Genomic DNA, 48,846 nt, shown 5'->3' with positions numbered 1-48,846 from the left:
CCGGGTTCACCGCGTCGGTGATCCTCGCGGCGCTGCTGTCGATGGCGGTCCAGGGCTTCTCGCCGGTGGTATCGGGGGCGCGGGGAACTGCGCGACCAGCCACAGACCACCCGCACCCGCCAGCGCTAGGCCCTCCCCCACGGCGCTCGCGCGACCCTCCGCATCAACCACCACCGCCGCCACCCCGTGACCCGATCCGCGAACACCCGCCCCTCCACGTGATCGCACTCATGCTGAAGGCACCGCGCGAAGAACCCGGTCCCATGCACCCGCACCCGCTCCCCCGTCGCCGTGAACCCCTCGACCACCGCGTGGTCGTACCGCTCCGTCCCGGCCTCAAGACCCGGCAGCGACAGACATCCCTCCGGCCCCCGCACCACCACACCGTCCGCCTCCACCAAATGTGGGTTCACCACATGTCCCAGGTGACGTACGTCATCGTCGTCCGGGCAGTCGTAGACGAAGACCCGTACCCCCTCCCCCACCTGATTCGCGGCCAGACCGACCCCCTGGGCGGCGTACATCGTGGCGAACAAGTCCTCCACCAAGCGGGCGAGTTCGGGGCCGAAATCGGTGACTTCGGTGCAGGGTGTGTGAAGGATCGGGTCACCGAGCAGAGTGAGGGGCCGGACGCGCCCGTGGGCACCCGGAATCGAACCGTGTCGCATGATCGAAGGGTACGGTTCGTTCGGTTCACGCCCGCCGCGCAGGCGCAGGCCGCGATTCGGGCAGGTGAGTGTTGCTCGATAGGCTGAGTCCACACCGTTGCCGTAAGGCGTTCGGCGCGGCGCGTACGCAAGGAGGATCGGGAACTGATGGCAGGGAACTCGGACCCGCTCACGCCGCGGGCCAAGCTCGCCGTGACCGCGGGAAAGGCGGTCGCGGCGGCGTCGCGCGCCGCGGGGCGCGGCAGCGGATCGGTGATCGGCGGCAAGGTGGCCCTCAAACTCGACCCCGACCTCCTCGCCCGGCTCGCCCAGAGCCTGGACGTGACCCTGGTCTCGGCGACCAACGGCAAGACCACCACCACCCGGCTGATCGCCGAGGCGCTGCGCGCGGCCGGACCGGTCGTCTCCAACGCGCTGGGCGCCAACATGCCCGCCGGGATCACCTCGGCGCTGGCCGGGCGCTCGGACGCCAAGTTCGGTGTCATCGAGGTCGACGAGAAGTATCTCGCCGGGGTCGCCCGGGACACCGACCCCAAGTGCATCGCCCTGCTGAACCTCTCCCGCGATCAGCTCGACCGGGCCGCCGAGACCCGGATGCTGGCCGAGAACTGGCGGGAGGGCCTCGCCGGGTCGAAGGCCGTGGTCGTGGCCAACGCCGACGACCCGCTGGTGGTGTGGGCGGCCTCGTCCTCGCCGAACGTCATCTGGGTCGCCGTCGGGCAGATGTGGAAGGACGACGCCTGGTCCTGCCCGTCCTGCGGCGGTGTGATGCAGCGCCCCGGCGACGACTGGTTCTGCGGTCAGTGCGGTTTCCGCCGCCCGGTGCCGACCTGGGCGCTCTCCGGCGACCACGTCCTCGACCCGCACGGCCAGGCATGGCCGATCCACCTCCAGCTGCCGGGCCGCGCCAACAAGGCCAACGCGGCGACCTCCGCCGCCGTCGCCGCCGTGTTCGGGGTGCCGCCGCAGGTCGCGCTGGAGCGGATGTACCAGGTGCAGGCGGTGGCCGGCCGGTACGACGTCGTCCACTTCATGAACCGTGAGCTGCGGCTGCTGCTGGCGAAGAACCCGGCTGGCTGGCTGGAGACGTTCTCGCTGATCGACCCGCCGCCCACGCCGGTGATCCTCTCGGTGAACGCGCGCGGTGCCGACGGCACGGACACCTCCTGGCTGTGGGACGTGGACTACACCCGGCTGACCGGCCACCCGATCTTCGTGGTCGGCGACCGGCGGCTCGACCTCGCGGTCCGCCTCGAGGTCGCCAACCAGCAGTTCCAGGTCTGCGAGACCGTCGACCAGGCGGTGCAGCTGGCCCCGCCCGGCCGGATCGAGGTCATCGCGAACTACACCGCCTTCCAGGACCTGCGCCGCCGCGTCGGCAACTGAGCGCACCGGGAACGCGACGCACCACGGACACCGCGCACCACGAACGCAGAGCATCACGAACGCAGCGCACCGAGCACAGGGGACGATCACTTTCATGAGCGACAACAGCCTCCGGATCGTCTGGATCTATCCGGACCTGCTCAGCACCTACGGCGACCAGGGCAATGTCCTCGTCGTGGAGCGCCGGGCGCGGCAGCGCGGGCTGGACGTGGCCCGGCTGGACGTGCGCAGCGACCAGCCGATCCCCACGTCCGGCGACATCTATCTGATCGGCGGCGGTGAGGACCGTCCGCAGCGGCTGGCGGCCGAGCGGCTGCGCCGGGACGGCGGACTGCACCGGGCGGTGGCCAACGGGGCGATCGTGTTCTCGGTGTGCGCGGGCTACCAGATCCTCGGGCACGAGTTCATCAACGACCTCGGCCAGCGCGAGCCGGGTCTCGGGCTGCTCGACGTGGTGTCCACGCGCGGCGAGGGCGAGCGGTGCGTCGGCGACGTGCTCGGCGACATCGACCCGCGGCTCGGGCTGCCGCCGCTGACCGGCTTCGAGAACCACCAGGGCGTCACCCACCTGGGCCCCACCGCCCGCCCGCTGGCCCGGGTCCGGTTCGGCAACGGCAACGGCACGGGCGACGGCACGGAGGGCGCGTTCAACGACACGGTCTTCGGCACCTACATGCACGGTCCGGTGCTGGCCCGCAATCCGCTGATCGCCGATCTGCTGCTGAAGCTGGCGCTCGATGTGAACGCGCTGCCGCCGACCGACGACCGCTGGTACGAGGCGCTGCGCAACGAGCGGATCGCTTCCGCACAGCAGCAGACCGCGTAGCCGGGCCTGTCACCAGCCCGTCTGACGGGGTGTCCGCACAGGTGAGCGGGGTCGTCCAGCTGTCGGACGCAGGGTGGGGCGGGGCCCCGGTGTGCCGCTAGGGTGGCGGGGATCGAGCCGGACAGCGCGGTCCGGACCCGGCCCACGTCGAGAAGGTATTTCGGGCTATGCGCATTGGTGTCCTCACGTCCGGCGGCGACTGCCCCGGCCTGAACGCCGTCATCCGGTCCGTCGTGCACCGTGCCGTCGTCGACCACGGCGACGAGGTCATCGGATTCCGGGACGGCTGGAAAGGTCTCCTGGAGGGCGACTACCTCAAGCTCGACCTGGACGCCGTGGCCGGCATCCTGACCCGCGGCGGCACCATCCTCGGCTCCTCCCGGGTCCGCCCCGAGCATCTGCGCGACGGTGTGCAGCGCGCCAAGGGGCATGTCGCCGAGCTGGGGCTCGACGCCATCATCCCGATCGGCGGTGAGGGCACGCTCAAGGCGGCCCGGCTGCTGTCCGACGGCGGACTGCCCATAGTCGGGGTCCCGAAGACCATCGACAACGACATCGCGGTCACCGATGTGACCTTCGGTTTCGACACCGCGGTGACCGTCGCCACGGAGGCGCTCGACCGGCTGAAGACCACCGCCGAGTCGCACCAGCGGGTGCTGATCGTGGAGGTCATGGGACGGCACACCGGGTGGATCGCGCTGCACTCCGGGATGGCGGCCGGGGCGCACGCCGTGGTCGTGCCGGAGCGGCCGTTCGACATCGAGGAGCTGACCGCGAAGGTCGGCGCCCGGTTCGCGGCGGGCAAGCGGTTCGCGATCGTGGTCGTCGCGGAGGGGGCGAAGCCGCGGCCCGGGTCCATGGCGTTCGACGAGGGCGGCACGGACATCTACGGGCACGAGCGGTTCGCGGGGGTCGCCCGGCAGCTGTCCATCGAGCTGGAGGCGCGACTCGGCAAGGAGGCACGGCCGGTGATCCTCGGGCATGTGCAGCGCGGTGGTACTCCGACGGCCTATGACCGGGTGCTGGCGACGCGGTTCGGTTGGCATGCGGTGGAGGCGGCGCATCGGGGGGAGTTCGGGATGATGACCGCGCTCAAGGGGACCGAGATCGTGATGGTTCCGTTGGGGGAGGCCGTGGAGACGTTGAAGACGGTGCCGGAAGATCGGTACGACGAGGCGGAGTGCGTGCTTTAGGTACGTCGGCGGGTGCGGGTGCGTCCTGGCTGGTCGCGCAGTTCCTCCCCCAGAGGGGGCACCCCCAGCGCCCCTAGACACCCACCCCCCGCCGCCAAGGTCATCCGGCGCGGTTCTACTCTGTGGGCGGACGTTTTCGTACATCCCCCACGAATCAGGAGCCGGGCATGGAGCACAGCGGGCACGGCATGGAGATGGATCTGGCGCCGTTCACGCTGGGGCGTGGGCTGGAGTGGTCGCCCGATCCGTTCTTCCTCGTGGCGTGTCTGGTGGGGCTCGGGCTGTACGGGTGGGGGGTCCTGCGGCTGACCCGGCGCGGGGACAAGTGGCCGGTCGGGCGGACCGTGGCGTTCGCCGTCGGGGTGCTGAGCATCATGCTGGTGATGTGCACCAAGCTGAATGACTACGGCATGGTCATGTTCAGCGTGCACATGGTGCAGCACATGGTCATCAGTATGCTGTCGCCGATCCTGATCCTGCTGGGCGCGCCGATCACGCTGGCGCTGCGCGCGCTGCCGCCCGCCGGGCGGGGCCGCAAGGGGCCGCGTGAGCTGCTGCTGGCGGTGCTGCACAGCCGGTACATGCGGATCGTGACCCACCCGGTGTTCACCATCCCGCTGTTCATCGCCTCGCTGTACGGGCTGTACTTCACGCCGCTGTTCGACTTCCTGATGGAGTCCAAGCCGGGGCACATCGCGATGATGGTGCACTTCCTCGCGGTCGGTCTGGTGTTCTTCTGGCCGATCATGGGCATCGACCCGGGCCCGCACCGGCCGGGCTATCTGATGCGGATGCTGGAGCTGTTCGCGGGCATGCCCTTCCACGCCTTCTTCGGTATCGCGCTGATGATGGCGTCCGAGCCGATGGTGGGCACGTACGCGAATCCGCCCGGCTCGCTCGGGATCGACGCGCTGTCGGACCAGAACGCGGCGGGGGGGATCGCCTGGGCGTTCAGTGAGATCCCGTCGGTGCTGGTGCTGATCGCGCTGATCTTCCAGTGGTACGCCTCCGACCAGCGGCAGGCCAAGCGCCAGGACCGGGCCGCCGACCGGGACGGGGACAAGGAGCTGGCGGAGTACAACGCCTATCTGGCCTCGCTGCACGCCCGAAGCCGCTGACTCGGGGCACCATGGAGGGACCGAACCATGAGGAGGGTGGCGCGATGCCCGGTTCCACGGACGGTTCCACGAAGACGATGGGAGTGCTCACCGTCGGCGGTCTTGTCGCGGTGACGGCGTACTCGGTGACGCTCGGTTCCAATGGCTGGCTGTGGTTCGGCTGGGTGGTGCTGGGGCTGATCACGCTGGGGATGGTGGCCACCAAGGGGTGACAGGGGTGACAGGGGTGAGCGGGCCGGGGTCTGGTCAGGTCAGGCCCGGTGCGGGGTGTACGCCCGGCTGGTACTTGGGCAGCCGGGCGGTGATCTTCATTCCGGCGCCGGGGGCGGTCTCGATCACCAGGCCGTGGTCGTCGCCGTAGACCTGGCGGAGCCGGTCGTCGACGTTGGACAGGCCGATGCCGCCGGACGGGCTGACCTCACCGGCGAGGATGCGGTGCAGCGCGGCGGGGTCCATGCCCGCGCCGTCGTCCTCGATGACGACCAGGGCCTCCTGCCCGGCGTCCTGGGCGGTGATGCTGATCCGGCATTTGGTGGCGCGCTCTTCGAGGCCGTGTTTGACGGCGTTCTCCACCAGGGGCTGGAGGCAGAGGAAGGGCAGGGCGACCGGCAGGACCTCGGGGGCGATCTGGAGGGTGACGGCGAGCCGGTCGCCGAACCGGGCGCGGGCCAGCGACAGGTACTGGTCGATGGCGTGCAGTTCGTCGGCGAGGGTGGTGAAGTCGCCGCGCTTGCGGAACGAGTAGCGGGTGAAGTCGGCGAACTCCAGCAGCAGCTCACGGGCGTGCTCGGGGTCGGTGCGCACGAACGAGGCGATCACCGCGAGCGAGTTGAAGATGAAGTGCGGGGAGATCTGGGCACGCAGGGCCTTGATCTCGGCCTCGATCAGCCGGGTGCGGGACTGGTCGAGATCGGCCAGTTCCAGCTGGACGGAGACCCAGCGGGCGACCTCCCCGGCGGCCCGGACGAGGACGGCGGACTCCCGGGGTGCGCAGGCGACCAGCGCCCCGTGCACCCGTTCGTCGACGGTGAGGGGGGCGACGACCGCCCAGCGGACCGGGCAGTCGGGGGCGTCGCAGACCAGGGGGAAGGCTTCGCCGCGGCCGGTGTCCAGGGGTCCGGCGAGCCGCTCCATGATCTCGGCGCGGTGGTGGCCGCCGACGCCGTCCCAGGTGAGCACCTGGCTGGTGTCGGTGAGGCAGAGGGCGTCGGTGCCGAGCAGGGTGCGCAGACGGCGGGCGGAGCGGCGCGCGGTCTCCTCGGTGAGCCCGGCCCGCAGCGGCGGGGCGGCGAGGGACGCGGTGTGCAGGGTCTGGAACGTGGCGTGTTCCAGGGGGGTGCCGAGCCCGGCGAGGCTGTCGGGGCGGGCCGTGCGTCTGCCGAACCAGAAACCGGCGGCGAGCAGCGGCAGTACGGCGACACACAGTCCGGCGACGAATCCGCTCACACCCTCACCTCACGTGTCGGGGCATGGCCCTGGTTCAGATCTTCCGGAAGATGGAAGCGGGCGAGGATCGCGGCCGTTCCGGCGGGCACCCGGCCGGGGGTGGCGAGGGAGACCAGGATCATGGTGAGGAAGCCGAACGGGACGGACCAGACGGCGGGCCAGGCGAGCAGGGTGTGCAGCCAGCCGGTGCCGGGCAGCCCGGCCATGGTGGTGGTGACGGCGAGGAAGGCGGAGCCGCCGCCGATGAGCATCCCGGCCGCCGCGCCGTGCGGGGTGAGGCGGCGCCACCAGATGCCGAGGACCAGCAGCGGGCAGAACGAGGACGCGGAGACGGCGAAGGCGAGGCCGACGGCGTCGGCCACGGGCAGCCCGCCGACCAGGACGCTCGCGGCGAGCGGCGGGGCCATGGCGAGGACGGTGCCGAGCCGGAAGTGGCGTACGCCCCGGGTGGGCAGGACGTCCTGGGTGAGGACCCCGGCGACGGCCATGGTGAGGCCGGACGCGGTGGACAGGAACGCGGCGAAGGCGCCCCCGGCGATCAGCGCGCCGAGGAGATCCCCGCCGAGACCGCCGATGACCCGTTCCGGGAGCAGCAGGACGACGGCGTCGGCGTCTCCGCTGAGGGTGAGTTCGGGGGCGTAGATCCGGCCGAGGGCGCCGTAGACCGGGGGCAGCAGATAGAAGCCGCCGATCAGGGCGAGGACGGCGACGGTGGTGCGGCGGGCGGCGACGCCGTGCGGGCTGGTGTAGAAGCGGACGACGACATGGGGCAGGCCCATGGTGCCGAGGAAGGTGGCGAGGATCAGCCCGTAGGTGGCGTAGAGGGGGCGTTCCTCGCGGCCGTCGGCGAACGAGGTGGACAGGCCGCCGCCCGCGTCGCGCTGGGCGGCGGGGACCGGGTCGCCCGGGGTGAAGGTGAGGCGGGTGCCGCCCTCGACACGGTGGGTGCCGGTGTCCAGGGTGACCGGGGTGGAGCGGTGGTCACGGCCGTCGACGGTGCCGTCCACGGTGACGGTGAGCGGGCGGTCGAGGCGGAGGTCGAGGGTGCTGTCGACGGTGACCGCGCGCTGGTCGCGGAAGGCGCCGGGTTCGTCGAAGGCGTGCAGGGGAGCGCCGTCGCTCTGCCAGGCCAGCGCCAGGAACAGGGCGGGGACGAGGAGGGCGGTCAGCTTGAGCCAGTACTGGAACGCCTGGACGAAGGTGATGCTGCGCATCCCGCCGGCCGCGACGGTCGCGGTGACGACGACGGCGACGATGATCCCGCCGAGGGAGGCGGGGGCGCCGGTGACGACGGCCAGGGTGAGTCCGGCGCTCTGGAGCTGGGGCAGCAGATACAGCCAGCCGACGCCGACCACGAACGCCCCGGCGAGCCGCCGTACGGCCTGGGAGGCGAGCCGGGCCTCGGCGAAGTCGGGCAGCGTGTAGGCGCCGGAGCGGCGCAGCGGGGCGGCGACGAACAGCAGCAGGACCAGGTATCCGGCGGTGTAGCCGACCGGGTACCAGAGCATGTCGGGGCCCTGGACGAGGACGAGTCCGGCGATGCCGAGGAAGGAGGCGGCGGAGAGGTACTCGCCGCTGATGGCGGCGGCGTTCAGCCGGGGGCCCACGGTGCGGGAGGCGACGTAGAAGTCGGAGGTGGTCCGGGATATGCGCAGCCCGAACGCGCCGACGAGCACGGTCGCGACGACGACGAGGGCGACGGCGGTGACGGTGTACCCGGAGTTCATGTCGGCCCCCCGGCCTCAGCGGTCCTCATCGGTCCTCAGCGGTCCTCTACGGTCCTCATCGGTCCTCGGTCGTCCTCTACGGTCCTCGGTGGTCCTCAACGGTCCTCGACGAGCCGTACGAAGTCGCGTTCGTTGCGTTCGGCGCGGCGGACGTACCAGCGGGCCAGCAGGATGAGCGGGACGTAGACGCCGAAGCCGAGGACGGCCCATTCCAGGCGGGCGTCGGGGGCGACGGCGAACAGCAGCGGCAGCGGGGCGACGAGCAGGGCGAGGACGGCGAACACGGCGAGCGCGGCGCGCAGCTGGCTGCGCATGAGGGAGCGGACGTAGGTGTGGCCGAGGGTGGTCTGTTCGTCGATCTCGGTGCGGGGGCGGTAGTAGCCGGTGCGGCGGCCGGTGCGGCGGGGCGGGCCGGTGACGACGGTCCGGCGTTCGGTGGGCTCGGGGGGCATACTCAGGACCTCCGGAGCGGGGCGTCGGGGATGGCGGGCACCGTCAGGTCCTCCTCATCAGCAGATCGCGCAGTTCACGGGCGTGGCGGCGGCTGACCTGGAGTTCCTCGGCGCCGACCACCACACTGACCGTGCCCGCGTCGAGCCGGAGTTCCCCGACATGGCGCAGGGCGACGAGATGGCGGCGGTGGATGCGGACGAACCCGCGCGAGCGCCAGCGCTCCTCAAGGGTGGAGACCGGGATGCGGACCAGATGGCTGCCCTTGGCGGTGTGCAGCCGGGCGTAGTCGCCCTGCGCCTCGACATGGGTGATGTCGTCGACGGCGACGAAGCGGGTGATACCGCCCAGCTCGACGGGGATGTGGTCGGGGTCGGGCTCGTGCACCGGGATGCGCGGGGCGGCGGCCTGGTCGGGGGCGCGCAGTTCGGCGGCCCGGCGCACCGCTTCGGCGAGGCGCTCCCTGCGGACGGGTTTCAGGATGTAGTCGACGGCCTTGAGGTCGAACGCCTGCACGGCGAAGTCCTCGTGCGCGGTGACGAAGACGACCAGCGGGGGCCGGGCGAAGCCGGTGAGCAGCCGGGCGAGGTCGAGTCCGTCCAGGCCGGGCATGTTGATGTCGAGGAACACCACGTCGATGGCCTCGGCGCCGTTCGGACCGCACTCCAGGGCGCGGTTGATCCGGCGCAGCGCCTCGGTCGCGTCGCCCGCGCCCTCGGCGGTGCCGATCCGCGGGTCCGCGTTCAGCAGGTACACCAGCTCCTCCAGGGAGGGCCGTTCGTCGTCGACAGCCAGGGCGCGCAGCATGAACGTGGAGTCTAAAAGGAATCCGCACGCCTGCACATGTGCCGGGCACAAGCCATTGGGCTGGCTAGAGTGCCCGCATGAACAGCGGCCCGGCATCGGTCTTCGACGCACTCGACCGGAAGATCATCACCGCTCTGATGGCCAACGCGAGGACCAGCTTCGCGGAGATCGGCACGGAGATCGGGCTGTCGTCGACGGCGGTCAAACGGCGGGTGGACCGGCTGCGGGAGACGGGGGTGATCACCGGGTTCACGGCGACCGTGACCCCGGCGGCGCTGGGCTGGCGGACCGAGGCGTATGTCGAGGTGTACTGCGAGGGCGCGGCGCCGCCGCGGCGGCTGGCGGAGGTGGTGCGCAACCATCCGGAGATCGCCGCCGCGATGACGGTGACCGGCGGGGCGGACGCGCTGCTGCATGTCAGGGCACGGGACGTGGGCCATTTCGAGGAGGTGCTGGAGCGGATCCGCACCGAGCCGTTCATCCGGAAGACGATCAGTGTGATGGTGCTGTCGCATCTGATCCCGGAGTCCCCGGAGGCGGGCGCGACCCAGGCGGCACCACCGGCGCCACCAGCCTCGCAGGGCGTGGCGCGGCCCTGAGCGGGGGCGCCGGACACTCCCCCTGCCCTCACGCAACACTCCTGCGTGAAAGCTGATCAACACGCAGCGTTCCTGCGCCGACACGCAGCTCTCGTCGCTTGTCGCCCGTATCCGGTGTTTCTACCGTTGATGTCACCCCCGTCGTCGTCCCCACGACGTCATCGTCATCACGCAGGAAGCGGAGGCACCCCTCTGTGACCGACACCCGTGTGCCGCGCCGGCGGCGCTACCTCGTCTGCGAACCCAGACACTTCGCCGTGCAGTACGCGATCAACCCCTGGATGCATCCCGACGTCAAGGTCGACGTCGATCTGGCCCAGGAGCAGTGGCAGTCGCTGCTCGGCGCCTACCGGGCGCACGGCCACACCGTGGACGCCGTCGAGCCGGTCCCCGGGCTGCCCGACATGGTGTTCGCGGCGAACTCGGCGGTCGTCGTGGACGGCCGGGTCTTCGGCTCCCTGTTCCACGCGCCGGAGCGCCGCCCCGAGTCGACCCACTACGACAGCTGGTTCACCACGGCGGGCTACGACGTCCACCGTCCCGCGTCGGTCTGCGAGGGCGAGGGCGACCTCGTCTGGACGGGCCGGTACGTGCTGGCCGGGACCGGTTTCCGCACCACCCGTGACGCGCACCGCGAGGTGCAGGAGTTCTTCGGGCACCCGGTGATCAGCCTGACCCTGGTGGACCCGCACTTCTACCATCTCGACACGGCGCTGTTCGTGCTGGACGACGACAACATCGCGTACTACCCGGACGCCTTCTCGGCGGGCAGCCGTGAGGTGCTCCGCCGGCTCTACCCGGACGCGGTGGAGGCCACCCGCGCCGACGCGATGGTCTTCGGCCTGAACTCGGTGTCCGACGGCCGTCATGTCTTCATCGCCCCGCGCGCCGAGGCGCTCGCCGCCCGGCTGGACGCCCACGGCTATGTCCCCGTCCCCGTCGACCTGTCCGAGTTCCACAAGGCCGGCGGTGGCATCAAGTGCTGCACCCAGGAGATCCGCTGATGACCGCGACCGCCGGCACCGACCGCGCCGCAGCCCCCGCCCCCGACGCCCGTACGTCCGCCGAGCTGATCCGCGCCGAGGAGCCGGTCCTCGCGCACAACTACCATCCGCTGCCGGTGGTCGTCGCCGCCGCGGAGGGCGCCTGGGTGGAGGACGTCGAGGGCCGCCGCCTGCTGGACATGCTCGCCGGGTACTCGGCGCTGAACTTCGGCCACCGCCACCCGGCCCTGATCGAGGCCGCGCACCGCCAGCTCGACCGGCTCACCCTGACCTCCCGGGCCTTCCACAACGACCGGCTGGCCGAGTTCGCCGAGCGGCTGACCGCGCTGGTCGGCCAGGACATGATGCTGCCGATGAACACCGGCGCGGAAGCGGTGGAGAGCGGCATCAAGGTGGCCCGCAAATGGGCCTACGAGGTGAAGGGCGTCCCCGCCGACCAGGCGACGATCGTGGTGGCGTCCGACAACTTCCACGGCCGGACGACGACGATCGTCAGCTTCTCCACGGACGAGACCGCCCGCGCCGGCTTCGGCCCGTTCACCCCGGGCTTCCGGATCGTGCCGTACAACGACCTGGCCGCGCTGGAGGCGGCGGTCGACGCGACCACGGCGGCGGTCCTGATCGAGCCGATCCAGGGCGAGGCGGGGGTCGTCATCCCCGACGACGGCTATCTCACCGGGGTGCGCGAGCTGACCCGCCGGGCAGGCTGTCTCTTCATCGCCGACGAGATCCAGTCGGGCCTCGGCCGTACGGGGCGCACGCTGGCCGTCGACCATGAGGGCGTCGTCCCCGATGTCGTCCTGCTGGGCAAGGCGCTCGGCGGCGGGATCGTACCGGTGTCGGCGGTCGCCGGGAGCCGGGAGGTGCTCGGGGTGCTCAAGCCGGGCGAGCACGGCTCGACGTTCGGCGGCAACCCGCTGGCCGCCGCGGTCGGCACGGCCGTCGTGGAACTGCTGGAGACCGGCGAGTTCCAGCGCCGGGCCACGGAGGCGGGCGCGGTGCTGCGGGACGGCCTGACCGAGCTGGTCGGCCGGGGCGTGATCGGTTTCCGCTCCCGGGGACTGTGGGCGGGCGTCGACATCGACCCGTCGATCGGCACCGGCCGGGAGATCAGCGAGCGGCTGATGGCGGAGGGCATCCTGGTCAAGGACACCCACGGCTCGACCATCCGCCTGGCCCCACCGCTGACGATCACCGACACGGAGCTGCGCGCGGCGATCGAGACGCTGGGGAAGGTGCTGGAGGCGTAGGGGGCCGGGTACCGGGTGCCGAGTGGTAGGCCGGTCGGCGGCAGGGGGCGGCTCGGGGCACCGCCCCCGGACCCGACCGGCAGACGCCGCCACCGGGCCCGCGCCCGGCCGACGACCACCGCGGCGGCCACGTCACGCGGCCCGGCGCAGCCGCTCGCGCGGTCCGTTCGTACGCATCCGTTCCCGATCTCCGCGAGCGCGGTTCCCGGTGTCCGTGTCCCCGCCTACACTGATCGCTCCCCGGGGGAACACGAGGAGCGAGCCGCGGTGTTCTATTACCTGCTCAAGTACGTCCTGCTGGGCCCCTTGCTGAGGGTGGTGTTCCGCCCGCGTATCGAGGGGCTCCAGCATGTCCCGGCGGCGGGAGCGGCGATCGTCGCCGGGAACCATCTCTCGTTCTCCGACCACTTCCTGATGCCGGCGGTCCTCAAGCGCCGGATCACCTTCCTGGCGAAGGCGGAGTACTTCACCGGTCCGGGACTGCGGGGCCGGCTGACCGCCTTTTTCTTCCGCAGCGCCGGGCAGATCCCCGTGGACCGCTCGGGCAAGGACGCCGGACAGGCCGCGATCCGCGAGGGCCTCGGTGTGCTGGCCAAGGGCGAGCTGCTCGGCATCTACCCGGAGGGCACCCGTTCGCACGACGGACGGCTCTACAAGGGCAAGGTCGGTGTGGCGGTGATGGCGCTGAAGGCGGGCGTGCCGGTGGTGCCGTGCGCGATGATCGGCACGTTCGAGGCCCAGCCGCCCGGCAAGGTCGTCCCGAACGTCCACCCCGTCACCATCCGCTTCGGCGAGCCGCTGGACTTCTCCCGCTACGCCGGGATGGAGCACGAGAAGGCGATCCTGCGCGCGATCACCGACGAGATCATGTACGCGATCCTGACCCTGTCGGAGCAGGAGTACGTCGACCGGTACGCGGCCGTGGTGAAGGCGGAGGAGACGGCCGAACGGCGGCCCGTGGAACCGGGCCGCCGTCGTTTCCCGCGACTGCCGCTGAGCTGAGCGCTCCAGCGGCCGGGCCTACGGCTTGGGCACCGCGTGCGGGGTGCAGCTCACGTTCTTGGCGTCCAGCTTCCCGGTCAGCAGGTAGGCCTCGACGCGGTCGTTGACACAGGGGTTGAGCAGATTGGTGACCCCGTGCGAACCGGCGTTCTTCTCGGTGATCAGCCGGGAGCCCTTGAACCGCTTCTGGAGCTCCACCGCGCCCTCGTACGGCGTGGCCGCGTCCCGCTCGGCCTGCACGATGAGGATCGGCGGCAGACCCTTGCCGGTCTTCACATCGACCGGGGTGTTCTGCTTGACCGGCCAGGTGGCGCAGGGCAGGTTCATCCAGGCGTTGGACCAGGTGAGGAACGGATAGTCGCGGTGCAGCCGGGTGTTGTCGCGGTCCCAGGTCCGCCAGTCGGTGGGCCACTTGGCGTCGGCGCACTCGACGGCGGTGTAGACGGCGTTGCCGTTCTCGGTGGCCGCGTTGCCCGCGATGTCCGTCATGTCCGGCGCGGCGGCGTCCACCAGGGCCTGGGTGTCACCGGCGGCGTACCGGCTGAAGACGGTGGCGACCGGCACCCACGAGGAGTCGTAGTAGGGGGCGCTCTGGAAGAAGGAGATCAGCTCGGCCGGGCCGACGACCCCGCCAAGGGGGTTCTTCTTCGCGGTGGCGCGCAGTTCCAGCCACTTGGCCTGGACCTCGGCGCGGGTGTCCCCGAGGTGGAAGGTGGCGTCGTTCCTGGCGACCCAGTCCTGCCAGTCGTTCCAGCGCATCTCGAAGGCCACGTCCTGGTCCAGGTTGGCCTGGTACCAGATCTTCGAGCGGGACGGGTTGACGACGCTGTCGGCCACCATGCGGCGGACGTGCCCCGGGAAGAGCGTGCCGTACACCGCGGCGAGGTAGGTGCCGTAGGAGACGCCGACGAAGTTCAGCTTCTTCTCGCCGAGGGCGGCCCGGATGACGTCCAGGTCGCGGGCGGTGTTCGGGGTGGTCATGTGCGGCAGCATCGCGGCGCTGCGCTCGTAGCAGCCCTCGGCGTACTCGCGGGCCAGCTTGCGCTGGGCGCGCTTGTCGGCCTCGGAGCCGGGCACCGGGTCCATCTTGGGCGCCTTCACGAACTCCTGGGGGTCGACGCAGGAGATGGGCGCGGACTTGCCGACGCCGCGCGGGTCGAAGCCCACGAAGTCGTACGCCTTGGCGGTCTTGGCCCAGATCGGGTTCTGGGTGACGACCCGGCGCGGGAAACGCAGACCGGAGCCGCCGGGGCCGCCGGGGTTGTACAGGAGGGCGCCCTGCCGCTCGTCCTTGGTGCCGGTGCTGCCGATCCGGTCGACGGCTATCTTGAGCTGCTTGCCGTACGGCTTGGTGTAGTCGAGCGGCACCGAGACCCAACCGCACTGGATGGGCTTCTCCAGCCCCCAGTCGGCGGGACAGTCCTTCCAGTCGATGCCGGTCTTCGCGGCGCGGGCGGCGGCGATGGCGGTGCCGACGGCCTCCCGGTCCTTGCCGTGGCGCAGACCGTCGCGGTCCTGTGCCTGCGCGCTGGCCGTCGGGGCGGTCACGGCCCCGGCCAGCAGCGTGGCGACGACCAGCGTCCCGGCCGAACCGAGCGCCACGGTCCGTCTGTTCGCTCTCTTCTCCCTCAAGTGGAGCCTCCCGCACCTCGAATCGAAAACGTACGGGAATCCTTCCGGCTGTGGAGCGGCTGAGAACAGAGCGGGGGAGCCTTCTTTGCCAATCCGATAACCGGATCGTCATGTTCGCTGTACGGGCGACGCCCCAGCCGACGCGGGCGGGTCGCCGACGACCGGTCAGCGGACGACTGGCCAGCCGGGGTCGGGGCAGGCAGGGTCGGGTCGGGCAGGGTCGCGTCGGGCAGGGTCGGCCAGCTCGTCGGCCCGCCACCCGACAGCCGGCCTGGGCCAGCCACCCCGCAGCCGACCAGCCGCCACCCGACCAACCGAGGCCGGCCACCCCGCAGCCGACCAGCCGCCACCCGGCCAACCGAGGCCGGCCACCCGATGGCCGACCAGCCGACGGCCCACCACTCGAGGGCCGACCGGCCGCCACCCGACAGCCCTCCACCCGCAGCCGACCAGCAGATGGCTCGCCGCCCCGCCACCCAACCCATCGAGGCCAGCCACCAGACCGCCCACCACCCGACGGCCCACCACCCGAGGGCCGACCGGCCGCCACCCGACCGCCGACCAACCGACCGCCCACCAACCGAGGCCAGCCACCCGACCGCCGACCAGCCGACGGCCCACCACCCGACCGCCCACCAGCCGCCACCCGACAGCCCTCCACCCGCAGCCGACCAGCAGGTGGCTCGCCACCCGACGGCCAGCCACCCGGCAGCCGGTCAGTCGCCACCCGACCACCCGACAGCCCGCCACCCCACAGCCGGCCGGCCGGGGCCAGATGCCGCACGGCCGATCGGACGATGGCCCGCCCCCGACAGCTTGCCGACCGAGGCCAGCCGCCCCACGGCCGGTCAGTCGCACACGAGCACCGGATGGCCCGCCAGCCGTCCGAGCGCCGGTCACCCGAGGTCGGCCAGGGCCTGGTCCAGCACCGTCCGTAGCCGCAGCGCGTCCGGCGCGACCGCGCCGACCAGCACGGCGGGTCCGGCCAGCGGCAGCACCGCCGCGGTGTCCCCGAGCACCCGCGCGGGCACCGGAGCGCTCGCGAACTCCGGCCGTACGACGATCAGTTGGCCCACCGCCCGATAGCCGCCGAGACCGGCGGGGCCGTCCCAGCCGGGCGGGGCGCCGGGCCCGCAGTCCAGTTCCTGGTCGAGGACGCACCGGCCGCCGACCCGTACGGTAAGACGGCTGACGAGGCGTCCGGGTTGCTCTCCGGCGCGCCCCAGCACCTGTTCCTCGCGCAGCACCAGCCGCCCGGCCGGGCTGACCTCGGCGACCGTGGTGACGTACAGCTCGCTGCCCGCCGCGCTGATCAACTGCTCGGGCAGCCAGCGCAGTTCCGCCCCGGCGGCCACGTCCAGCATGACCCGGTAGCGGGCGTCCCGGGTGCCCTGGCCGGGCAGGGCGAGGGTGGCGGCGGCCGAGCCGACCCGCAGCCGGGCGCCCTCGGCGACCTCGGCGCGGACGGTGAAGCGGTCGCCGCCGAGCGGTCCGCTCATCGCCCCGACCAGGGTGACCCGCGCGCAGTCGGCGTCGCCCCGGGTGCGGCGCAGGGCGAGCGGCCCCTCGCCCGCCAGCACAGGCAGGGCGGTTCCGCCGCGTCCGTCGCGCCGGGCGACGATCCGGGCGGTGGCGGTCACACCCGCCATGCGCCGACCCGTTCCCGCACCCAGGCGGCCACGTCCCCGACGCCGCCCTCGCCGCGCAGGGACTGGAAGACGACGGGCAGTCCGGCGCGCTGTGTCCGCGCGTCGGCGGCCATCCGGGCGAGGTCGGAGCCGACGTACGGGGCGAGGTCGGTCTTGTTGACGACCAGCAGGTCGGCGGTGGTGACACCGGGTCCGCCCTTGCGGGGGATGTCGTCCCCGCCGGCCACGTCGATGACGAAGATCTGCGCGTCCACCAGCCCTTTGGAGAAGGTGGCGGTCAGATTGTCCCCGCCGGACTCGACCAGGATGAGGTCCAGTGGGCCGACCTCGTCCTCCAGGTCCTCCACCGCCTCCAGGTTGGCGGAGATGTCGTCCCGGATCGCGGTGTGCGGACAGGCGCCGGTCTCGACGGCGGTGATCCGCTCGGGCGGCAGCACGGCCTCCCGGAGCAGGAACTCGGCGTCCTCCCGCGTATAGATGTCGTTGGTCACGACGGCGAGGGACAGCTCGGCCCTCAGTTCCCGGCAGAGCGCGGCGACGGTGGCGGTCTTCCCGGACCCCACGGGCCCCCCGAGCCCGATCCGCAGGGCCCGCCGGGTCCCGTCGCCCCGGTGGACATCGGCACCGACGGCACCGGAGTGATCGACGTGGGTGTGATCGAGATGCATCAAGCTCCCTCTTCTTCCGTGACTCGTTGCGGCCGTTTCGGTCCGTCGCCTCCGGCCCGGTCCGGCGGCCGTCTCCAGCCCGTCCGGCGTGTGAGGACGAGGCCCCTTCGGGGCCGAACGGGGGTCCGGGGGCGGCGCCCCCCGGCGGGGCGGAAGGGGCGCGGCCCCTGGGGATGGGACGGGTAGGGGCGGCGGGGGCGAGAAAACCTCACGAGGCGAACAACCGCCCCCCACTCACCGTATGCGCCTCCCCCCCGATCTCCAGCAACGGCGACCCCCCGGCGGGCAACGCGTCGACCCCCTCCCCCGAGACCACCACGGCGCCCCCCGCCTCCACCCCCCGCTCGGCGACCCGATCCACCTCCCCCGCCAACCGCGCCACCACCCCACTCGCCTCGAACGGATCAAGGCTCAGCAACCGCACGGTCGCCGACGCCACCCCACTCACCGCGTCGTACGCCGCACAGTGCGCCGCGTCCCCCGCCCCGAGCCCGGCACCCCGCGCCACCACCCCCAGCACCACCGCCTGATGCGCCCCCTTGGGAAACTCCCGGGCGAGCGCCCCGTACAGCTCCTCACCTCGCGGCCAGACGGCCCGCGCGGCCCGCAGCAACTGCCGTCCCAGCCGCCGCGAGGCACCCCGCAGGGCGGGCGACGGCGTCCGCGCGTCCGCGGCACCGTCCAGCGCCACCGGATCACCCCCGAGCGCCGCCGCCGCGGCCAGCGCCGCACCGACCAGCCCGACGGTGTGCAGCCGCCCCCGGCAGAACTCCTCCAGACTGGCCGCGTCGTACACCCGCCCCGCCCGCACGGCCGCCTCCGCCCCACCGGAGTGCGCGTGCCCGCCGGCCGGGAAACGCCCGTCGGCCAGCAGCAACAGCGTCGACCTGGACATCCGTACCCCTCTCTCCGACACCGCGACGACGTCAGACGTCAGACCCACGGCGTCAGAAGACCTCAGACCTCAGACCTCAGACCCACGGCGTCAGAACAGGAAGTACCGCTGGGCCATCGGCAGTTCGGCCGCCGGCACCGCCTCCACAAGCTCCCCGTCGATCCGCACCGCGAAGCTGTCGGGATCGACCCGCACCTGAGGCCGGGCGTCGTTCTCCCGCATGTCCGCCTTGGTGACCCGGCGCGTCGACTCGATGACGGCGAAGCGCTTCCCGAGCCCCAGCCGCTCCGGCAGCCCGTCCTCGACGGCGAGCGGGGCGACGAAGTTCACCGAGTTCGCGGCGGGCGCCCGCCCGATCGCCCCGTACATCGGCCGGGGCAGCACCGGCTGCGGTGTCGGGATGGAGGCGTTGGCGTCCCCCATCTGCGCGTAGGCGATCTGCCCGCCCTTGATCACGAGCAGCGGCTTGACCCCGAAGAACGCGGGGTCCCAGAGGACCAGGTCGGCGAGCTTGCCGGTCTCCACCGAGCCGATCTCCCGGGCGAGACCTTGGGCGAGCGCGGGGTTGATGGTGTATTTGGCGACATAGCGACGGACCCGGTGGTTGTCGGCGCGTCCGTCGCCGGGCAGGGCGCCGCGCCGCCGCTTCATCACATGCGCGGTCTGCCAGGTGCGCAGGACGACCTCCCCGACCCGGCCCATGGCCTGGGCGTCGGAGGAGATGATCGAGATGGCGCCGAGGTCGTGCAGGATGTCCTCCGCGCCGATGGTGGACGGGCGGATACGGGACTCGGCGAAGGCGAGGTCCTCGGGGACGGCCGGGTTGAGATGGTGGCAGACCATCAGCATGTCGAGGTGTTCCTCGGCGGTGTTGACGGTGAACGGCCGGGTCGGATTGGTCGAGCTGGGCAGCACGTGCGGCTCGGAGACCACGGTCATGATGTCGGGCGCGTGCCCGCCCCCCGCGCCCTCGGTGTGGTACGCGTGGATACCGCGTCCGCCGATCGCGGCGAGGGTGTCCTGGACGAACCCGGCCTCGTTCAGGGTGTCCGTGTGGATGGCGATCTGGACGCCGGTGCGGTCGGCGACGGTCAGCGAGGCGTCGATGACGGCCGGGGTGGAGCCCCAGTCCTCGTGCAGCTTCAGCCCGAGCGCGCCGCCCCGGATCTGGGAGAGCATCGCCTCGTGGGAGACGGTGTTGCCCTTGCCGAGCAGCCCGATGTTGAGCGGATACGCCTCCATCGCCGCCAGCATCCGGGCGAGGTGCCAGGGTCCCGGGGTGACGGTCGTCGCCTTGGAGCCCTCGGCGGGGCCGGTGCCGCCGCCGACCAGGGTGGTGATCCCGGCGGACAGCGCCTCGTCGGCGATCTGCGGGCAGATGAAGTGGACATGGGCGTCGATGCCGCCGGCCGTGAGGATACGTCCGTTGCCCGCGATGATCTCGGTCTCGGGGCCGATCACCAGGTCGGGGTGGACACCGTCCATGGTGTCGGGGTTGCCCGCCTTGCCGATGCCGGTGATCCGGCCGTCACGGATACCGAGGTCGGCCTTGACGACCCCCCAGTGGTCGACGATCACGGCCCCGGTGATCACGGTGTCCGGAGTGCCGTCGGCCCGCGTGGCGCGGGACTGCCCCATGGACTCGCGGACGACCTTGCCGCCCCCGAACACCGCCTCGTCCCCGGCGCGTCCGGGACCGCCGGCCCGGTCCTCCTCGATCTCGATCAGCAGATCGGTGTCGGCCAGCCGGATCCGGTCACCGGTGGTCGGACCGAACAGATCGGCGTACTTGGCCCGCGAGATCTCAGTCATCGAGGCCCCCCACGCTCCCGGTCCCACCGGCCACCGTCCCGCCGACCGCAGTCCCACCGGCCACGGTCCCACCAGCCGCCGCCCCACCGGCCACGGTCCCACCAGCGGCGGTCCCACCGACCGCCGTCCCACCAGCCACGGTCCCACCAGCGGCCGTCCCACCGACCGCCGTCCCACCAGCCGCCGTCCCACCAGCCGCCGTCCCATCCACAGCGGTGTCCGGGGCGACACCGGTGTCCGGGCGAGCCGCGTCCAGCGGACCCCCCGTCTCCCCGCGCAGCCCCGGCACGATCCGGGCCCCGGCCAGCGGTACGAGGGTCACCTCGACCGGGATGCCGGGCTCGAAGCGGACGGCGGTGCCCGCGGGAACGTCGAGACGGGTGCCGTACGCGGCGGCCCGGTCGAACTCCAGCCCGGGGTTGGCCTCGGCGAAGTGGTAGTGGGAGCCGACCTGGACGGGCCGGTCGGCGAGGTTGCGCACGGTCAGCCGGGTGGTGGGCCGCCCCTCGTTGCAGACGACCGGGTCCTCGGCGAAGAGGATCTCTCCGGGGATCATCGCCGCCCCCTCAGACGATCGGGTCATGGACGGTGACGAGCTTGGTGCCGTCCGGGAAGGTGGCCTCGACCTGCACCTCGTGGATCATCTCCGGCACCCCGTCCATCACATCGTCCCGGGTGAGCACCGTCCGCCCGGACGCCATGAGTTCGGCGACGGTCCGGCCGTCCCGGGCGCCTTCGAGCAGATGGGAGGTGAGGAGGGCGACCGCCTCCGGATGGTTGAGCCGCAGTCCACGGGCCCGGCGCCGCTCGGCCACGTCGGCGGCCACATGGATCAGCAGCCTCTCCTGCTCGTGCGGGGTCAGTTGCATGTCGCACCTCACATCCTCGCTCCGGGCCGTTCGGGGTCCGGTGGCCGTGGCCACCCAGGAAACACCAGGTGGCGTGCAGGGAGGCTAATTGCGGTGCGTTTCGGCCGCGTTAACCGTCATACGATCCGGCGGCGGGCGGAGCCGGGCGCTCAGCCCTCCTTCCCGGTGGGCCGGATGGTCATGAGGGCCCGCAGCCCGTCACTGAGCATCTCCTCGCACACCCCGCCGAACATGGCGTGCTGGGCGGCGAAGCCCTGGACGAGGGCGAGCAGCGTACGGGCCATGGCCTCCACGTCGGCGTCCTCGGGCATCAGCCCGGCCGCCTGGTAGTGGGCCCCGATGGTCGCCCAGGCGGCGCGGATACGGGCCACACCGGGTTCGACGATCGCCGCGAGTTCGTCGTCGCGCAGGGTCTCGGTCCACACCTGGATCATCAGCCGGGGGAAGATCCACTCGCCGTTCACGGTGTCCGGGCGCAGCCGCTGCATCCGGGTCACGATCCGCGGGATCAGCACGTCCGGGGTGGGCGGCGGCTGCTCCGCCGCCGCCTCCTCGTACAGATCGAGAGCGTCTTCGAGGACTTCGCCGACGATGGCCCCGATCAGTTCGTGCTTGCCGGTGAAGTAGCGGTAGACGGCACCGGCGGAGAGCCCGGTCTCCTTCAGCACGTCCTGCATGGACGTGGCGTGGAAGCCGCCCCGCGCGAAACAGCGCGCGGCCCCGTCGAGGATCTGGCGGCGGCGGGCGTCGAGGTGTTCCTGGGATACACGTGCCATGGCGCCAACGTAAAACGAACGTTCCTTCTTGACAAGCCCGACCCAGGGCGCGCACGGTGGTGTCATCAAAAACGAACGATCCTTCTTTTTACGACCCGCCCGGTGCCGCCGACCGGCCCGGCGCCCGTCCAAGGGATGTCCGCATGTCCTCCACCACCACCCACCCACCGCAGCACCAGCACCCGCACCAGCACCCGCACCCGCACCGCCACCTCCTCGCGGCCGTCGTGCTCGTCCCGGTGATCGCCGCGCTGGCGCTCGTGGCCTTCGCCTGGCCCGCCGCCCGGATCGCGCCCCGCGAGCTGCCCGTGGGAGTGGCCGGACCCGCCGCCGCCACCGCCCCGCTGGAACAGCGGCTGTCGGCCGAGGAGGGCGCGTTCGAGATCCACCGGTACGCCGACGCGTCCGCCGCACGCCAGGCGGTCGAGGACCGTACGGTCTACGGGGCGTTCGTGGTCACGCCCGCGGGACCTGAGCTGCTGATCGCGTCGGCGGGCGGCCCGGCGGTCGCCCAGTTGCTCCAGCAGGCGGCGACCCAGCTGACGGCGGCCGACGGCACGCCGGTGACCACCGTCGACGTGGTTCCGGCGCCCGCCGCCGACCCGCGCGGGTCGGCACTCGCCGCCAGCGTGCTGCCGATGGCCCTGGCGGGTATGGCGGCGGGCGCGGTGATCACCCTCCTCGGGCTGCGCGGCGCGTACGCGGTGGCCGCGCTGGTCGGCTCGGCGGCGCTGGTCGGTGTCGTCGCGACCGCCGTGGCGCACAGCTGGCTGGAGGTGCTCACCGGGAACTGGTGGGCCGAGGCCGGCGTGCTGGGGCTGTCCGTGCTCGCGGTGAGCGCCGCCGTCGCCGGGCTGTCCGCGCTGGTCGGCCGGGCCGGAATGGGAGTGGCCGCGGCGGTGATGATGCTGCTCGGCAACCCCTTCTCCGGCGCGGGTTCCGCCCCGGAACTGCTGCCCGAGCCCGCCGGGACCATCGGGCAGTGGCTGCCGCCGGGCGCCGGGACCTCGCTGCTGCGCTCGGTGGCGTACTTCGACGGCGCGGGCGCGGTCGGCCCCGCCCTGACCCTCACCTGGTGGGCGGTACTCGGTCTGGGCGCCGTCGCCCTGGGCACCGCGCTGAAGTCACGGGCCGCGAGGGAGGAGCGTCCGGCCGAACGCGAACCGGCACTGACCGGCTGACGGGCTGACGGGCTGACGGGCTGACGGGCTGACGGTCCCGGACACCGCACAGGGCACGGTTCCCGCAAGGGACCCGTGCCCTTCTCGTTCCACTTCTTCGCGGCTCCCCCCGGGCCCGCTACACCGGATTCGGCCCCCGGTGCTCGGCGACGATGCCGAAGCGCCGGTGCTCGGGCGCCGCGGCGGGGGCGACCTCGCGCACGGCCGCCACGGAGCCGATGACCTGCTCCCCGGCGCCCCCGGCGGTCCCCTCGACCTCGTCGAGCGCCTCCAGTCGCGCCAGGTCGGCGGCGGACACCAGGGCGACCAGCGGCTTGCCGTGCCGGGTCACCACCACGCGCTCACCGCCGTAGACCACCTGGTTGATCAGTTCCGCCAGCTCGGCCCGTGCTCGGGTCACCGGAATCTCATAGGCCATGCCCCCAGCTTACGGAGCGGAGCCGGGAGGCGAGAGGCGGAGGCGAGGCGCCCCGGGCCGGGACGAGGGCCGGGACGAGGGCCGGGACGAGGGCCGGGACGAGGGCCGGGACGAGGGCCGGGACAAAGGAACGTACGTCCTGTACATTTTTTACAGAGACGGCGGCGCGCCGAGCACGCACGCCGTCCCCCAGGGCCGCCCTACCCCACCCGTCGACCACCGCATCTCCCGAGGAGGCGTTCGTCATGGACCGCCCGTCCGCCCGACATGTCCTGCCCGAGTTCACCGAGCGCACCGGCTACGGGCACCGGACCCTCGATCCCTACGGGAAGCTGCTGGAGGAGCGGATCGTCTTCCTGGGCACGCCCGTGGACGACATCGCGGCCAATGACGTGATGGCCCAGTTCATGCATCTGGAGTACCAGGACCCGGACCGGGACATCTCGCTCTACATCAACTCCCCCGGCGGCTCGTTCAGCGCGATGTCCGCGATCTACGACACGATCCACTTCGTGCGCTGCGACGTGGAGACGATCTGTCTGGGGCAGGCCGGCGCGATGGCGGCGGTGCTGCTGGCGGCCGGGACGCCCGGGAAGCGGCTGACCCTGCCGGGCGCGCGGATCGTGGTCCACCAGCCGTCGCTGCCCGAGCCGATCGAGGGCCAGACCAGCGATCTGGCGATCCAGGCGGCGGAGCTGTCCCGGGTCCGCGACCGCCTGGAGGAGATGCTCGTACGCCACACCGGGCGCGCCCGTCACCTGGTGAGCGCCGACATCGAGCGGGACAAGGTGCTCACCGCGCCGCAGGCGCTGGAGTACGGCCTGGTCGACCGGGTCGTCGGCAGCCGCAAGGCGACGGGCGGGAGGTGAGCCGGGGATGCTGCCGCCCGAGATCCCGCCGCTGCCCGCGCTGACCCGCGCGGAGGGCGAGCTGATCGACCGTTATCTGGAGGCGGCCGATCTGCTGGGCCGGATCAATCCGGCCCGGCACGGCGACACCTATGGGGCGCTGCGGGCCGCGCAGGCGCTGGTCGCCAAGGCGGTGCTGCTGCGGGACGCGCTCGCGCTGATGCACCACCGGGGCGAGTCGGAACTGTCGGCGGCGACCCTCGCGCGGGCGCTGCGCGTGCTGGACGGCGAGCGCCGTACCGCGCGGGTCTGTCTGCCCCCGCGCTCCGACGGCTGAGGCGCCGGGCGTCCGGGGCGGCACACCGGACGCCTACTCGGAATGCCTGACTCCGGTGTCAAACGGACCAAATGGATTACGTCCGTTCGGCGTATCGGATGGTCATTTTGCCGACCCGGCACGCTTGCCCAACGCGCCCCCAGGACGGTGTTTGGAACGGCTCCGCCGCTGGTCCGGGGCGTGGGCGCCGACTGACACGCGTCGCCTTCCCTGGATGTCCACCCGAACGGGTGAGTGGTGAGTAACGCCACAAATACTCGGTTCCGTTGGGATTTTCGGACACGCGTAGGTGAAGATCCCTGACTGACGACAAGACCCCGCCACCGCGGCGGGGCGGTCCGGGCGGACGCCGAATCCTGCCGCCGCCCGGATGCCCGGTCGACAGGAGTGGATCGGCAGGAGTGGAGGACCCAGGTACGACGGGTCGCCGGAGCGCAGTTCGGCTTCGAGCGGTCCTTGGGGTGAAGCCGCCTTCGGGCGGCCGGGCAACTTCGCCAGCCCGAATCCGACAGGTCATCCTTCACAGGCGGCTGACGAAGGGTTGCGCATGACCGCGCTCAATCGTGTCCCGTCCCTGATGGCCCGTGCCGGTACGGCATCGGCACTGACGCTCGCCGCGGTGGGCGGCAGCGTGGTGGTCCCGGGCCTCGCCCCGGAGGCTTCGGCCGCCACACACGCGACCAAGGCACTCCAGGTGGCCGCCTCCAAGAAGGGAGCGCCCTACAAGTGGGGGGCGACCGGACCCAGTCGGTTCGACTGCTCGGGGCTTACGCTCTACGCCTTCAAGAAGGCCGGCAAGAAGCTGCCGCGTACGGCCGCCCAGCAGTACAACAAGACGAAGCACATCTCCGCCGGTAGCCGCAAGTCCGGTGACCTGGTGTTCTTCCACTCCGGTTCGAACATCTACCACGTAGGGATCTACGCCGGTAAGGGCAAGATCTGGCACTCGCCGAAGTCCGGTGACGTGGTGCGGCTCCAGAAGATCTGGACCAAGAGTGTCTGGTACGGGCGCGTGAAGTGACCATGAAATGACCGTGTAGCGACGGTGACGGTCCGAGGTGGCCCCTGCGGGGCGGTGACGGCGTGTCTGACGCCCTGTCACCGCCGGGGCCGCCTCCGGCCGGTCGGGGCCACCGCGGGGCCGTCTGCGGCCGTTGTGGCGGCTCGCTCCGCGGAAACGTTTCCTGCGGGGGGCGGGAAACTGGATGCGGAGGGTACGCGTCATGGCTCCTGCTGCCCCGCCGTGGTCACCGGGCGGGCCGGGGCCGACCAGGGAAGCTCGATCGAGACCGTCTTGCCGCCTTCGGGTGTGGCCCGGACTCTCAGCTTCCCGCCGCACTCGGCGGCCAGCCAGCGGATGATGACCAGCCCGCGCCCGTTGTCCTGCTGCACCGCGGCCGGAAGCCGCTTGGGGAACCGCGGATGACTGTCCGTCACCCCGATCCGCAACTGCTCGTCACGCGCCAGTTCCAGGTCCACCGTGAAGGTGGGCGACTGTCCGAACGTGTGCTGTACGGCGTTGGTGGCCAGTTCCGAGACGATGAGCCGGACGCTGTCCGCGAGGTCCGTGTCCGCCGGCAGACCCCATTCGACGAGGGTGTCGACCGCGTAGCCGCGGGCCGCGGAGACCGAGGCGGCATCGCTCGGCAGAGTGACGGACGCTTCCAGATGATCTGCCATGGCGAGGTCGTCCCTTTCCCACGGGACCGCGGTCCGACACGGAGGCGGAAGGTTCGAGTACGGTCCCGGACTGGTGCTACATCGCCCAGCCTGCCACTAGTGCGCCGGTCCAGGTGGCGATCCACCAAGATATGCATATATCTGTCGCTCAATGCGGTGAACTCTGCGACGGCAGAGCGTATTTGGGCGGCCCGGAAGGAGTAAGGAGTAGCCCATGCAGCACGGTCCCGTGGTGCGCCGCCGGAAGCTGGGCGCGGAATTGCGCGCGCTGCGCACCCGTGCGGGGCTCACCAGTGGTGAGGCGGCCGGTCTGGTCGGCTGGCACCAGTCGAAGGTCAGCCGGATCGAGACCGGTGCGAGCGGGGTGAAACCGGCCGATGTCCGGTTACTGCTGGACGCGTACGGCGTCGAGGACCCCGATCTGCGGGAGCTGCTGCTGGTGCTGGCCGGCTCGGAGGAGGGCGGACGGCACCACTGGTGGCACGCCTACCGCGGGGTGCTGCCGCCGACGTACCGGGACTTCATCAGCCTGGAGTCGCAGGCCACCGCCATGCGCACGCTGGAGACCTCGGTGATTCCGGGGCTGCTCCAGACCCGGGAGTACGCCCGCGCGGTGACCCGGGCGGCCGTCGAGGGACTGGAGGACGAGCGGCTGGACACGCTGGTGGAGGTGCGGCTGGCCCGGCAGGACGTGCTGCGGGCGCATCCGCCGCTGGAGCTGAGCGCGGTGCTGGACGAGGCGGTGCTGCGGCGGGAGGTGGGCGGACCCGCGGTGATGGCCCGTCAGCTGTCACGACTGGCGGAGGCGGCGCGGCTGCCGCAAGTACGGCTCCAGGTGCTGCCGTTCTCCGCCGGTGCGCATATCGGGGTGACGGGTCCTTTCGTTATCTTCTCGTTTTCGCGCACTTCCGATCTGGATGTGGTTGTTCTGGACCACATGACGAGTAGCCTCCATCTGGAACGGAAAGAAGACCTAGTGGCCTACAGCGAGTCGTTCCGTACCCTTCAGCACCACGCGCTTTCACCCGCGGACTCGCTGGATTTCATCGCCGGGATAAGTGACGGCTCATATGGCGCATAGGGAGGCACCATGACCGCACTGCCTCGACACGTCCCCTCCACCGACCGACTGCACGGAGTGCGGTGGCTGCGCAGCAGCTACAGCACCGGCGCGAACAACTGCGTCGAGACGGCCCGACCGCCCCGCGGCCCCTGGGCCGGACTGCTCGCCGTGCGCGACTCCAAGGACCCGTCCGGGCCCGCGCTGCTCTTCTCCACGGAGAGCTGGGCGGGATTCACGGCGGCGCTCCGCTGATCCGGAGATCTCCGCCGAAGATCTCCGCCGGTCACTGATCACGTCCGGTCCGGAGTATCACATCCGATGCGGAGGTCACGTCCATTTCGCAGATCACGTCCATTTCGCAGATGTCGTCCGATGCATGGATCACTTCTGAGGCATGGGCCACTGCCCGTATCACCGACCGTTGCCCGAATCACCGACCGTTGCCCGAATCACCGATCAATGCCCGACTCACCGGCCGTTGCCCGACTCACCAATGAATGCCCGATTCACGGATCACTGTCGATTCACGGGTCGTGACCGATGCGTGCGTCAGCATCGATTCGTGTATCAGCACCGATTCTCGGGATCATCCTTGGTTCTCGGATCATCGTTGATTCTCGGATCATCGTGATTCGCGTGGGCACTACTGATGGGCGTGGCACCGCTGACTACTGATGTACAGCGCGTCCCGAACGATCCGTTTCAATCCGGTCCGGTTCTCGCACGGGTGGTGCACGGCCGTGGTTCGCCGACTCATGGTCGCGTCTCGCCGATGATCCGGACGGCGTGTTCCAGCTGTTCCCCGGAGAGGTCCGCGCGGGCCGTCAGCCGCAGCCGCGAGATCCCGTCGGGCACGGACGGCGGGCGGAAGCAGCCCACGGCCAGCCCGGCCCCGCGGCAGTCCGCGGCCCACCGCACGGCCCCCTCCGGGGACGGTGCCCGCACCGAGACCACCGCCGCGTCCGGACGGACGGCCGTGAGGCCCCGCTCCGTCAGCCGGGCGTGGAGTTCCGCCGCCACGGCCCGCGCGCGGGCGGCCCGTCCGGGTTCCCCGACCAGCAGCCGCAGCGCCGCGAGCGCGCCGCCCGCCGCGGCCGGGGCGAGTCCGGTGTCGAAGATGAAGGTGCGGGCCGCGTTGACCAGATGGTCGATCACGGCGGCCGGTCCGAGGACCACTCCGCCCTGGCTGCCCAGCGACTTGGACAGGGTGGCCGTCACCACCACGTCCGGTGCGCCGGCGAGCCCCGCCGCGGCTGCCGCGCCCCGGCCGCCCTCGCCCAGCACCCCCAGCCCATGGGCGTCGTCCACCACGAGCCCCGCCCCGCGCTCCCGGCACGCCGCGGCCAGCTCCTTGAGGGGCGCCGCGTCGCCGTCGACCGAGAACACCGTGTCGGAGACGACGACGGCCGGTCCGTCATGGGTGCGCAGTGCCTTGCGGACCGCCTCGGGGTCGGTGTGCGGGACGACCTGGGTGGTGCCGCGCGCCAGCCGGCAGCCGTCGATGAGGGAGGCGTGGTTCCCGGCGTCGGAGACGATCAGCGTGCCGTGCGGGGCCAGCGTGGTCACGGCGGCGAGATTGGCCGCGTATCCGGAGGACAGCACGAGCGCGGCCTCGAAGCCGCAGTGGGCGGCCAGTTCGCGTTCCAGCTCGGCGTGGAGTTCGGTGCTGCCGGTGACCAGCCGGGAGCCGGTCGCGCCCGCGCCCCAGGTCCGGGCCGCCGCGGCGGCCCCCTCGGTGACCTCGGGGTGCCGGGCCAGCCCCAGGTAGTCGTTGCTCGCCAGGTCCAGCAGCGGCGAGTCGGCGGGACGCGGTCGCAGGGTCCGTACGAGTCCGGCGCGGCGGCGCGTGCGTGCCTGCTCGTCGATCCAGCCGAACGCCATGGCTCCTCCGGGGTGTGCGGGCTGCGTAGGGATCAGCCGGTGGTGATGTCTGGATCAGCCGGCGGTGACGTCGGGATCGGCTCGCGGTGATTTTGTAGGCAGTGAACAGACCCTAGCCGCACCTCCAGCCCCGCACTGTGTGGCGATACCCACACGTCCGGCGCGCCCCTTTGTACGAACTCTCCTTGGCCCCGGGCGGCTCCTTAGGACAGGATCGGCTCTCATGGACCTGCTGAACACGCTGGTGGACAAGGGGCTTCGGCGCGAGCTGCCGACCCGCGAGGAGGCCCTCGCCGTTCTCGCCACTTCCGACGACGACGTGCTCGACGTGGTGGCCGCGGCCGGGAAGGTGCGCCGCCACTGGTTCGGCCGGCGGGTGAAACTGAACTATCTCGTCAACCTCAAGTCCGGGCTCTGCCCCGAGGACTGCTCCTACTGCTCCCAGCGGCTCGGCTCCACGACCGGCATCCTCAAGTACACCTGGCTGAAGCCGGACGAGGCGACGGCCGCCGCCACCGCCGGTCTCGCGGGCGGCGCCAAGCGGGTCTGTCTGGTGGCGAGCGGACGCGGGCCCACCGACCGGGACGTCGACCGGGTCTCGCGGACCATCAAGGCCATCAAGGACGAGCACCAGGACATCGAGGTGTGCGCCTGTCTCGGACTGCTCTCCGACGGCCAGGCCGAACGGCTGCGCGAGGCGGGCGCCGACGCCTACAACCACAACCTCAACACGTCCGAGGCGACCTACGCGGACATCACGACCACCCACACCTACGCCGACCGGGTGGACACCGTGCGCAAGGCGCACGCGGCCGGGCTGTCGGCGTGCTCGGGGCTGATCGCGGGCATGGGCGAGCCGGACGAGGAACTCGTCGACGTGGTCTTCTCGCTGCGCGCCCTGGACCCCGACTCGGTGCCGGTGAACTTCCTGATCCCGGTCGAGGGCACCCCGCTGGGCACCGACTGGCATCTGACGCCGCAGCACTGTCTGCGCATCCTCGCGATGGTGCGGTTCGTCTGCCCGGACGCCGAGGTGCGGATCGCGGGCGGGCGCGAGGTCCATCTGCGCACCCTCCAGCCGCTCGCGCTGCATCTGGCCAACTCGATCTTCCTGGGCGACTACCTCACCACCGAGGGCCAGGCGGGCAAGGCCGACCTGGAGATGATCGCCGACGCCGGATTCGAGGTGGAGGGCGCGGACGAGGTGACCCTTCCGGAGCACCGGGCGGCGCCGGGCGGGGACATGTGCGGCTCCTCCGAGGAGGCCGGGTGCGGGGGACATGGGGGCGGCGGCTGCGGGTCGGCGGCTGAGGCGCCTGTGGGGCAGGCGGCGCCCGGTGAGGTCCGTACGGACCTGGTCGCGGTGCGGCGGCGTGGCGCGGGAACGGATCTCGCCCCCAATGCCTGAGCCCGGCGTGTCCGAGCTGCTGGAGCTGGACCGGCGACATGTGTGGCATCCCTACGGGCCGATGCCGGGCCTGGTGGAGCCGCTGGTGGTGGAGTCGGCGAGCGGGGTGCGGCTGCGGCTGGCGGACGGTTCGGGCGAGCTGGTCGACGGCATGTCCTCGTGGTGGTCGGCGATCCACGGCTACCGGCACCCGGTGCTCGACGAGGCGGTGCGTGGGCAGCTGGACCGGATGAGCCATGTGATGTTCGGCGGGCTCACCCACGAGCCCGCCGTACGGCTCGCGAAGCTGCTGGTCGATATCGCGCCGGACGGTCTGGAGCATGTGTTCCTGGCCGACTCCGGATCGGTGTCGGTGGAGGTCGCGGTGAAGATGTGCCTCCAGTACTGGCGCTCGCTGGGCCGCCCGGCGAAGCAGCGGCTGCTGACCTGGCGCGGCGGCTACCACGGCGACACCTGGAACCCGATGTCGGTGTGCGACCCCGAGGGCGGGATGCACGAGCTGTGGAGCGGGGTGCTGCCGCGCCAGGTGTTCGCGGACGCCCCGCCCACCGAGTACGACGAGACGTACGCCGACCAGCTGCGCGAGACCGTCGCCCGGCACGCCGCCGAGGTGGCCGCGGTGATCGTGGAGCCGGTGGTGCAGGGCGCGGGCGGGATGCGGTTCCACTCCCCCGGCTATCTCCGGGTGCTGCGCGAGGCGTGCGACGCGCACGACGTGCTGCTGGTGTTCGACGAGATCGCCACCGGGTTCGGCCGTACGGGCGCGCTGTTCGCGGCGGAGCACGCGGCCGTGACACCGGATGTGATGTGCCTGGGCAAGGCGCTGACCGGCGGCTACCTGACGCTGGCGGCGACGCTCTGCACCGCGCGGGTGGCGGCCGGGATCTCCCGGGGCGAGGTGCCGGTACTGGCGCACGGGCCGACGTTCATGGGCAATCCGCTGGCGGCGGCGGTCGCCCGCGCCTCGGTCGAACTGCTGCTCGCCCAGGACTGGCGGGCGGAGGTCGAGCGGATCGAGACGGGGCTCCGCGCGGCACTGGCCCCGGCGGCGGAGCTGCCCGGGGTACGGGACGTCCGGGTCCTCGGGGCGATCGGGGTGGTCCAGCTCGACCGGCCGGTGGACATGCGCCGGGCGACGGCGGCGGCCGTACGGGAGGGCGTCTGGCTGCGCCCGTTCCGGGATCTGGTCTACACGATGCCGCCGTATGTCACGGACGACATGGATGTGGCACGGATCGGCCGCGCGGTGTGCGCGGCGGCACGGGAGGGCTGAGATGGCGGTACTGGTGATCACCGGGACCGGTACGGAGATCGGCAAGACGGTCGCGACCGCGGCCATCGCCGCCACCGCGCGGGCCGCGGGCCGCTCGGTGGCGGTCCTGAAGGCCGCGCAGACGGGCCTGCGACCGGACGAGACCGGGGACGCGGACGAGGTGCGACGGCTCGCGGGGGACGTGACGGCGGCCGAACTCGCCCGCTATCCGGAACCGCTGGCGCCCGCGACGGCCGCGCGCCGGGCCGGTCGGGCGCCCGTGCACCCGGCCGACATCGCGGAGGCCGCCGCCAAGCTGGCCACGGAGCACGATCTGGTGCTGGTCGAGGGGGCGGGCGGGCTGCTGGTCCGGTTCGACCCGGCGGGCGGCACGCTGGCCGACGCCGCCGGGCTGCTGGACGCGCCGGTGGTGATCGTGGCCGCCGCGGGCCTCGGCACGCTCAACACCACCGAGCTGACGGCGCGTGAGCTGCGGGGGCGGGGGCTGGCGCCGCTGGGGGTCGTCATCGGCAGCTGGCCGGACGCGCCCGATCTGGCCGCGCGCTGCAATCTGGCGGACCTGCCGGACGTGGCGGGCGCCCCCTTGCTGGGCGCGCTCCCGGCGGGGTCCGGGGCGCTCCCGCCGGACGCGTTCCGCGCGAAGGCGCCGCATTGGGTGGCGCCCCGGCTGGACGGCACGTGGGACGGGGAGGCGTTCCGGGTGCGGGAGGGGCCGGGGCGGCGGGGGTAGGCGGCCGGAGGTAGGCGGCCGGAGGTAGGCGGCCGGAGGTAGGCGGCCGGAGGTAGGCGGCCGGAGGTAGGCGGCCGGAGGTAGGCGGCTTCGAGGAGTACAGGGCTCTGAGGGCCAGGGGGCTTCGAGGGGCGGAGGGCTCGAGGGGCGCCGGGCTCTGAGAGGCAGGGGGCTCTGAGAGGCAGGCGCTGGGGGCGTGTTCCGGCCGGGGCATATGCCGGTTGGCCGATGTCCACCCGTCGGTGCGGAGTGGGGCGCGTGCGGCGCGGGGTCGCGCGGGGACAATCGGCGTAACGTCCGCCGGTGAAGGAGGTCCCATGGCGCCACGGTCCCCGAAGACCTGCGGCGACGCCGTGCACCATCCGGTGTTCGCCCGCTACTACGCCCGGCTCAGCGTCAGCGCCGAGACCCGGATGGGCCTGGCCGGGGTGCGTGACCGGCTGCTCGCCGGGCTGTCCGGGCGGGTCCTGGAGGTCGGCGCGGGCAACGGGCTCAACTTCGGCCACTATCCGCACACGGTCTCCGAGGTCGTCGCCGTCGAACCGGAGCGGGTGCTGCGGCGACTCGCCGTGGACGCCGCGCTGCGCGCCACCGTGCCGGTCGACGTGGTGCCGGGCGTGGCGGAGGCGCTGCCGGTCAAGAGCGAGGGCTTCGACGCCGTGGTGCTGTCGCTGGTCCTGTGCAGCGTGCGGGATGTGCAGCGGTCGCTGCGCGAGGTACGCCGGGTGCTGCGGCCGGGCGGTGAGGTGCGGTTCTTCGAGCACGGCAGGGGCGGGGGCTCGCTCATGCGGTCCGTGCAGCGGGCCCTGGACGGCACACTGTGGCCGCGCCTCAACGGCGGCTGTCATCTGTCCCGCGACCCGGTGGAGGCCCTGCGTGGGGCGGGGTTCGACCTGGGCCCCTACCGGCGGGTCCTGATGCCGGAGAAGGGACCCGTGCTCCCTGCGTCGTTCTGCTCCCTGGGCATGGCGTGGCGACCGCTGTCCGACACGCGGGTGGGGTGACGAGGCACCAGGGTGACCGGCCGGGGCCGGGTCCTTTGGGACCGGGTCCATCGGGGCCGGGTCCGTTGAGGTCGTCCCCGGAGACCAGGGCGTGTCCAAGGGACCCGGCCGTCGTGTCACGCGCTCCAGCGGCGCAGCTCCCGCGCGATGTCCTGTACGCCCGCCGCACCGTCCTTGACCAGACGGGCCAGGTCGCGCACCTGCTCGGGCGAGGTGGCGACCTTGACGCCGCTGGCGACGAGATAGGCGTAGGCGACGGCACAGGCGAACAGGGCGTTGTTGCGCTCCAGCGCGGGCACGTGCAGCAGCAACTGGAGCAGGGCGGCGGCACGGTCGTACGGCGTGTCGTAGACGGGGACGTCGAATATCTCGGCCTGATGGCGGGCGACCGCGGCGACGAGGGCGCCCCAGTCGGTGACCTGGGGGTCCCCCGGTGTCTTCTGTTCGGCGAGCATCAGCAGCCAGGCGAGATCGATCCTGAGGTCGTTCAACGGCTCAGCGGCGCCCGTCGAACTCTTCGGTGAACACGGACTCGTACTGCTTCATGAAGTCGGCGGCGGCCTCCACGAAGGTCTGGCCGACCTCCCCGGTGTCCTGTCTGACCAGCTCCTCGATGTAGCGGTTCACGCTCATCCCGCGGGCCAGGGCACGTTCCCGGGCGGCACGGGCGGTGTCCTCGTCCACCCGGACATTCAGCTGGGTCTTCGCCATGGGTCGACGCTAGCGCCGATGTGCTAGCGGCGGCAAGGGCGGACGGGTCAGGCAGCCGGGCGCCGGGCTCCACCCGGGGGTGGAGCGCAGGTCGGAACTTCGGAGGGATACCGGGTGTGCCGGGGCTCACATAGGCTCCGGGGCGGCAAGGGCTCTGCGATTCCCGCTGCAAGTCCCTTCCCCGCAAGGAGAGTTCATGTCGCGTCCCGGTCGTGATCCCCGTCCCGATCCCCTAGCCCGCCCCCTCCCCCATCCCCTCTCTGATCCCCGTCCCGATGCCTCCACCGGCTCACCGCCCGGTCGGCAGCACCGGCCCTTCCGTTTCGGTGTCAATCTGATGCGTCCGGCGCCCGCCGCCGAGTGGCAGGACACCTGCCGCCGCGCCGAGGCACTCGGGTACGACGTGCTCCTCGTCCCCGACCACCTCGGTATGCCCGCCCCCTTCCCGGCGCTGGTCGCGGCGGCGCAGGCGACGACCCGTCCGCGGGTCGGCACCTTCGTGCTGAACACCGGTTTCTGGAATCCGGCGCTGCTGGCCCGCGAGGTGGCCACCACGGACGCGCTCACGGGCGGTCGGCTGGAGCTGGGCCTGGGCACCGGATACATACAGGCGGAGCACGACTCGGCCGGGCTGCCGTTCGGCTCCCCGGGCGAGCGGGTGGACCACCTGCGCGGCACCATCGAGGAGCTGACCAAGCTGCTGGGCTCCGAGGAGCACGCCCCCGCGCCGGTGCAGCGCCCCCGGCCGCCGCTGCTGATCGGCGCCAACGGCGACCGGATGCTGCGGCTGACCGCCGAGCACGCGGACATCGCGGCGTTCACCGCCGCCCGGCCGAATCCGGGCAGCACCACGGGCGAGCTGCTGCCCCTGACCCCGGAGGAGCTGGACGAGCGGGTCGCCCGGTTCGGGGAGCTGACGAAGGACCGCGCGGCACCGGCCGAGCTGAATCTGCTGGTCCAGCTGGTCGCCGTCACCGACGATCCCGAGCGGGCCCTCGCCCCGCTGCTGGAGCGCCGCCCGGACATCACGCTGGAAGCGGCGCTGGCGATGCCGACCCTGCTGCTGGGCACGGTGGAGCAGCTCGTGAAGGGGGTCCGGGGACTGCGGGAACGGTACGGGTTCTCGTATCTGACCGTGCTGGAGCCGTCGATGGAGGCGTTCGGAGCGGTGATCGCGGAGCTGCGCCGGGAACCGGGCGCGGAGCCGGGACCGGCCGGTACGGAGCCGGGACCGGCAGGCAGGGGGTTCGGACCGGCCGGCACGGAGTCCGGACCCGTGGACCCGCGACCCGGACCGGCGGACCCGGAAGCCAGACCAGCAGACCCGGCCCCCGGACCGGCAGACCCGGCCCCCGGACCGGCGGACCCGGAGCCTGGCAGAGCGTGACCGCCGTGTCCGGATACCGGAAACCGGTTAGGCACCACCCGGATCGCGTGCTGTGATCACCGCCATGAACGAAGTGCACATACGGCCCGCCGGTCCCGCCGATCTCGACGCGGTGCTGGCCTTCTGGAAGACCGCCGCCGAGGGGACCAGCATCAGTGACGACCGGTCGGGGGTGGAGCGGCTGATCGGCCGTGACCCCGAGTCACTGGTGCTGGCCGAGACCGGCGGCGAGCTGGTGGGCACGGTGATCGCCGGTTTCGACGGCTGGCGGTGCCATCTGTACCGGCTGGCGGTGCACCCGGAGCACCGGCGCCAGGGCATCGGATCGGCACTGCTGGCCGCCGCCGAGGAGCGGTTCACGGCACTGGGGGGCCGCCGCGGGGACGCGATGGTGCTGACCGACAATGAGCGAGCCCATCATGCGTGGCGGGCTGCGGGGTACGCGCCGCAGGAGGCGTGGCGGCGCTGGGTGAAGTCGCTCACATCCTGACCCCTTTGCCCCTCCTTTACGATTGAGGCACACTTCGGTTTCCCCATGACGCCCTGAGGCCCTGTCGCCGCGGCGCTGTCGTGGCCGAACCCCGGAGCTCGACTTCAGCACTTCAAGAAAGGTGTGAGCGTCCACCGTGGACGAACCTCCCAGTAGCCGGTACGCCGGCTGCCGTCCTTCCCGACATCGCGCGAACCTCCTGGCCCTGTCCGATCCTGGGACGGAGGTGAACCGATGACCGAGGTGCTCCTGCTGCTGGTGGCGATTCTGCTGTCACTGGCGTGCGGTGCCTTCGTCGCCGCCGAGTTCTCGCTCACCACCGTCGAGCGGGGCGAGCTGGAGCGGGCCGTGGAGCGCGGCGAGCGGGGTGCGTCCGGCGCCCTCAAGGCCGTACGGAATCTGACGTTCCAGCTCTCCGGTGCCCAGCTCGGCATCACCGTGACCAATCTGGTCGTCGGGATGCTGGCCGAGCCGTCCATCGCCCGGCTGATCGCCGGTCCGCTGCGCTCGATCGGGGTCTCCGGCTCCGCCGCCTCGTCCCTCGCCCTGGTGCTCGGTACGGCGCTGTCGACCGTGTTCCTGATGGTCGTCGGCGAGCTGGTGCCCAAGAACTGGGCGATCTCCTCCCCGCTGGCGGTGGCCAAGTACGTGGCCACGCCCCAGCGCTGGTTCACGGCGCTGTTCCGGCCGTTCATCACACATCTGAACAACACGGCGAACCGGATCGTGCGCCGGTTCGGCATCGAGCCCGCCGAGGAGCTGGCCTCCGCGCGCGGACCGCAGGAGCTGGCCGCGCTGGCCCGGCACTCCGCCAAGGAGGGCGCGCTGGAGGCCGACACGGCCGAGCTGTTCGTGCGCACGCTGAACCTGGCCGATCTGACCGCGGAGAACGTGATGACACCGCGTGTCCAGGTGGTCGCCCTGGAGGCACAGGCGACCTGCGAGGACGTGGCGAACGCGACGCGGGCGACCGGTCTGTCCCGGTTCCCGGTGTACCGGGGCAACCTGGACTCGGTGGTCGGCACCGCGCACATCAAGGACGTGCTGGCGGTGCCCGCCGACCGGCGCCCGCGCACCCCGGTGGCCGAGCTGATGCGCGAGCCGCTGCTGGTGCCGGAGTCGCTCACCGTGGACCGGCTCCTGGACCGGCTCTCCGGCAAGCGCACGATGGCCGTCGTCATCGACGAGTACGGCGGTACGGCGGGGGTCGCGACGCTGGAGGACATCGTCGAGGAGGTCGTCGGCGAGGTGCGGGACGAGCACGACCCGCAGGAGACCCCCGACCTCGCCCCGGCCGGGCTGGACGACGAGGGGCACCATCTGTTCTCGGCGGACGGCGCGGCCCGGATCGACCAGCTCGCCCGGGTCGGGCTGCGCGCCCCGGAGGGCCCGTACGAGACGCTCGCCGGGCTGGTGGCGACCGAGCTGGGCCGGATTCCGGAGGACGGCGACTCCGTGGAGGTGACCGGCTGGCGGCTGGACGTGCTGGACGCCTCGGGGCGCCGCGCGGCCCGGGTGCTGCTGCACGCCCCGCTGCCGGGGACGCGTGACGAGGACGAGGAGGAGGCGCGATGACCGCCGTACAGCTGCTGATCGGTCTCGCGACCCTGGTGGTGAACGCGTTCTTCGTCGGTGCCGAGTTCGCGCTGATCTCGGTGCGCCGCTCGCAGATCGAGCCGCACGCCGAGCAGGGCGACCGGCGCGCCAAGCGGGTCCTGTGGGGCTTGCAGCATGTCTCCGCGCTGATGGCGGCGGCGCAGCTCGGCATCACCCTGTGCACCCTGGTGCTCGGTGTGGTCGCGGAGCCGGCCATCGAGCATCTGCTGGAGCCGGTGTTCCACGCGGTGGGTGTGCCGGAGGGCGCGGGCCACGTGGTGTCGTTCGTGATCGCGCTGACGCTGGCCACGTATCTGCACATGCTGCTGGGCGAGATGGTGCCGAAGAACATCGCGCTGGCCGAGCCGGTGCGCAGCGCGCTGGTGCTGGGTCCGCCGCTGGTGGCGCTGGCACGGGCCCTGCGGCCGGTGATCTTCACCATCAACGCGTTCGCCAACACCTTGCTGAAGCTGCTGAGGGTGGAGACGAAGGACGAGGTCACGGCCACGTTCTCGGACGACGAGCTGGCCCGTCTGGTGCGCGACTCCGGCGCCGCCGGGCTGATCGACGACCGGGCGCTGGAGCGGCTGCACGACGCGCTGGAGCTGGGCCGCAGACCGGTGAACGACGTGGTGATGCCGCTGGAGCGAGTCACCTACGCGCGGGTCGGGGTCACCCCGGAGGAGCTGGAGCGGCTGTCGGCGGAGTCGGGGTTCTCCCGCTTCCCGGTGGTCGACGAGGGCCGTCGGATCGTGGGCTATCTCCATGTGAAGGACGCGCTGGACGCCTCTCCGCGCGAGGAGCCGTTCCGGCTGCGGGACATGCGGGCCATCGCCCGGGTACGGCAGTCCACGCCGCTGGACGATGTGCTGACCGCGATGCGGGGCAGCCGGACGCATCTGGCGGCGGTGCTCGGGGAGGACGGCCGGCTGGCCGGGCTGGTGACCATGGAGGACGTGCTGCGGGAGCTGTTCGCCCAGCACGCGTAGCCCGTCACGGGAGGCGGGGTGCCGCGGGGCGGCGGGGTGCCGCGGGGCGGCGGGGTGCCACGGGGCGGTGGGGTGCGGCGAGGCGGCCGAGGGAGGGGACCGACCGGCGGGTATGCGCCTCGGGATACCATTTCTGCCGTCATGCAGACGAACCCCGCCTCCCCGGCCCCCGTTCCCGTTCCTTCCTACTCCAGCCTGGTCGCCGTCGGTGACTCGTTCACCGAGGGCATGTCGGATCAGCTGCCCGACGGCTCCTACCGGGGCTGGGCCGATCTGCTGGCGGCCCGTATGGCCGCCGCGGTGCCGGGTTTCCGGTACGCCAATCTCGCGGTGCGCGGCAAGCTGATCGGGCAGATCGTCGATGAGCAGGTGGACGTGGCCGCGTCGATGGGCGCGGAGGTGATCACCCTGGTCGGCGGTCTCAACGACACCCTGCGGCCGTCGTGCGACATGGGCCGGGTGCGCGGTCTGCTCACCGAGGCCGTGGAGCGGCTGGCGCCGTCCTGCGAGCAGCTGGTGCTGATGCGCAGCCCGGGTCGCCGGGGGCCGGTCCTGGAGCGGTTCCGGCCGCGTATGGAGGAGCTGTTCGACTGTGTCGAGGACCTCGCCGCCCGCCATGGCGCACTGGTCGTCGATCTGTACGGCGCCCCGTCGCTGGCCGATCCGCGGCTCTGGGACGTGGACCGGCTGCATCTGACGGCCGAGGGCCACCGCCGGGTCGCGGAGGCCGTCTGGCAGACGCTCGGGCATCCGCCGGAGGACCCGCAGTGGCGTACTCCGGTCCCGCCGTCGGCGCCGCCCGCGTGGGCCGCCCGGCGGGTCGCCGATCTGCGGTTCACCCGGCGGCATCTGCTGCCCTGGATCGGCCGCCGGCTCACCGGCCGCTCGTCCGGCGACGGCCGCGCGGCGAAACGCCCGGAGCTGCTTCCGTACGACGGCGTGTAACGGCACCTGTGCGGGGTCGCCCGTGGGGGACGCCGGTCAGTGCGGCGCCCCCACGGGCGGGACGCGTCCGGTCCCGCAACCGGACGTGCCGGGGACGGGGAGCGGGCACCGGTGGTGACCGGCCCGGCCCCCGTCGCCGTACGAGGCCCCCGCGACGGCGGCTGCCGGTGCCGTCGCCCTCGTACGGCGATCCCCCCGTATGAGCGGGCCGCCCGATCGGGGACGGGCGGCCCGGTCGTCGTACGACCGGGTCAGTCGTCGTACGACAGTCCGTGGCCCGCGGGGAAGAGGGTGCGGGTCGGGTCGTCGGCGCGCTGGATCGGGACCGGGAGTTTGCCGCGCGGGTCGACCCGGCCGGCGATGACCCGGGCGGCGGCGCGCAGTTCGGCCGCGGTCCAGCAGTAGGTGGCCAGGGCCGCCTTGACGCCGCTGAGCTGGGCGATGTCGTACGGGTTGCGTACGGCGAGGTTGATCACCGGGATGCCGGTGGCGACCAGGCGGGTGACCAGGGTGCGCTGGGTGCTGGTGGCGCCCACGTTGTCGGTGACGACCACGATGGCGTCCCGGCCGGTGGCGGCGGCCACGGCGGCGTCGATCGCCGCGGTGTCGGGCGCGCGGCCGGTGGCGATCTCGGTGACGCTGAAGCCCAGCTCGTCCAGGGACCCGGTGAGCGAGGGCAGGGCGAACTTGGTGGCGTCGGCCGGGAAGACCGGGTTGGCGCCGACGACCAGCAGTCTGCGCTGGCGGCGGCGGAGCGGGAGCGTCTCGTCCTTGTTGACCAGGAGGGTCGTGGTCCGCTCGGTGATGCGGTCGGCCGTGGCCAGGTTGCGGTGGGTGCCGACGACCCGGTCGACCTGCTTGTGGGAGACGTAGGGGCTGCGGCTGAGCAGACCGGTCTTGTCCTTGAGGCGCAGGATGCGCAGCACGGACTCCTCGATCCGGGCCTCGGTCAGCTCGCCGGAGCGCACCGCGGCCACCACCGCGCGGAAGGCGACATCGAGGTTGGGCGGGAAGAGGAGCTGGTCGACACCGGCCTTCAGGGCGAGGACGGGGACCCGGTCGTCGCCGTACTTGGTGCGGACGCCCTGCATGTTGAGGGCGTCGGTGACGATGACGCCCTCGAAGCCGAGTTCGCCGCGCAGGACGCCGGTGAGGATGGTCGGCGAGAGGGTGGCCGGGTCGTTGCTCGGGTCGAGCGCGGGGACCTGGAGGTGCGCGGTCATGATCGAGTCGACCCCGGCGGCGATGGCGGCCCGGAACGGCGGGGCGTCGATCCGCTCCCACTCCTCCCGGGTGTGGGTGATCACCGGGAGCTGGGTGTGGCTGTCGGCTCCGGTGTCGCCATGGCCGGGGAAGTGCTTGGCGCAGGCGACGACCCCGGCCCGCTGGTAGCCCTGGACCTGGGCGGCGACCAGCTTGCCGACGGCCTTCGGGTCGGCACCGAAGGAGCGGACGTTGATCACCGGGTTGGCCGGGTTGACGTTGACGTCGGCGACCGGGGCGAAGTTCTGGTAGATGCCGAGGGCGGCCAGCTCGGCACCGGCTATCTGCCCGGCGGTGCGGGCGTCGGAGGTGGAGCGGCCCGCGCCGAGCGCCATGGCGCCGGGCATCTGGGTGGCCGGGGAGCCGATCCGGGTGTTGGCGCCGTGCTCCTGGTCGATGGAGATCAGGGACGGGACCGGCGTGGGCAGGGCCAGGGAGGCGCGCTGCACGCCGTTGGTGAGGTTGGCGATCTGGTGGAGGTCCCGGATGTTCCCGGCCCAGCCGCTGAAGTAGATGACACCGCCGAGGTGGTACTTGGCGATGGCCTCGGCGACATTGCGGACGCCCAGCTCCCGGAGGTTGGACGCCACATGGTTCTGGTCCGGGTTGTCGGCGGAGTGGCCGTAGAAATAGGTGACGAACAGCTGGCCGACCTTCGCCTCCAGGCTCATCCGGGCGATGAGTCTTCGAAGGCGTGCGTCCCGGGTGGCGGGACGTTCGGTGGCGAGGGCGGGGGTCGTGGTCATCCCCAGGGCCCCGGCGCCCGCGACAGCGGTCGCGGAGGCGAGGAGGGTACGCCTGGACAGACTCCGGTCCTGCATACGAAGGAGCTCCTTCCGGCCTTGCACGTCAAGGGAGTTGGCGGAATTTTGAACTTCACCTGGACTGCGGGAAACGTAGCTGTGGATCATTCGCGCCACAAGAGGTCTAGACAAAAAAGGTCTAGACAAAAAAGGGGCTCACTGCGCCGACCAGGGGCTTTGTGAGGTACCTGCATACGGAAAACGCCCCGGCGGCCGTCGGATGGCGCGGAAGTGGCCAAGGAGCGGCCCGCGCGGGCGACCCCGTAAACTCCGTCTACGTGACTTCCGCACCCGCCAAGCCCCGCATCCCCAATGTGCTCGCCGGACGCTATGCCTCCGCCGAGCTGGCCACGCTCTGGTCGCCCGAGCAGAAGGTGAGGCTGGAGCGGCAGCTCTGGCTCGCCGTGCTGCGGGCCCAGAAGGACCTCGGCATCGAGGTCCCGGACGCGGCGATCGCCGACTACGAGCGGGTGCTCGACACCGTCGACCTGGCCTCGATCGCCGAGCGCGAGAAGGTCACCCGGCACGACGTGAAGGCCCGGATCGAGGAGTTCAACGACCTCGCCGGGCATGAGCAGGTGCACAAGGGCATGACGTCCCGCGACCTCACCGAGAACGTCGAGCAGCTCCAGATCCGGCTCTCCCTGGAGCTGGTGCGCGACCGTACGGTGGCGGTCCTGGCGCGGCTCGGCCGGCTCGCGGGCGAGTACGGCGAGCTGGTCATGGCGGGCCGCTCGCACAATGTGGCCGCGCAGGCGACCACCCTGGGCAAGCGGTTCGCGACCACCGCCGATGAGCTGCTGGTGGCGTACGGGCGGCTGGAGGAGCTGCTCGGCCGCTATCCGCTGCGCGGCATCAAGGGCCCGGTCGGCACCGCGCAGGACATGCTGGACCTGCTCGGCGGCGACGCGGAGCGGCTGGCCGAACTGGAGCGGCGGATCGCCGGGCACCTCGGCTTCGCCCACGCCTTCACCTCGGTCGGCCAGGTCTACCCGCGCTCGCTGGACTACGACGTGGTCACCGCGCTGGTGCAGCTGGCGGCGGCCCCGTCCTCGCTGGCCAAGACGGTCCGGCTGATGGCCGGGCACGAACTGGTCACCGAGGGCTTCAAGCCGGGCCAGGTCGGCTCCTCCGCGATGCCGCACAAGATGAACACCCGCTCCTGCGAGCGCGTCAACGGCCTCATGGTGATCCTGCGCGGCTATGCCTCGATGACCGGCGAGCTGGCGGGCGACCAGTGGAACGAGGGCGACGTGTCCTGCTCGGTGGTGCGCCGGGTCGCGCTGCCGGACGCCTTCTTCGCGCTGGACGGCCTGCTGGAGACCTTCCTGACCGTGCTCGACGAGTTCGGCGCGTTCCCCGCGGTCGTGGCGCGTGAGCTGGACCGCTATCTGCCGTTCCTCGCCACCACGAAGGTGCTGATGGCGTCCGTGCGGGCCGGTGTCGGGCGGGAGGAGGCGCACGAGGCGATCAAGGAGAACGCCGTCGCCGCCGCGCTCGCCATGCGGGAGCGGGGGGCCGAGCGCAATGAGCTCCTCGACAAGCTGGCCGCCGACGCGCGCATCCCGCTGGACCGGGCCGGGCTGGACGCGCTGATGGCCGACAAGCTGTCCTTCACCGGTGCCGCCGCCGACCAGGTCGGCGCCGTGGTGGCCCGGATCGAGGAGATCACCAAGCGGCACCCGGAGGCGGCCGGGTACGCGCCCGGGGCGATCCTCTGACCCGACTCAGCCGCAGGAGCCGAAGGTGACCCGGCTCAGCCACAGGAGGTGAAGGTGACCCGGCTCACCCCGCAGGAGCTGGAGGCCGCCCGCGACCGTCTCGTACCGGACGTCGTCGCGGACGGCCTCGATGTGCTGCTCTGCGGCATCAATCCCGGGCTGATGACGGCCGCCACCGGCCACCACTTCGCCCGGCCCGGCAACCGCTTCTGGCCGGTGCTGCACCGGTCCGGCTTCACCCCCCGGCTGCTGCGCCCGGAGGAACAGGGCGAGCTGCCGTCGTACGGGCTCGGCATCACGAACGTGGTGGCGCGGGCGACGGCCCGCGCGGACGAGCTGACGGCCGAGGAGTACCGCGCGGGTGGGCTGCTGCTCGCCGCGAAGCTGGAACGGCTGCGTCCGCGCTGGCTGGCGGTGCTCGGGGTGACCGCGTATCGCGCGGCGTTCGGGGAGCGGGGGGCTCGGGTGGGGCCGCAGGAGCGGGTGTTCGGCGGGACGCGGGTGTGGGTGCTGCCAAATCCCTCCGGGTTGAACGCCCATTGGAGTGTGGGGGCGATGGCGGAGGAGTTCGGGCGGTTGCGGGGGGTTGTGGTGGGTGAGGGCATGGGGGACCACCTCGGGAATGTGGGGGGTGTGGCCGGCTGAGGCGTGGGGTTCGGGTTCGGTGGGGGCGCGTGCGGTCCGTTCGGTGGGGCGCGTCCGGTGGGAGCGCGGAGTAGGGCCCTCCGGGGACGGGTGGCTCGGGGCGGGTCGGATCGGTCAGACGCGGGGGCAGGGCACGCCGGGCGGTGTGGGTCGGGCCCAGGGGTCAGACCGGCGGTATGTCCGTCACCGTGACGATCAGGCGGGCTGGGGTGACGTGTTCCTCCCCCCGTGCTACGCCCAGGGCTATCCAGCGGCCGTGCTCCTGTGCTTCCCAGAGGTGCATGTCGTCCACCAGGACGGCCATGCTCGCCCAGGGCTCGGGTATCTCCTCCGCGCGTTCGAGCCGGACGCGCAGCGTCGCCGTGCCGAGGCGGGGGTGGGGCGGCCAACGGGTGTCGAGACGCTGGGCGAGCGCGTCGCGCAGCGCGGCCAGGTCCCCGGCGGTGAGCGGGGGTGGGTCTCCGGCGGCGCGGGCGGGGAGGGTGTCTTCGCCGTCGCAACCGCCCGTGTCGTCCGTCCACTCCGTCAGGAAGTAGCCCGGTCCCTCCCGGCCAAGGCGTGACCAGCCGGGCGCCGCCGGGAAGGGGCGGGCGCACAGCTGGTCGATGGTGTCCAGGCACCGCGCGATGTCCATGCCTCCAGTAAACCCGCCGCCACTGACAATTGGCGGGGCGTCAGCGGTCGTACGGCGTCGGCGCCCGGCCCGGCGGCCGTGGCCCGGGGTCAGGCGTCGCGGCGCCGGACGCTCCAGGCGCCCGCCGCGAGTGCCGCCGCCGTCCACAGCGCCGTGACCGCGAGGCCGGTCCAGGGGCCCAGGGAGCTGTCCGTGTGCTGCTGGAAGGCCAGTTGACCGGCCCGGTCGGGGAGGTAGTCGACGGCACCGCCCGCCGCGTCCCCGATGACGAAGGACACGATCAGGACGAACGGGATGAGAATGCTCAGCGTGGCGACCCCGCTGCGCAGCAGCGCGGTCAGACCGGTCGCCAGGAGGGCCATCAGCGTCAGATAGACGCCGCAGGCGAGCACGCCCCGGGTGAGCTGTGCCGCGCTGATGCCGTCCGCGGCCTCGCCGAGCGCGGCGGTGCCCACGACGAGCGACACCGCGCCGGTGAGCAGGCCCACCGCGAGCGTCGGGAGCGCGACGGCGACCACCTTGGCGGTGAACCAGCGCCCGCGCCACGGCACCGCCGTGAGCGCCGGACGCAGCCCGCCACCGCCCTGGAACTCGGACGACAGGGCCGTCGCGCCGAAGGCGATGGCGGCGATCTGGGCGGGCGCGATCCCGAGGAAGACCGCGAACAGCGGGTCGAAGCCGGGCTCGGCGGTGTCCGACGTCCCGGCGAGCGCGGCGAACACCGCCGCCACCGCGAGCACGGCCACCAGAGCGCCGTACAGCGAGCGCAGGGTGCGGATCTTCAGCAGCTCGGCGTGGAGCACGGGTGCGAACGGCATGGTCAGACCTCCTGCGCGGGGGTGGTGCGGTGGCCGGAGCCGGACGCGGGGGCGGGCGCCGGGTACTCCGTCTCGGACGCCGTGAGATCGAGATACGCCTGCTCCAAGGTGCCTTCCTCGGCGGCGAGTTCCAGTACGGGAACGCCCTCCTGCGAGGTGAGGCGGCCGATGTCGGCCACGCGGGCGTCCGGCACGGTCCACAGGCCGTCGGCGGCCCGCTCTGCGGGGAGGCCGTGCCGCGCGAGCAGGTCCTTCAGTGCCTCGTCGTCGCTGGTCCGCACCCGCACACCGGGCCGTACCCGGGCGTCGATGAACGCGCGCATCGGCATGTCGGCCAGCAGTCTGCCCCGGCCCAGGACGACGAGCTGGTCCGCGAAGGACGCGGTCTCGGCCATCAGATGGCTGGAGACCAGGACCGTACGGCCCTCGTCGGCGAAGCGCCGCAGCAGGTGCCGGAGCCAGATGATGCCCTCGGGGTCCAGCCCGTTGGCCGGTTCGTCCAGCAGGAGCACGGGCGGGTCGCCGAGCAGCGCGGCGGCGATGCCGAGGCGCTGGCGCATCCCGAGGGAGTACGTCTTGACGCGCCGCCGCGCGGCCGGGGCGATGCCGGTCTCCTCCAGGACGGCGTCCACCCGGGCGACCGGGATGTGATTGCTCACGGCGAGGACCCGCAGATGGTCGCGGCCGGTGCGGGAGCCGTGCGGGGCGTGGGCGTCGAGGAGGGCGCCTACCTCGCGCAGCGGCTCGGCGAAGGCCGGATAGGGACGGCCGCCGACGGTCGCGGTGCCGGAGGTGGCCCGGTCGAGGCCCAGGACGAGGCGCATGGTGGTGGACTTGCCCGCGCCGTTGGGGCCGAGGAAGCCGGTGACCCGGCCCGGCCGGACGCTGAACGTCAGCGCGTCCACCGCGCGTCTGCCGCCGAACTCCTTGCTGAGGTCGTGCACGTCGATCGTGGTCATGTGAGCAGCCTCGCCGGACGGGCCCCGCGCGGGCCTCCCCCGGGAGTGGGGACCGTCTCCCCCGTGCGGGGGAGGGCGCTGTCGGTGGCGGCTGTCACGATGGGCGGATGGTCCGTCTGCTGCGCCCGCTGAGCCGCGGGACGACGTACACCCGGCTGCTGCATCTGGTGGTGCCGATGCTGGTGGTGAGCGTCTGGCTGTTCATCGACATGAGCAAGCCGTGGGTGCCCGCGGTGCTGCTGATCCCGGTGGGGCTGATCCCGGCCGCGCGGCGGGGCGAGGGGCTCCAGGCGCGGTTCATGCTGGTGCCGGACGGGCCGGAAGGACCGGACCCGGCGATCTCCACGGCCCCGTCGGCGACCTGGCGGGACCGGGCGCGCACGGTGCTGTGGCTGGAGGTCCGGCTCGCGCTCTCCGTGCCGACCACCATCGCCATGGTGTGGCTTCCGGCGTTCGCGGTCGCCTTCACCCGGGCCGCGCTGGGCCACCCGGTCCGGGACAACCCGGTGCTGCGGATCGACTCCCCGCACTGGGCGTACGCGCTGCTGGTGCCGCTGCCGCTGATCGCGCTGGCGGCCCTGCTGGTGGCGTTGGGGGCGCTGGTCACGGCGGTGGCACGGCGGCTACTGGGGCCCTCGGCCGCCGAGCGGCTGGCGGCGCTGGAGGAGCGCACCGACCAGCTCCTCGAACGGACCCGGATCGCGCGGGAGCTGCACGACTCGATCGGACACGCGCTGACGGTGGCGGTGGTGCAGGCGGGCGCCGCGCGGACGGCGGGCGATCCGGCGTTCACGGACCGGGCCCTGGCGGCGATCGAGGAGACGGGGCGGACGGCACTGGAGGACCTGGAGCGCGTCCTCGGCGTGTTGCGGGAGTCGGAGCGGCCGGTGAGCGGCAGACCGACGCTGGCCGACGCGGACCGGCTCCTGGAGTCGGCGCGGACGTCGGGCGCGACGGTGGACGCGGAGGTGACGGGTCCCCTGGAGACGGTCCCTGGACCGGCGTCCAGGGAGGGCTACCGCATCCTCCAGGAGGCGCTGACCAATGTGGTGCGGCACGCGGGGCCGGTTCCGGTGCGGGTGCGGATCGCCGTCGAGGGCGACGCGCTCGGCCTGGAGGTGCGCAATCCGCTGAGCGGCGGAGCACCGGGGCCCGGTCGGGGCAGCGGGCTGCGCGGCATCCGCGAGCGGGCGGCCCTGCTGGGCGGCCGGGCGGACACCGGTCGGGTCGAGGGCACGGACGGGGACGAGTGGCGGGTGCGGGTGGCGCTGCCGCTGCGGTGAGCCGGGGTCCGCGCGGTCCGCGGTGAACGGGGGTCCGCGCGGCGGCCGGGCGGGGTCCTAGGCTGGGCGGATGCCGGTCACCGTTCTGCTCGTCGATGATGAACCCCTGGTCCGCGCGGGGCTGCGGGCCGTACTGGAGTCGCAGCCGGACATCGAGGTGGTGGGCGAGGCGGCGGACGGCGCGGCCTTGATCCCTCTCGTGCGGCGGCTGCGCCCGGACGTGGTGGCGATGGACGTCCGGATGCCGCTGCTGGACGGCATCGAGGCCACCCGCGCGGTGCTGCGCACGGTGGACGCGCCACCGAAGATCGTGGTGATCACGACATTCGAGAACGACGAGTACGTCTACGAGGCGCTGCGGGCCGGTGCCGACGGGTTCCTGCTGAAACGCGCCCGGCCCGCCGAGATCGTGCACGCGGTACGGCTGGTCGCCGCGGGCGAGTCGCTGCTCTTCCCGGCGTCCGTACGGCAGTTGGCCGCCGCGTACGGGGCGGACGGCGGCGGGAACCGGGCCGCGCGGGCGGTGCTGGACCGGGCGCAGCTCACCGACCGGGAGGCCGAGGTGCTGCGGCTGATGACCCGGGGGCTGTCCAACGCGGAGATCGCCGCGCGGCTCGTGGTCGGCACCGAGACCGTGAAGTCGCACGTCAGCGCGGTGCTGGCGAAACTGGGGGCGCGCGATCGGACCCAAGCGGTGATCACGGCCTACGAATCCGGCTTCGTTTCGCCTGGCTGACGTCCGCGATGGAGGCGGAGTTCATCGTTCCGCCACTCGCCGGGGCTCCTCCGCGCCGAGTAACATCCGCCCAACAGGCGCACGAGCTGGGAGGACGGACAGTGGGGCGGCTGACCGGCGGGGAACCCTCGCTGCTGCGAAGGATCAATTCCGCGGTGGTGCTGCACGCGTTGCGTGCCACGGATTCCGCGACACTGACCGAGATCACCAAGCTGACGGGGCTCTCACGACCGACCGTCGAAGGCGTCGTGGAGGGGTTGACCGAG

General features: G+C 72.4%; 49 protein-coding genes, 2 pseudogenes and 1 riboswitch (1 of these 52 only partly in view). Of the genes and pseudogenes, 29 read left to right on the top strand and 22 right to left on the bottom strand.

The genetic code is table 11. The features are described from left to right. Positions 1 to 125: 125 nt before the first annotated feature. Entirely contained in the window at positions 126 to 668 is a 543-nt protein-coding gene (gene def / locus AB0D49_RS25080; protein ID WP_362761259.1) for a peptide deformylase, read from the bottom strand. A 147-nt stretch (positions 669 to 815) separates the two neighbouring features. Here def and AB0D49_RS25075 point away from each other — a divergent pair, with 147 nt between their 5' ends. From AB0D49_RS25075 to AB0D49_RS25055, 5 genes are all read left to right on the top strand, one after another. Continuing rightward, the gene (locus AB0D49_RS25075; RefSeq protein WP_362761257.1) at positions 816 to 2,054 is read left to right on the top strand and encodes a MurT ligase domain-containing protein; all 1,239 of its coding nucleotides are present in this window, start codon (positions 816 to 818) and stop codon (positions 2,052 to 2,054) included. A gap of 94 nt (positions 2,055 to 2,148) precedes the next feature. Next, positions 2,149 to 2,880 (top strand): glutamine amidotransferase, encoded by a 732-nt coding sequence (locus tag AB0D49_RS25070; RefSeq protein WP_362761255.1) that lies wholly within the window; start codon positions 2,149 to 2,151, stop codon positions 2,878 to 2,880. Positions 2,881 to 3,047: 167 nt separating this feature from the next. Then, the gene (locus tag AB0D49_RS25065; protein WP_362761253.1) at positions 3,048 to 4,073 is read left to right on the top strand and encodes a 6-phosphofructokinase; all 1,026 of its coding nucleotides are present in this window, start codon (positions 3,048 to 3,050) and stop codon (positions 4,071 to 4,073) included. A gap of 167 nt (positions 4,074 to 4,240) precedes the next feature. Next, the gene (locus AB0D49_RS25060; protein WP_362761251.1) at positions 4,241 to 5,191 is read left to right on the top strand and encodes a cytochrome c oxidase assembly protein; all 951 of its coding nucleotides are present in this window, start codon (positions 4,241 to 4,243) and stop codon (positions 5,189 to 5,191) included. 44 nt (positions 5,192 to 5,235) lie between these two features. After that, positions 5,236 to 5,403, top strand: a complete 168-nt coding sequence (locus tag AB0D49_RS25055) for a hypothetical protein (protein WP_362761249.1) — start codon at positions 5,236 to 5,238, stop codon at positions 5,401 to 5,403. Positions 5,404 to 5,437: 34 nt separating this feature from the next. Here the strand turns inward: AB0D49_RS25055 and AB0D49_RS25050 are convergent, their stop codons facing one another. The 4 genes from AB0D49_RS25050 to AB0D49_RS25035 all read right to left on the bottom strand — a co-directional run bounded on the left by AB0D49_RS25050 (position 5,438) and on the right by AB0D49_RS25035 (position 9,621). After that, positions 5,438 to 6,637 (bottom strand): histidine kinase, encoded by a 1,200-nt coding sequence (locus AB0D49_RS25050; protein WP_362761247.1) that lies wholly within the window; start codon positions 6,635 to 6,637, stop codon positions 5,438 to 5,440. After that, positions 6,634 to 8,364, bottom strand: a complete 1,731-nt coding sequence (locus AB0D49_RS25045) for a cation acetate symporter (RefSeq protein WP_362761246.1) — start codon at positions 8,362 to 8,364, stop codon at positions 6,634 to 6,636. Before AB0D49_RS25045 ends, AB0D49_RS25050 begins: the two co-directional genes overlap by 4 nt. 95 nt (positions 8,365 to 8,459) lie before the next feature. Continuing rightward, positions 8,460 to 8,816 (bottom strand): hypothetical protein, encoded by a 357-nt coding sequence (locus AB0D49_RS25040; protein ID WP_362761244.1) that lies wholly within the window; start codon positions 8,814 to 8,816, stop codon positions 8,460 to 8,462. Between the two features lie 43 nt (positions 8,817 to 8,859). Continuing rightward, positions 8,860 to 9,621 (bottom strand): response regulator transcription factor, encoded by a 762-nt coding sequence (locus tag AB0D49_RS25035; protein WP_362761243.1) that lies wholly within the window; start codon positions 9,619 to 9,621, stop codon positions 8,860 to 8,862. Positions 9,622 to 9,698: 77 nt separating this feature from the next. On the opposite strand from AB0D49_RS25035, the gene AB0D49_RS25030 reads away from it, so the two are divergent. The 4 genes from AB0D49_RS25030 to AB0D49_RS25015 all read left to right on the top strand — a co-directional run bounded on the left by AB0D49_RS25030 (position 9,699) and on the right by AB0D49_RS25015 (position 13,476). Beyond that, the gene (locus AB0D49_RS25030; protein ID WP_362761241.1) at positions 9,699 to 10,220 is read left to right on the top strand and encodes an Lrp/AsnC family transcriptional regulator; all 522 of its coding nucleotides are present in this window, start codon (positions 9,699 to 9,701) and stop codon (positions 10,218 to 10,220) included. A 98-nt stretch (positions 10,221 to 10,318) separates the two neighbouring features. Next, the gene (gene ddaH, locus AB0D49_RS25025; RefSeq protein WP_362761239.1) at positions 10,319 to 11,224 is read left to right on the top strand and encodes a dimethylargininase; all 906 of its coding nucleotides are present in this window, start codon (positions 10,319 to 10,321) and stop codon (positions 11,222 to 11,224) included. Beyond that, positions 11,224 to 12,474 (top strand): ornithine--oxo-acid transaminase, encoded by a 1,251-nt coding sequence (rocD, locus tag AB0D49_RS25020; RefSeq protein ID WP_362761237.1) that lies wholly within the window; start codon positions 11,224 to 11,226, stop codon positions 12,472 to 12,474. Before ddaH ends, rocD begins: the two co-directional genes overlap by 1 nt. A 267-nt stretch (positions 12,475 to 12,741) precedes the next feature. Then, positions 12,742 to 13,476: a lysophospholipid acyltransferase family protein gene (locus AB0D49_RS25015; protein WP_362761235.1), complete on the top strand. Its 735-nt coding sequence runs from the start codon at positions 12,742 to 12,744 to the stop codon at positions 13,474 to 13,476. 18 nt (positions 13,477 to 13,494) lie between these two features. Here AB0D49_RS25015 and AB0D49_RS25010 read toward each other — a convergent pair whose 3' ends face one another. The 8 genes and pseudogenes from AB0D49_RS25010 to AB0D49_RS24975 form a co-directional block, all read right to left on the bottom strand. Continuing rightward, a complete protein-coding gene (locus tag AB0D49_RS25010; protein WP_362761233.1) occupies positions 13,495 to 15,108 on the bottom strand; it encodes an alpha/beta hydrolase in 1,614 nt (537 codons plus the stop codon). 896 nt (positions 15,109 to 16,004) lie between these two features. Next, positions 16,005 to 16,757, bottom strand: coding sequence for an urease accessory protein UreD (locus AB0D49_RS25005; RefSeq protein ID WP_362761231.1), 753 nt, complete (start codon positions 16,755 to 16,757; stop codon positions 16,005 to 16,007). Beyond that, positions 16,745 to 17,425 (bottom strand): urease accessory protein UreG, encoded by a 681-nt coding sequence (gene ureG, locus AB0D49_RS25000; protein WP_362761229.1) that lies wholly within the window; start codon positions 17,423 to 17,425, stop codon positions 16,745 to 16,747. Before ureG ends, AB0D49_RS25005 begins: the two co-directional genes overlap by 13 nt. A gap of 208 nt (positions 17,426 to 17,633) precedes the next feature. Next, on the bottom strand, positions 17,634 to 18,320 hold the full coding sequence (locus AB0D49_RS24995) for an urease accessory UreF family protein (protein ID WP_362761227.1): 687 nt from the start codon (positions 18,318 to 18,320) through the stop codon (positions 17,634 to 17,636). 90 nt (positions 18,321 to 18,410) lie between these two features. Next, complete coding sequence (locus tag AB0D49_RS24990; RefSeq protein WP_362761225.1) at positions 18,411 to 20,132, bottom strand: urease subunit alpha; 1,722 nt, start codon at positions 20,130 to 20,132, stop codon at positions 18,411 to 18,413. Positions 20,133 to 20,379: 247 nt separating this feature from the next. Further along, positions 20,380 to 20,688, bottom strand: a pseudogene (locus tag AB0D49_RS24985) (urease subunit beta); the annotation flags it as partial. Between the two features lie 10 nt (positions 20,689 to 20,698). Next, a complete protein-coding gene (locus AB0D49_RS24980; protein WP_362761223.1) occupies positions 20,699 to 21,001 on the bottom strand; it encodes an urease subunit gamma in 303 nt (100 codons plus the stop codon). 149 nt (positions 21,002 to 21,150) lie between these two features. Next, positions 21,151 to 21,777 carry a TetR/AcrR family transcriptional regulator gene (locus tag AB0D49_RS24975; protein WP_362761222.1) on the bottom strand — a complete coding sequence of 209 codons (627 nt, stop codon included), beginning with the start codon at positions 21,775 to 21,777 and terminating at the stop codon, positions 21,151 to 21,153. A gap of 143 nt (positions 21,778 to 21,920) precedes the next feature. Between AB0D49_RS24975 and AB0D49_RS24970 the strand changes: the two genes are divergently transcribed. Next, the gene (locus AB0D49_RS24970; RefSeq protein ID WP_362761220.1) at positions 21,921 to 22,958 is read left to right on the top strand and encodes an ABC transporter permease; all 1,038 of its coding nucleotides are present in this window, start codon (positions 21,921 to 21,923) and stop codon (positions 22,956 to 22,958) included. A gap of 118 nt (positions 22,959 to 23,076) precedes the next feature. Here the strand turns inward: AB0D49_RS24970 and AB0D49_RS24965 are convergent, their stop codons facing one another. Then, positions 23,077 to 23,376: a type II toxin-antitoxin system Phd/YefM family antitoxin gene (locus AB0D49_RS24965; RefSeq protein ID WP_362761218.1), complete on the bottom strand. Its 300-nt coding sequence runs from the start codon at positions 23,374 to 23,376 to the stop codon at positions 23,077 to 23,079. A 245-nt stretch (positions 23,377 to 23,621) separates the two neighbouring features. Here AB0D49_RS24965 and AB0D49_RS24960 point away from each other — a divergent pair, with 245 nt between their 5' ends. The 3 genes from AB0D49_RS24960 (at position 23,622) to AB0D49_RS24950 (ending at position 25,582) form a co-directional block, all read left to right on the top strand. Then, positions 23,622 to 24,245, top strand: a complete 624-nt coding sequence (locus AB0D49_RS24960) for an ATP-dependent Clp protease proteolytic subunit (protein WP_362761217.1) — start codon at positions 23,622 to 23,624, stop codon at positions 24,243 to 24,245. A 7-nt stretch (positions 24,246 to 24,252) separates the two neighbouring features. Continuing rightward, positions 24,253 to 24,561: a hypothetical protein gene (locus AB0D49_RS24955; protein ID WP_362761215.1), complete on the top strand. Its 309-nt coding sequence runs from the start codon at positions 24,253 to 24,255 to the stop codon at positions 24,559 to 24,561. A gap of 337 nt (positions 24,562 to 24,898) precedes the next feature. Next, positions 24,899 to 25,105, top strand: a riboswitch (cyclic di-AMP (ydaO/yuaA leader). A gap of 3 nt (positions 25,106 to 25,108) precedes the next feature. Then, positions 25,109 to 25,582 carry a C40 family peptidase gene (locus AB0D49_RS24950; protein ID WP_362761214.1) on the top strand — a complete coding sequence of 158 codons (474 nt, stop codon included), beginning with the start codon at positions 25,109 to 25,111 and terminating at the stop codon, positions 25,580 to 25,582. A gap of 200 nt (positions 25,583 to 25,782) precedes the next feature. Here the strand turns inward: AB0D49_RS24950 and AB0D49_RS24945 are convergent, their stop codons facing one another. Continuing rightward, the gene (locus AB0D49_RS24945) at positions 25,783 to 26,241 is read right to left on the bottom strand and encodes an ATP-binding protein (RefSeq protein WP_362761212.1); all 459 of its coding nucleotides are present in this window, start codon (positions 26,239 to 26,241) and stop codon (positions 25,783 to 25,785) included. A gap of 214 nt (positions 26,242 to 26,455) precedes the next feature. On the opposite strand from AB0D49_RS24945, the gene AB0D49_RS24940 reads away from it, so the two are divergent. Then, positions 26,456 to 27,322 (top strand): helix-turn-helix transcriptional regulator, encoded by an 867-nt coding sequence (locus AB0D49_RS24940; protein ID WP_362761211.1) that lies wholly within the window; start codon positions 26,456 to 26,458, stop codon positions 27,320 to 27,322. Between the two features lie 9 nt (positions 27,323 to 27,331). Continuing rightward, positions 27,332 to 27,556 (top strand): DUF397 domain-containing protein, encoded by a 225-nt coding sequence (locus AB0D49_RS24935; protein ID WP_362761209.1) that lies wholly within the window; start codon positions 27,332 to 27,334, stop codon positions 27,554 to 27,556. A 501-nt stretch (positions 27,557 to 28,057) separates the two neighbouring features. On the opposite strand, the gene AB0D49_RS24930 is transcribed toward AB0D49_RS24935, so the two are convergent. Continuing rightward, positions 28,058 to 29,185 carry an 8-amino-7-oxononanoate synthase gene (locus AB0D49_RS24930; RefSeq protein WP_362761207.1) on the bottom strand — a complete coding sequence of 376 codons (1,128 nt, stop codon included), beginning with the start codon at positions 29,183 to 29,185 and terminating at the stop codon, positions 28,058 to 28,060. Between the two features lie 223 nt (positions 29,186 to 29,408). Between AB0D49_RS24930 and bioB the strand changes: the two genes are divergently transcribed. From bioB to AB0D49_RS24910, 4 genes are all read left to right on the top strand, one after another. Beyond that, positions 29,409 to 30,593, top strand: a complete 1,185-nt coding sequence (gene bioB / locus AB0D49_RS24925) for a biotin synthase BioB (protein WP_362761205.1) — start codon at positions 29,409 to 29,411, stop codon at positions 30,591 to 30,593. Further along, on the top strand, positions 30,586 to 31,866 hold the full coding sequence (locus AB0D49_RS24920; protein WP_362761203.1) for an adenosylmethionine--8-amino-7-oxononanoate transaminase: 1,281 nt from the start codon (positions 30,586 to 30,588) through the stop codon (positions 31,864 to 31,866). The genes bioB and AB0D49_RS24920 overlap by 8 nt, the downstream gene beginning before the upstream one ends. 1 nt (position 31,867) lies before the next feature. After that, positions 31,868 to 32,596, top strand: coding sequence for a dethiobiotin synthase (gene bioD, locus AB0D49_RS24915; protein ID WP_362761201.1), 729 nt, complete (start codon positions 31,868 to 31,870; stop codon positions 32,594 to 32,596). A gap of 317 nt (positions 32,597 to 32,913) precedes the next feature. Next, the gene (locus AB0D49_RS24910) at positions 32,914 to 33,600 is read left to right on the top strand and encodes a class I SAM-dependent methyltransferase (RefSeq protein ID WP_362761199.1); all 687 of its coding nucleotides are present in this window, start codon (positions 32,914 to 32,916) and stop codon (positions 33,598 to 33,600) included. A 116-nt stretch (positions 33,601 to 33,716) separates the two neighbouring features. Here the strand turns inward: AB0D49_RS24910 and AB0D49_RS24905 are convergent, their stop codons facing one another. Continuing rightward, a complete protein-coding gene (locus AB0D49_RS24905) occupies positions 33,717 to 34,091 on the bottom strand; it encodes a fic family toxin-antitoxin system, toxin component (protein ID WP_362761198.1) in 375 nt (124 codons plus the stop codon). Between the two features lie 4 nt (positions 34,092 to 34,095). Then, the gene (locus tag AB0D49_RS24900) at positions 34,096 to 34,311 is read right to left on the bottom strand and encodes an antitoxin (RefSeq protein ID WP_362761196.1); all 216 of its coding nucleotides are present in this window, start codon (positions 34,309 to 34,311) and stop codon (positions 34,096 to 34,098) included. Positions 34,312 to 34,621: 310 nt separating this feature from the next. Between AB0D49_RS24900 and AB0D49_RS24895 the strand changes: the two are divergent. The 5 genes and pseudogenes from AB0D49_RS24895 to AB0D49_RS24875 form a co-directional block, all read left to right on the top strand. Next, a pseudogene (locus AB0D49_RS24895) lies at positions 34,622 to 35,503 on the top strand (LLM class F420-dependent oxidoreductase); the annotation flags it as partial. Between the two features lie 259 nt (positions 35,504 to 35,762). Beyond that, positions 35,763 to 36,188: a GNAT family N-acetyltransferase gene (locus AB0D49_RS24890; RefSeq protein ID WP_362761194.1), complete on the top strand. Its 426-nt coding sequence runs from the start codon at positions 35,763 to 35,765 to the stop codon at positions 36,186 to 36,188. A gap of 234 nt (positions 36,189 to 36,422) precedes the next feature. Next, a complete protein-coding gene (locus AB0D49_RS24885) occupies positions 36,423 to 37,763 on the top strand; it encodes a hemolysin family protein (RefSeq protein WP_362761192.1) in 1,341 nt (446 codons plus the stop codon). Continuing rightward, a complete protein-coding gene (locus AB0D49_RS24880; protein ID WP_362761190.1) occupies positions 37,760 to 38,773 on the top strand; it encodes a hemolysin family protein in 1,014 nt (337 codons plus the stop codon). The genes AB0D49_RS24885 and AB0D49_RS24880 overlap by 4 nt, the downstream gene beginning before the upstream one ends. 141 nt (positions 38,774 to 38,914) lie before the next feature. Further along, positions 38,915 to 39,718: an SGNH/GDSL hydrolase family protein gene (locus tag AB0D49_RS24875; protein WP_362761189.1), complete on the top strand. Its 804-nt coding sequence runs from the start codon at positions 38,915 to 38,917 to the stop codon at positions 39,716 to 39,718. Positions 39,719 to 39,969: 251 nt separating this feature from the next. On the opposite strand, the gene AB0D49_RS24870 is transcribed toward AB0D49_RS24875, so the two are convergent. After that, positions 39,970 to 41,802 carry a glycoside hydrolase family 3 N-terminal domain-containing protein gene (locus AB0D49_RS24870; RefSeq protein ID WP_362761187.1) on the bottom strand — a complete coding sequence of 611 codons (1,833 nt, stop codon included), beginning with the start codon at positions 41,800 to 41,802 and terminating at the stop codon, positions 39,970 to 39,972. Between the two features lie 260 nt (positions 41,803 to 42,062). Between AB0D49_RS24870 and purB the strand changes: the two genes are divergently transcribed. Together purB and mug are read left to right on the top strand one after the other, a co-directional pair. Further along, a complete protein-coding gene (gene purB, locus AB0D49_RS24865) occupies positions 42,063 to 43,505 on the top strand; it encodes an adenylosuccinate lyase (protein WP_362761185.1) in 1,443 nt (480 codons plus the stop codon). 54 nt (positions 43,506 to 43,559) lie between these two features. Then, entirely contained in the window at positions 43,560 to 44,150 is a 591-nt protein-coding gene (gene mug, locus AB0D49_RS24860) for a G/U mismatch-specific DNA glycosylase (protein ID WP_362761183.1), read from the top strand. A gap of 163 nt (positions 44,151 to 44,313) precedes the next feature. Here mug and AB0D49_RS24855 read toward each other — a convergent pair whose 3' ends face one another. The 3 genes from AB0D49_RS24855 to AB0D49_RS24845 form a co-directional block, all read right to left on the bottom strand. Further along, positions 44,314 to 44,784: a hypothetical protein gene (locus tag AB0D49_RS24855; protein WP_362761181.1), complete on the bottom strand. Its 471-nt coding sequence runs from the start codon at positions 44,782 to 44,784 to the stop codon at positions 44,314 to 44,316. An 89-nt stretch (positions 44,785 to 44,873) separates the two neighbouring features. Further along, a complete protein-coding gene (locus AB0D49_RS24850) occupies positions 44,874 to 45,602 on the bottom strand; it encodes an ABC transporter permease (RefSeq protein ID WP_362761179.1) in 729 nt (242 codons plus the stop codon). A 2-nt stretch (positions 45,603 to 45,604) separates the two neighbouring features. Continuing rightward, positions 45,605 to 46,561, bottom strand: a complete 957-nt coding sequence (locus AB0D49_RS24845; RefSeq protein WP_362761177.1) for an ATP-binding cassette domain-containing protein — start codon at positions 46,559 to 46,561, stop codon at positions 45,605 to 45,607. 107 nt (positions 46,562 to 46,668) lie between these two features. Between AB0D49_RS24845 and AB0D49_RS24840 the strand changes: the two genes are divergently transcribed. The 3 genes from AB0D49_RS24840 to AB0D49_RS24830 form a co-directional block, all read left to right on the top strand. After that, positions 46,669 to 47,844: a histidine kinase gene (locus AB0D49_RS24840; RefSeq protein ID WP_362761175.1), complete on the top strand. Its 1,176-nt coding sequence runs from the start codon at positions 46,669 to 46,671 to the stop codon at positions 47,842 to 47,844. A 70-nt stretch (positions 47,845 to 47,914) separates the two neighbouring features. Beyond that, complete coding sequence (locus tag AB0D49_RS24835) at positions 47,915 to 48,580, top strand: response regulator transcription factor (protein ID WP_362761173.1); 666 nt, start codon at positions 47,915 to 47,917, stop codon at positions 48,578 to 48,580. A gap of 101 nt (positions 48,581 to 48,681) precedes the next feature. Beyond that, a protein-coding gene (locus AB0D49_RS24830) for an ROK family transcriptional regulator (protein ID WP_362761171.1) crosses the window boundary here: on the top strand, positions 48,682 to 48,846 show its beginning. Its footprint extends 993 nt past the window's final position; only the first 165 of its 1,158 coding nucleotides appear in the window; the start codon lies at positions 48,682 to 48,684; the stop codon falls past the right edge of the window.

This window comes from Streptomyces sp. NPDC048290 (assembly GCF_040652095.1).
Classification (GTDB): Bacteria; Actinomycetota; Actinomycetes; order Streptomycetales; family Streptomycetaceae; genus Streptomyces.
The sequence above is the reverse complement of the archived record's forward strand: the minus strand, read 5'-3'. Positions and strand labels throughout refer to the sequence as shown.

Excerpts from the sequence above, each read along its gene's own strand:
- AB0D49_RS25055 (WP_362761249.1), top strand. The coding sequence starts at position 5,236 with ATGCCCGGTTCCACGGACGGTTCCACGAAGACGATGGGAGTGCTCACC.
- AB0D49_RS24840 (WP_362761175.1), top strand. The coding sequence starts at position 46,669 with ATGGTCCGTCTGCTGCGCCCGCTGAGCCGCGGGACGACGTACACCCGG.
- AB0D49_RS24910 (WP_362761199.1), top strand. The coding sequence starts at position 32,914 with ATGGCGCCACGGTCCCCGAAGACCTGCGGCGACGCCGTGCACCATCCG.
- AB0D49_RS24975 (WP_362761222.1), bottom strand. The coding sequence starts at position 21,777 with ATGGCACGTGTATCCCAGGAACACCTCGACGCCCGCCGCCGCCAGATC.
- AB0D49_RS25070 (WP_362761255.1), top strand. The coding sequence starts at position 2,149 with ATGAGCGACAACAGCCTCCGGATCGTCTGGATCTATCCGGACCTGCTC.
- AB0D49_RS24990 (WP_362761225.1), bottom strand. The coding sequence starts at position 20,132 with ATGACTGAGATCTCGCGGGCCAAGTACGCCGATCTGTTCGGTCCGACC.
- AB0D49_RS24850 (WP_362761179.1), bottom strand. The coding sequence starts at position 45,602 with ATGCCGTTCGCACCCGTGCTCCACGCCGAGCTGCTGAAGATCCGCACC.
- AB0D49_RS25065 (WP_362761253.1), top strand. The coding sequence starts at position 3,048 with ATGCGCATTGGTGTCCTCACGTCCGGCGGCGACTGCCCCGGCCTGAAC.
- AB0D49_RS24960 (WP_362761217.1), top strand. The coding sequence starts at position 23,622 with ATGGACCGCCCGTCCGCCCGACATGTCCTGCCCGAGTTCACCGAGCGC.
- AB0D49_RS24880 (WP_362761190.1), top strand. The coding sequence starts at position 37,760 with ATGACCGCCGTACAGCTGCTGATCGGTCTCGCGACCCTGGTGGTGAAC.
- AB0D49_RS24845 (WP_362761177.1), bottom strand. The coding sequence starts at position 46,561 with ATGACCACGATCGACGTGCACGACCTCAGCAAGGAGTTCGGCGGCAGA.
- ureG (WP_362761229.1), bottom strand. The coding sequence starts at position 17,425 with ATGCATCTCGATCACACCCACGTCGATCACTCCGGTGCCGTCGGTGCC.
- rocD (WP_362761237.1), top strand. The coding sequence starts at position 11,224 with ATGACCGCGACCGCCGGCACCGACCGCGCCGCAGCCCCCGCCCCCGAC.
- AB0D49_RS24935 (WP_362761209.1), top strand. The coding sequence starts at position 27,332 with ATGACCGCACTGCCTCGACACGTCCCCTCCACCGACCGACTGCACGGA.
- AB0D49_RS24855 (WP_362761181.1), bottom strand. The coding sequence starts at position 44,784 with ATGGACATCGCGCGGTGCCTGGACACCATCGACCAGCTGTGCGCCCGC.
- AB0D49_RS25040 (WP_362761244.1), bottom strand. The coding sequence starts at position 8,816 with ATGCCCCCCGAGCCCACCGAACGCCGGACCGTCGTCACCGGCCCGCCC.
- AB0D49_RS24955 (WP_362761215.1), top strand. The coding sequence starts at position 24,253 with ATGCTGCCGCCCGAGATCCCGCCGCTGCCCGCGCTGACCCGCGCGGAG.
- AB0D49_RS24945 (WP_362761212.1), bottom strand. The coding sequence starts at position 26,241 with ATGGCAGATCATCTGGAAGCGTCCGTCACTCTGCCGAGCGATGCCGCC.
- def (WP_362761259.1), bottom strand. The coding sequence starts at position 668 with ATGCGACACGGTTCGATTCCGGGTGCCCACGGGCGCGTCCGGCCCCTC.
- AB0D49_RS25030 (WP_362761241.1), top strand. The coding sequence starts at position 9,699 with ATGAACAGCGGCCCGGCATCGGTCTTCGACGCACTCGACCGGAAGATC.
- AB0D49_RS24940 (WP_362761211.1), top strand. The coding sequence starts at position 26,456 with ATGCAGCACGGTCCCGTGGTGCGCCGCCGGAAGCTGGGCGCGGAATTG.
- AB0D49_RS24950 (WP_362761214.1), top strand. The coding sequence starts at position 25,109 with ATGACCGCGCTCAATCGTGTCCCGTCCCTGATGGCCCGTGCCGGTACG.
- AB0D49_RS25045 (WP_362761246.1), bottom strand. The coding sequence starts at position 8,364 with ATGAACTCCGGGTACACCGTCACCGCCGTCGCCCTCGTCGTCGTCGCG.
- AB0D49_RS24885 (WP_362761192.1), top strand. The coding sequence starts at position 36,423 with ATGACCGAGGTGCTCCTGCTGCTGGTGGCGATTCTGCTGTCACTGGCG.
- AB0D49_RS25075 (WP_362761257.1), top strand. The coding sequence starts at position 816 with ATGGCAGGGAACTCGGACCCGCTCACGCCGCGGGCCAAGCTCGCCGTG.
- AB0D49_RS24835 (WP_362761173.1), top strand. The coding sequence starts at position 47,915 with ATGCCGGTCACCGTTCTGCTCGTCGATGATGAACCCCTGGTCCGCGCG.
- AB0D49_RS25060 (WP_362761251.1), top strand. The coding sequence starts at position 4,241 with ATGGAGCACAGCGGGCACGGCATGGAGATGGATCTGGCGCCGTTCACG.
- AB0D49_RS24965 (WP_362761218.1), bottom strand. The coding sequence starts at position 23,376 with ATGGCCTATGAGATTCCGGTGACCCGAGCACGGGCCGAGCTGGCGGAA.
- bioB (WP_362761205.1), top strand. The coding sequence starts at position 29,409 with ATGGACCTGCTGAACACGCTGGTGGACAAGGGGCTTCGGCGCGAGCTG.
- AB0D49_RS24970 (WP_362761220.1), top strand. The coding sequence starts at position 21,921 with ATGTCCTCCACCACCACCCACCCACCGCAGCACCAGCACCCGCACCAG.
- AB0D49_RS24980 (WP_362761223.1), bottom strand. The coding sequence starts at position 21,001 with ATGCAACTGACCCCGCACGAGCAGGAGAGGCTGCTGATCCATGTGGCC.
- AB0D49_RS24930 (WP_362761207.1), bottom strand. The coding sequence starts at position 29,185 with ATGGCGTTCGGCTGGATCGACGAGCAGGCACGCACGCGCCGCCGCGCC.
- AB0D49_RS24920 (WP_362761203.1), top strand. The coding sequence starts at position 30,586 with ATGCCTGAGCCCGGCGTGTCCGAGCTGCTGGAGCTGGACCGGCGACAT.
- bioD (WP_362761201.1), top strand. The coding sequence starts at position 31,868 with ATGGCGGTACTGGTGATCACCGGGACCGGTACGGAGATCGGCAAGACG.
- AB0D49_RS24870 (WP_362761187.1), bottom strand. The coding sequence starts at position 41,802 with ATGCAGGACCGGAGTCTGTCCAGGCGTACCCTCCTCGCCTCCGCGACC.
- AB0D49_RS25035 (WP_362761243.1), bottom strand. The coding sequence starts at position 9,621 with ATGCTGCGCGCCCTGGCTGTCGACGACGAACGGCCCTCCCTGGAGGAG.
- AB0D49_RS24875 (WP_362761189.1), top strand. The coding sequence starts at position 38,915 with ATGCAGACGAACCCCGCCTCCCCGGCCCCCGTTCCCGTTCCTTCCTAC.
- AB0D49_RS24890 (WP_362761194.1), top strand. The coding sequence starts at position 35,763 with ATGAACGAAGTGCACATACGGCCCGCCGGTCCCGCCGATCTCGACGCG.
- AB0D49_RS25005 (WP_362761231.1), bottom strand. The coding sequence starts at position 16,757 with ATGGCGGGTGTGACCGCCACCGCCCGGATCGTCGCCCGGCGCGACGGA.
- AB0D49_RS24995 (WP_362761227.1), bottom strand. The coding sequence starts at position 18,320 with ATGTCCAGGTCGACGCTGTTGCTGCTGGCCGACGGGCGTTTCCCGGCC.
- AB0D49_RS24900 (WP_362761196.1), bottom strand. The coding sequence starts at position 34,311 with ATGGCGAAGACCCAGCTGAATGTCCGGGTGGACGAGGACACCGCCCGT.